At 55.6% G+C, this 57,671-nt stretch carries 46 protein-coding genes, 1 tRNA gene and 1 pseudogene (1 of these 48 running past the window's edge); 21 read left to right on the forward strand and 27 right to left on the reverse strand.

The window, feature by feature from the left end; genetic code table 11:
- Positions 1-130 precede the first annotated feature (130 nt).
- The 4 genes from yfaE to ubiG all read right to left on the reverse strand — a co-directional run bounded on the left by yfaE (position 131) and on the right by ubiG (position 4,987).
- Entirely contained in the window at positions 131-385 is a 255-nt protein-coding gene (gene yfaE / locus ACOTZP_RS14855) for a class I ribonucleotide reductase maintenance protein YfaE (protein WP_003859419.1), read from the reverse strand.
- Positions 385-1,515 carry a class Ia ribonucleoside-diphosphate reductase subunit beta gene (gene nrdB, locus ACOTZP_RS14860; protein WP_022648802.1) on the reverse strand — a complete coding sequence of 377 codons (1,131 nt, stop codon included), beginning with the start codon at positions 1,513-1,515 and terminating at the stop codon, positions 385-387. Before nrdB ends, yfaE begins: the two co-directional genes overlap by 1 nt.
- Before the next feature lie 108 nt (positions 1,516-1,623).
- Complete coding sequence (gene nrdA / locus ACOTZP_RS14865; RefSeq protein WP_023300610.1) at positions 1,624-3,909, reverse strand: class 1a ribonucleoside-diphosphate reductase subunit alpha; 2,286 nt, start codon at positions 3,907-3,909, stop codon at positions 1,624-1,626.
- Positions 3,910-4,258: 349 nt separating this feature from the next.
- Positions 4,259-4,987, reverse strand: coding sequence for a bifunctional 2-polyprenyl-6-hydroxyphenol methylase/3-demethylubiquinol 3-O-methyltransferase UbiG (ubiG, locus tag ACOTZP_RS14870; RefSeq protein ID WP_006811346.1), 729 nt, complete (start codon positions 4,985-4,987; stop codon positions 4,259-4,261).
- Between the two features lie 146 nt (positions 4,988-5,133).
- Here ubiG and gyrA point away from each other — a divergent pair, with 146 nt between their 5' ends.
- A complete protein-coding gene (gene gyrA / locus ACOTZP_RS14875) occupies positions 5,134-7,770 on the forward strand; it encodes a DNA topoisomerase (ATP-hydrolyzing) subunit A (RefSeq protein WP_023300608.1) in 2,637 nt (878 codons plus the stop codon).
- Between the two features lie 134 nt (positions 7,771-7,904).
- Entirely contained in the window at positions 7,905-10,751 is a 2,847-nt protein-coding gene (gene rcsC, locus ACOTZP_RS14880; protein ID WP_023300607.1) for a two-component system sensor histidine kinase RcsC, read from the forward strand.
- Between the two features lie 111 nt (positions 10,752-10,862).
- On the opposite strand, the gene rcsB is transcribed toward rcsC, so the two are convergent.
- Together rcsB and rcsD are read right to left on the reverse strand one after the other, a co-directional pair.
- Positions 10,863-11,513, reverse strand: a complete 651-nt coding sequence (gene rcsB, locus ACOTZP_RS14885) for a response regulator transcription factor RcsB (protein ID WP_003859405.1) — start codon at positions 11,511-11,513, stop codon at positions 10,863-10,865.
- A gap of 16 nt (positions 11,514-11,529) precedes the next feature.
- Positions 11,530-14,202, reverse strand: a complete 2,673-nt coding sequence (gene rcsD, locus ACOTZP_RS14890) for a phosphotransferase RcsD (protein ID WP_023300606.1) — start codon at positions 14,200-14,202, stop codon at positions 11,530-11,532.
- Between the two features lie 745 nt (positions 14,203-14,947).
- Here rcsD and ACOTZP_RS14895 point away from each other — a divergent pair.
- The 6 genes from ACOTZP_RS14895 (at position 14,948) to mgtE (ending at position 22,286) form a co-directional block, all read left to right on the forward strand.
- Positions 14,948-16,039 carry a porin OmpC gene (locus ACOTZP_RS14895; RefSeq protein WP_023306624.1) on the forward strand — a complete coding sequence of 364 codons (1,092 nt, stop codon included), beginning with the start codon at positions 14,948-14,950 and terminating at the stop codon, positions 16,037-16,039.
- Positions 16,040-16,152: 113 nt separating this feature from the next.
- Positions 16,153-17,208 carry an FAD:protein FMN transferase ApbE gene (gene apbE, locus ACOTZP_RS14900; RefSeq protein WP_045620899.1) on the forward strand — a complete coding sequence of 352 codons (1,056 nt, stop codon included), beginning with the start codon at positions 16,153-16,155 and terminating at the stop codon, positions 17,206-17,208.
- A gap of 72 nt (positions 17,209-17,280) precedes the next feature.
- Positions 17,281-18,339: a bifunctional DNA-binding transcriptional regulator/O6-methylguanine-DNA methyltransferase Ada gene (gene ada, locus ACOTZP_RS14905; protein WP_023300604.1), complete on the forward strand. Its 1,059-nt coding sequence runs from the start codon at positions 17,281-17,283 to the stop codon at positions 18,337-18,339.
- Positions 18,339-18,989, forward strand: a complete 651-nt coding sequence (alkB, locus tag ACOTZP_RS14910) for a DNA oxidative demethylase AlkB (RefSeq protein ID WP_063150346.1) — start codon at positions 18,339-18,341, stop codon at positions 18,987-18,989. Before ada ends, alkB begins: the two co-directional genes overlap by 1 nt.
- A gap of 76 nt (positions 18,990-19,065) precedes the next feature.
- Positions 19,066-20,709 carry a multidrug ABC transporter permease/ATP-binding protein gene (locus tag ACOTZP_RS14915; RefSeq protein WP_046619099.1) on the forward strand — a complete coding sequence of 548 codons (1,644 nt, stop codon included), beginning with the start codon at positions 19,066-19,068 and terminating at the stop codon, positions 20,707-20,709.
- Positions 20,710-20,849: 140 nt separating this feature from the next.
- Entirely contained in the window at positions 20,850-22,286 is a 1,437-nt protein-coding gene (gene mgtE, locus ACOTZP_RS14920) for a magnesium transporter (RefSeq protein ID WP_421633745.1), read from the forward strand.
- On the opposite strand, the gene ACOTZP_RS14925 is transcribed toward mgtE, so the two are convergent.
- Positions 22,249-23,544 (reverse strand): SulP family inorganic anion transporter, encoded by a 1,296-nt coding sequence (locus tag ACOTZP_RS14925; protein WP_252066101.1) that lies wholly within the window; start codon positions 23,542-23,544, stop codon positions 22,249-22,251. The genes mgtE and ACOTZP_RS14925 overlap by 38 nt on opposite strands.
- Before the next feature lie 187 nt (positions 23,545-23,731).
- Here ACOTZP_RS14925 and mqo point away from each other — a divergent pair, with 187 nt between their 5' ends.
- Complete coding sequence (mqo, locus tag ACOTZP_RS14930) at positions 23,732-25,381, forward strand: malate dehydrogenase (quinone) (RefSeq protein ID WP_032623890.1); 1,650 nt, start codon at positions 23,732-23,734, stop codon at positions 25,379-25,381.
- A 134-nt stretch (positions 25,382-25,515) separates the two neighbouring features.
- Here the strand turns inward: mqo and eco are convergent, their stop codons facing one another.
- Positions 25,516-26,025 (reverse strand): serine protease inhibitor ecotin, encoded by a 510-nt coding sequence (eco, locus tag ACOTZP_RS14935; RefSeq protein WP_032622478.1) that lies wholly within the window; start codon positions 26,023-26,025, stop codon positions 25,516-25,518.
- Positions 26,026-26,227: 202 nt separating this feature from the next.
- On the opposite strand from eco, the gene ACOTZP_RS14940 reads away from it, so the two are divergent.
- Positions 26,228-26,488, forward strand: a complete 261-nt coding sequence (locus tag ACOTZP_RS14940; protein WP_006811332.1) for a DUF2534 family protein — start codon at positions 26,228-26,230, stop codon at positions 26,486-26,488.
- A 66-nt stretch (positions 26,489-26,554) separates the two neighbouring features.
- Here ACOTZP_RS14940 and ACOTZP_RS14945 read toward each other — a convergent pair.
- From ACOTZP_RS14945 to ACOTZP_RS14955, 3 genes are all read right to left on the reverse strand, one after another.
- Positions 26,555-26,631 (reverse strand) — tRNA-Pro (locus ACOTZP_RS14945).
- A gap of 73 nt (positions 26,632-26,704) precedes the next feature.
- Positions 26,705-28,465, reverse strand: coding sequence for an LPS biosynthesis-modulating metalloenzyme YejM (gene yejM / locus ACOTZP_RS14950; protein WP_022648735.1), 1,761 nt, complete (start codon positions 28,463-28,465; stop codon positions 26,705-26,707).
- A gap of 19 nt (positions 28,466-28,484) precedes the next feature.
- On the reverse strand, positions 28,485-28,712 hold the full coding sequence (locus ACOTZP_RS14955; protein ID WP_001135586.1) for a YejL family protein: 228 nt from the start codon (positions 28,710-28,712) through the stop codon (positions 28,485-28,487).
- A gap of 134 nt (positions 28,713-28,846) precedes the next feature.
- Between ACOTZP_RS14955 and yejK the strand changes: the two genes are divergently transcribed.
- On the forward strand, positions 28,847-29,854 hold the full coding sequence (yejK, locus tag ACOTZP_RS14960; RefSeq protein WP_017693031.1) for a nucleoid-associated protein YejK: 1,008 nt from the start codon (positions 28,847-28,849) through the stop codon (positions 29,852-29,854).
- A 51-nt stretch (positions 29,855-29,905) separates the two neighbouring features.
- Here the strand turns inward: yejK and rplY are convergent, their stop codons facing one another.
- Complete coding sequence (rplY, locus tag ACOTZP_RS14965) at positions 29,906-30,190, reverse strand: 50S ribosomal protein L25 (RefSeq protein ID WP_022648733.1); 285 nt, start codon at positions 30,188-30,190, stop codon at positions 29,906-29,908.
- 125 nt (positions 30,191-30,315) lie between these two features.
- Positions 30,316-32,076: a DEAD/DEAH box helicase gene (locus ACOTZP_RS14970; protein ID WP_022648732.1), complete on the reverse strand. Its 1,761-nt coding sequence runs from the start codon at positions 32,074-32,076 to the stop codon at positions 30,316-30,318.
- Positions 32,077-32,227: 151 nt separating this feature from the next.
- Between ACOTZP_RS14970 and rsuA the strand changes: the two are divergent.
- The 3 genes and pseudogenes from rsuA to ACOTZP_RS14985 all read left to right on the forward strand — a co-directional run bounded on the left by rsuA (position 32,228) and on the right by ACOTZP_RS14985 (position 34,772).
- Positions 32,228-32,936 (forward strand): annotated as a pseudogene (rsuA, locus tag ACOTZP_RS14975) (16S rRNA pseudouridine(516) synthase RsuA).
- Positions 32,937-32,951: 15 nt separating this feature from the next.
- Positions 32,952-34,151, forward strand: a complete 1,200-nt coding sequence (locus tag ACOTZP_RS14980) for a Bcr/CflA family multidrug efflux MFS transporter (RefSeq protein ID WP_022648730.1) — start codon at positions 32,952-32,954, stop codon at positions 34,149-34,151.
- A gap of 276 nt (positions 34,152-34,427) precedes the next feature.
- Complete coding sequence (locus ACOTZP_RS14985) at positions 34,428-34,772, forward strand: YejG family protein (protein WP_003859372.1); 345 nt, start codon at positions 34,428-34,430, stop codon at positions 34,770-34,772.
- A gap of 3 nt (positions 34,773-34,775) precedes the next feature.
- Here the strand turns inward: ACOTZP_RS14985 and yejF are convergent, their stop codons facing one another.
- From yejF to ACOTZP_RS15030, 9 genes are all read right to left on the reverse strand, one after another.
- On the reverse strand, positions 34,776-36,365 hold the full coding sequence (gene yejF, locus ACOTZP_RS14990; RefSeq protein WP_032623895.1) for a microcin C ABC transporter ATP-binding protein YejF: 1,590 nt from the start codon (positions 36,363-36,365) through the stop codon (positions 34,776-34,778).
- A gap of 1 nt (position 36,366) precedes the next feature.
- Positions 36,367-37,392 carry a microcin C ABC transporter permease gene (locus tag ACOTZP_RS14995; protein WP_063146219.1) on the reverse strand — a complete coding sequence of 342 codons (1,026 nt, stop codon included), beginning with the start codon at positions 37,390-37,392 and terminating at the stop codon, positions 36,367-36,369.
- Positions 37,392-38,486: a microcin C ABC transporter permease YejB gene (locus ACOTZP_RS15000; RefSeq protein ID WP_003859369.1), complete on the reverse strand. Its 1,095-nt coding sequence runs from the start codon at positions 38,484-38,486 to the stop codon at positions 37,392-37,394. The genes ACOTZP_RS14995 and ACOTZP_RS15000 overlap by 1 nt, the downstream gene beginning before the upstream one ends.
- 9 nt (positions 38,487-38,495) lie before the next feature.
- Complete coding sequence (locus ACOTZP_RS15005) at positions 38,496-40,301, reverse strand: extracellular solute-binding protein (RefSeq protein WP_421633746.1); 1,806 nt, start codon at positions 40,299-40,301, stop codon at positions 38,496-38,498.
- A 75-nt stretch (positions 40,302-40,376) separates the two neighbouring features.
- Positions 40,377-41,930 carry a cyclic di-GMP phosphodiesterase gene (locus ACOTZP_RS15010; protein WP_271074895.1) on the reverse strand — a complete coding sequence of 518 codons (1,554 nt, stop codon included), beginning with the start codon at positions 41,928-41,930 and terminating at the stop codon, positions 40,377-40,379.
- A 127-nt stretch (positions 41,931-42,057) separates the two neighbouring features.
- Positions 42,058-42,627, reverse strand: a complete 570-nt coding sequence (gene mepS / locus ACOTZP_RS15015; protein ID WP_003859364.1) for a bifunctional murein DD-endopeptidase/murein LD-carboxypeptidase — start codon at positions 42,625-42,627, stop codon at positions 42,058-42,060.
- Positions 42,628-43,051: 424 nt separating this feature from the next.
- The gene (locus tag ACOTZP_RS15020) at positions 43,052-43,756 is read right to left on the reverse strand and encodes a phosphatase PAP2 family protein (protein ID WP_046619110.1); all 705 of its coding nucleotides are present in this window, start codon (positions 43,754-43,756) and stop codon (positions 43,052-43,054) included.
- 33 nt (positions 43,757-43,789) lie between these two features.
- Complete coding sequence (locus tag ACOTZP_RS15025; protein ID WP_032623899.1) at positions 43,790-44,776, reverse strand: CobW family GTP-binding protein; 987 nt, start codon at positions 44,774-44,776, stop codon at positions 43,790-43,792.
- A gap of 123 nt (positions 44,777-44,899) precedes the next feature.
- Entirely contained in the window at positions 44,900-46,366 is a 1,467-nt protein-coding gene (locus tag ACOTZP_RS15030) for a mannitol dehydrogenase family protein (RefSeq protein WP_063146222.1), read from the reverse strand.
- Between the two features lie 205 nt (positions 46,367-46,571).
- Here ACOTZP_RS15030 and uxuA point away from each other — a divergent pair, with 205 nt between their 5' ends.
- Positions 46,572-47,762 carry a mannonate dehydratase gene (gene uxuA, locus ACOTZP_RS15035; RefSeq protein ID WP_022648722.1) on the forward strand — a complete coding sequence of 397 codons (1,191 nt, stop codon included), beginning with the start codon at positions 46,572-46,574 and terminating at the stop codon, positions 47,760-47,762.
- A gap of 116 nt (positions 47,763-47,878) precedes the next feature.
- On the opposite strand, the gene yeiP is transcribed toward uxuA, so the two are convergent.
- Entirely contained in the window at positions 47,879-48,451 is a 573-nt protein-coding gene (gene yeiP / locus ACOTZP_RS15040; protein WP_003859355.1) for an elongation factor P-like protein YeiP, read from the reverse strand.
- A gap of 164 nt (positions 48,452-48,615) precedes the next feature.
- Between yeiP and ACOTZP_RS15045 the strand changes: the two genes are divergently transcribed.
- A complete protein-coding gene (locus ACOTZP_RS15045; protein WP_032622476.1) occupies positions 48,616-48,870 on the forward strand; it encodes a YkgJ family cysteine cluster protein in 255 nt (84 codons plus the stop codon).
- On the opposite strand, the gene setB is transcribed toward ACOTZP_RS15045, so the two are convergent.
- Both setB and ACOTZP_RS15055 read right to left on the reverse strand, forming a co-directional pair.
- Entirely contained in the window at positions 48,867-50,048 is a 1,182-nt protein-coding gene (setB, locus tag ACOTZP_RS15050; protein WP_271074995.1) for a sugar efflux transporter SetB, read from the reverse strand. The two genes, ACOTZP_RS15045 and setB, sit on opposite strands and share 4 nt — an antisense overlap.
- A 103-nt stretch (positions 50,049-50,151) precedes the next feature.
- Entirely contained in the window at positions 50,152-50,331 is a 180-nt protein-coding gene (locus ACOTZP_RS15055; RefSeq protein ID WP_146877062.1) for a hypothetical protein, read from the reverse strand.
- A gap of 75 nt (positions 50,332-50,406) precedes the next feature.
- Between ACOTZP_RS15055 and fruB the strand changes: the two genes are divergently transcribed.
- From fruB to fruA, 3 genes are read left to right on the forward strand one after another with little or no spacing between them, the layout of a single operon-like run.
- Positions 50,407-51,537 carry a fused PTS fructose transporter subunit IIA/HPr protein gene (gene fruB / locus ACOTZP_RS15060; protein ID WP_022648705.1) on the forward strand — a complete coding sequence of 377 codons (1,131 nt, stop codon included), beginning with the start codon at positions 50,407-50,409 and terminating at the stop codon, positions 51,535-51,537.
- The gene (gene fruK, locus ACOTZP_RS15065) at positions 51,537-52,475 is read left to right on the forward strand and encodes a 1-phosphofructokinase (protein ID WP_006811313.1); all 939 of its coding nucleotides are present in this window, start codon (positions 51,537-51,539) and stop codon (positions 52,473-52,475) included. Before fruB ends, fruK begins: the two co-directional genes overlap by 1 nt.
- 16 nt (positions 52,476-52,491) lie before the next feature.
- A complete protein-coding gene (gene fruA / locus ACOTZP_RS15070; protein ID WP_271074994.1) occupies positions 52,492-54,177 on the forward strand; it encodes a PTS fructose transporter subunit IIBC in 1,686 nt (561 codons plus the stop codon).
- Positions 54,178-54,251: 74 nt separating this feature from the next.
- Here the strand turns inward: fruA and nfo are convergent, their stop codons facing one another.
- Both nfo and ACOTZP_RS15080 read right to left on the reverse strand, forming a co-directional pair.
- On the reverse strand, positions 54,252-55,109 hold the full coding sequence (gene nfo / locus ACOTZP_RS15075; protein ID WP_032623904.1) for a deoxyribonuclease IV: 858 nt from the start codon (positions 55,107-55,109) through the stop codon (positions 54,252-54,254).
- A gap of 64 nt (positions 55,110-55,173) precedes the next feature.
- The gene (locus ACOTZP_RS15080) at positions 55,174-56,220 is read right to left on the reverse strand and encodes a YeiH family protein (RefSeq protein WP_421633747.1); all 1,047 of its coding nucleotides are present in this window, start codon (positions 56,218-56,220) and stop codon (positions 55,174-55,176) included.
- A 97-nt stretch (positions 56,221-56,317) separates the two neighbouring features.
- Here ACOTZP_RS15080 and yieE point away from each other — a divergent pair, with 97 nt between their 5' ends.
- Together yieE and ACOTZP_RS15090 are read left to right on the forward strand one after the other, a co-directional pair.
- A complete protein-coding gene (gene yieE, locus ACOTZP_RS15085; protein ID WP_045308655.1) occupies positions 56,318-57,184 on the forward strand; it encodes a DNA-binding transcriptional regulator YeiE in 867 nt (288 codons plus the stop codon).
- A 170-nt stretch (positions 57,185-57,354) separates the two neighbouring features.
- A protein-coding gene (locus ACOTZP_RS15090; protein WP_022648700.1) for an amino acid permease crosses the window boundary here: on the forward strand, positions 57,355-57,671 show its beginning. It continues 1,153 nt past the right edge of the window; the window shows 317 of its 1,470 coding nt (coding positions 1-317); it begins with the start codon at positions 57,355-57,357; its stop codon lies off the right edge, out of view.

Here is a 57,671-nt window from a genome sequence, read left to right on the forward strand (position 1 = left end):
CGGAATGACCACCACCGCCGTATGTTCCCCTCACCCTAACCCTCTCCCCGGAGGGGCGAGGGGATTGCTCAGTGCTCGCATTAATTTGTGGGGAACCCTCAGCCCACCGGGAGAGGGGATAAGGACAACATCACATCTCGATCTCTATATCGCCTTTTGCCCGGCAGCAGCAGGGCAAAATTTCCCCTTCACTGATAAAGGCCAGCGGTTCGGTCAGCCAGTCTACCTGGCCTGCGACCAGACGGCAGCGGCAGGAGCCGCAGTAGCCTTCACGACACTGGTACTCGACTTCTACCTGATGTGCTTCAAGCGCCACCAGCAGAGAAGGGTGCTCTTCCTGGCACAACACCTCTGTACCCGAAAGGCTCAGCGTTACGCGGCTCATCAGAGCTGGAAATCGCTCAGGTCGTCGGTGTTGACTTCAGAATCAATCTGACCGACCAGGTAAGAACTCACTTCCACTTCCTGCGGCGCGACCTGCACGTTATCGGACACCAGCCAGGTGTTGATCCACGGGATTGGGTTAGAGCGCGTCTGGAACGGCAGGTCGAGACCGACGGCCTGCATGCGGATATTGGTGATGTACTCAACGTACTGGCACAGAATGTCTTTGTTCAGGCCAATCATGGAGCCGTCGCGGAACAGGTAGTCTGCCCACTCTTTCTCCTGCTGGGCCGCCAGCACGAACAGGTCGTAGCATTCCTGTTTGCACTCTTCCGCAATTTCCGCCATCTCCGGATCGTCTGCACCGCTGCGCAGCAGGTTCAGCATATGCTGAGTCCCGGTCAGGTGCAGGGCTTCGTCACGGGCAATCAGACGGATAATTTTGGCGTTGCCTTCCATCAGTTTGCGCTCGGCAAACGCGAAGGAGCAGGCGAAGCTCACGTAGAAGCGGATTGCTTCCAGGGCGTTGACGCTCATCAGGCACAGATAGAGCTGTTTTTTCAGGGTCCGCAGGTTTACGGTGACGGTTTTACCGTTCACGTTGTGCGTACCTTCGCCCAGCAGATGCCAGTAGCTGGTCATCTCGATCAGTTCGTCATAGTAGTGTGCAATGCCTTCGGCGCGCTTCTGGATCTGTTCGTTGGTGACGATATCATCAAACACCACCGCCGGATCGTTCACGATGTTGCGGATGATGTGGGTGTAAGAGCGGGAGTGGATCGTCTCGGAGAACGCCCAGGTCTCAACCCAGGTTTCCAGCTCAGGAATCGAGATCAGCGGTAGCAGCGCCACGTTCGGACTACGACCCTGAATGGAGTCCAGCAGCGTCTGGTATTTCAGGTTGCTGAGGAAGATGTGCTTTTCGTGTTCCGGCAGCGCCTGGAAATCGATACGGTCGCGGGAAACGTCAACTTCTTCCGGACGCCAGAAGAAAGAGAGTTGCTTTTCAATCAGCTTTTCGAAGATGTCATATTTTTGCTGATCGTAGCGTGCCACGTTGACCGGCTGGCCGAAGAACATCGGCTCTTTGAGCTGGTCGTTTTTCGTCTGTGAAAAGGTGGTATATGCCATTGCGGTGAGTCCTGTGGTGTTATTTCCCCTCACCCCGGCCCTCTCCCACAGGGAGAGGGGGAAAGAGTTCCCTCTCCCTGTGGGAGAGGGTTAGGGTGAGGGAATTTATTAGATCTTACATGCGCCGCTTTCGCAGCCATCGTCCTGAATTGACGGCGCCAGGTCGTCCTGGGCGTCTTCCGCACCATCACGGGTGTTGTGATAGTACAGCGTTTTCACGCCAAATTTGTAGGCGGTGAGCAGATCTTTCAGCAGTTGCTGCATCGGAACCTTGCCTGACGGGAAGCGCGTCGGGTCGTAGTTGGTATTGGCAGAGATCGACTGGTCGATAAACTTCTGCATGATACCCACCAGTTGCAGGTAGCCGTCGTTGTTTGGCATTTCCCACAGCAGCTCGTAGTTGTTGCCCAGCGTTTCGTAATCCGGTACCACCTGACGCAGCACGCCGTCTTTCGACGCTTTGATGCTGACATGGCCGCGCGGTGGCTCAATACCGTTGGTGGCGTTGGAGATTTGCGAAGAGGTCTCGGACGGCATCAGGGCAGAGAGCGTGGAGTTACGCAGGCCGTGAGTTTTAATGGACTCGCGCAGGCCTTCCCAGTCGAGGTGCAGCGGCTCGCTGACGATCGCATCCAGGTCTTTTTTGTAGGTATCGATCGGCAGAATGCCTTTTGCGTAGGTAGTTTCGTTGAACCACGGGCACGCGCCTTGCTCTTTCGCCAGCTCGTTGGAGGCTTTCATCAGGTAGTACTGAATGGCTTCGAACGTCTGGTGCGTCAGATTGTTGGCGCTGCCGTCGGAGTAACGCTTGCCGTTTTTCGCCAGCCAGTAGGCGAAGTTGATCACGCCGATACCTAAAGTGCGACGGCCCATTGCGCCGCGTTTTGCCGCCGGGATTGGGTAATCCTGGTAGTCCAGCAGGGCGTCGAGCGCACGAACCGCCAGCACGGCCAGCTCTTCCAGCTCGTCCAGGCTCTTAATCGCACCCAGGTTGAACGCAGAGAGCGTACACAGGGCGATTTCACCGTTTTCATCGTTCACATCGTCCAGCGGTTTGGTCGGCAGGGCGATCTCCAGGCACAGGTTGGACTGGCGCACTGGCGCAACCACCGGATCGAACGGGCTGTGGGTGTTGCAGTGGTCAACGTTCTGGATGTAGATACGGCCGGTAGAGGCACGTTCCTGCATCATCAGGGAGAACAGATCGACCGCCTTCACGCGCTGCTTGCGGATGCTGTCGTCTTTTTCGTATTTGGTGTACAGACGCTCGAATTCGTCCTGATCGGCGAAGAACGCGTCGTACAGACCCGGGACGTCGGATGGGCTGAACAGGGTGATATCTTCACCTTTCAGCAGGCGGGTGTACATCAGCTTGTTGATCTGCACGCCGTAGTCCATGTGACGCACGCGGTTGCCTTCCACGCCGCGGTTGTTCTTCAGAACCAGCAGGCTTTCCACTTCCAGGTGCCACATTGGGTAGAACAGGGTCGCAGCGCCACCGCGCACGCCGCCCTGAGAGCAGGATTTTACTGCCGTCTGGAAGTGCTTGTAAAACGGGATACAGCCGGTGTGGAACGCTTCACCGCCGCGGATCGGGCTGCCCAGCGCACGGATACGACCAGCGTTGATGCCGATACCAGCACGCTGGGAGACGTATTTCACGATGGCGCTGGAGGTCGCGTTGATGGAATCCAGGCTGTCACCACACTCGATCAGTACGCAGGAGCTGAACTGACGGGTAGGGGTACGCACGCCAGACATGATTGGCGTAGGCAGAGAAATCTTGAACGTAGAGACCGCATCGTAGAAACGCTTCACGTAGTCCAGACGGGTTTCACGTGGATAATTAGAGAACAGGCAGGCGGCCACCAGAATATAGAGGAACTGGGCGCTCTCGTAGATTTCGCCCGTCACACGGTTCTGAACCAGGTATTTGCCTTCGAGCTGCTTCACCGCCGCGTAGGAGAAGTTCATGTCGCGCCAGTGATCGATAAACCCGTTCATCTGCTCGAACTCTTCTTCCGTATAGTCTTCCAGCAGATGCGTGTCGTATTTGCCCAGCTCAACCATTTTCACTACGTGATCGTAAAGCTTCGGCGGCTCGAACTGGCCGTAGGCTTTCTTACGCAGGTGGAAAATCGCCAGACGCGCAGCGAGGTACTGATAATCCGGTGCGTCGCGGGAGATCAGATCTGCCGCTGCTTTGATAATGGTTTCGTGGATATCAGACGTTTTGATGCCGTCGTAGAACTGAATGTGAGAACGCAGTTCGACCTGGGATATAGATACGTTGTTCAGTCCTTCTGCTGCCCAGTCGAGAACTCGATGGATTTTGTCCAGATTGATACGCTCGGTAGTACCGTCGCGCTTTGTCACCAGCAGACTCTGATTCATGTGGGTTTTTACCTGTCCGTGAAATAAAAAAATATCCCCCGCTTATCCACAGAACCGCCTTGTGACTAACTCTGTGGATAAATACTACATATAGGGGTTTTGCGATAAGAAGAACGCTATATGGTGAGTATTCTAGTATCGAATCTTTTCAGCACAAGGGTTGATTTTGACGTTAAATTGAGGTTGTGAAAGGGTAAAAAAGGCTAAGTCCTCGTACCGTAAGGCCTGGAAGAGATGTCAATATTCCAGAAAAAAAATTCAAAATTTGATCGAGTGCTGATTTCTTCAACGGGAGGTCAGAATTGCGCAACATGATGTCGCGCAATCTTTATAAGAATAACGAATGACGTTAGTCGTTTTTGGCGGTTGTGTGCAACATATAGTTAACATCCACGCCCGGGGCAAGTTTGAATTTATCCGTCAGAGGATTGTAGTGCAGACCCGTCATGTGCTGCTCCTTAAGCCATGTCTGGTCAACCCAGCCCAGCAGTTCGGCAGGCTTGATGAACTTCTTCACGTCGTGCGTCCCTTTCGGCACCATGCGCAGCACATATTCCGCGCCTACCACGGCCATCAGCCAGGCTTTGCCGTTGCGGTTGATGGTCGAGAAGAAGACCTGTCCACCCGGTTTCACCAGTTTTGCACAGGCGCTGACGACCGACTGCGGATCGGGAACGTGCTCCAGCATCTCCATGCAGGTCACCACGTCATACTGGTGCGCATGTTTAGCCGCGTGCTCTTCCACGGTTTCCTGGACATATTCTACCTGTACGCCGGACTCCAGCGCATGAAGACGCGCAACCTGTAGAGGTTCGAAGCCCATGTCCAGACCGGTGACGGTGGCCCCTTCGCGCGCCATGCTTTCCGCCAGGATGCCGCCGCCGCAGCCGACGTCGAGCACTTTCTTACCGAACAGGCCGCCGGAACGCTCCGCGATATAGCCCAGACGTAGCGGGTTAATACGATGCAGAGGTTTGAACTCACCTTCGAGATCCCACCAGCGGGACGCCACCGCTTCAAATTTGGCAATCTCTTCGTGGTCAACGTTGTGAGCCACCGGGGATTTTTCGGCATTCATGGGCGCTTTTACTCCTTATTTAGCAAGACAAATGAGTATATCAGGCAATCCCTGTGAATAAAGCGTATAGGTTTACCTGTATCACCGCGGCTGTGTTATAATTTGCGACCTTTGAATCCGGGATACAGTAGAGGGATAGCGGTTAGATGAGCGACCTTGCGAGAGAAATTACACCGGTTAACATCGAGGAAGAGCTGAAAAGCTCCTATCTGGACTATGCGATGTCGGTCATTGTTGGCCGTGCGCTGCCGGACGTCCGCGATGGCCTTAAGCCGGTACACCGTCGCGTACTATACGCCATGAACGTATTGGGCAATGACTGGAATAAAGCCTACAAAAAATCTGCCCGTGTCGTTGGTGACGTAATCGGTAAATACCATCCCCATGGTGATTCCGCGGTGTACGACACCATTGTCCGTATGGCGCAGCCTTTCTCGCTGCGTTACATGCTGGTAGATGGTCAGGGTAACTTTGGTTCTATCGACGGCGACTCCGCCGCGGCAATGCGTTATACGGAAATCCGTCTGGCGAAGATTGCCCATGAGCTGATGGCTGACCTGGAAAAAGAGACGGTTGATTTCGTTGATAACTACGACGGCACGGAAAAAATTCCTGACGTTATGCCAACGAAGATCCCAAACCTGCTGGTGAACGGTTCGTCCGGTATCGCAGTGGGTATGGCAACCAACATTCCGCCGCACAACATCACGGAAGTGATTAACGGCTGCCTGGCCTACATCGACGATGAAGACATCAGCATTGAAGGGCTGATGGAACACATCCCGGGCCCGGACTTCCCGACGGCGGCAATCATCAACGGCCGTCGCGGTATTGAAGAAGCGTACCGTACCGGTCGCGGCAAGATTTACATCCGTGCCCGCGCCGAAGTGGAAGCGGACGCCAAAACCGGCCGTGAAACCATTATTGTTCACGAGATCCCGTATCAGGTGAACAAAGCGCGTCTGATTGAAAAAATCGCCGAGCTGGTAAAAGAAAAACGCGTTGAAGGCATCAGCGCGCTGCGCGACGAGTCTGACAAAGACGGTATGCGCATCGTGATTGAAATCAAGCGCGACGCGGTGGGTGAAGTTGTGCTGAACAATCTTTACTCCCAGACTCAGCTTCAGGTCTCCTTCGGTATCAACATGGTTGCGCTGCACCATGGCCAGCCGAAGATCATGAACCTGAAAGAGATCCTGAGCGCGTTTGTGCGTCACCGCCGTGAAGTGGTGACTCGCCGTACCATCTTTGAACTGCGCAAAGCGCGCGATCGTGCCCATATCCTTGAAGCACTGGCCGTTGCGCTGGCGAACATCGACCCGATCATCGAGCTGATTCGCCGTGCGCCGACGCCGGCAGAAGCGAAGGCGTCGCTGGTTGCGCGTCCATGGGATCTGGGCAACGTGGCGGCGATGCTGGAACGTGCCGGCGATGATGCTGCGCGTCCTGAGTGGCTGGAGCCGGAATTCGGCGTGCGTGACGGTCAGTACTATCTGACTGAACAGCAGGCCCAGGCGATTCTGGATCTGCGTTTGCAGAAACTGACCGGCCTTGAGCATGAAAAACTGCTCGACGAGTACAAAGAGCTGCTGGAGCAGATTGCCGAGCTGCTGCATATCCTGGGTAGCGCAGAGCGCCTGATGGAAGTGATCCGTGAAGAGCTGGAGCTGGTTCGCGATCAGTTCGGCGACGAGCGTCGCACCGAAATCACGGCCAACAGCTCCGATATCAACATTGAAGATCTGATCAACCGCGAAGACGTGGTCGTGACGCTGTCTCACCAGGGTTACGTGAAGTATCAGCCGTTGACCGACTACGAAGCACAGCGTCGTGGCGGTAAAGGTAAATCTGCGGCGCGTATTAAAGAAGAAGACTTCATTGACCGTCTGCTGGTGGCCAATACCCACGACACGATCCTCTGCTTCTCCAGCCGGGGCCGTCTGTACTGGATGAAAGTCTATCAGCTACCGGAAGCGAGCCGTGGCGCGCGGGGTCGACCTATCGTTAACCTGCTGCCGCTGGAAGCGAACGAACGTATCACCGCCATTCTGCCGGTACGCGAGTACGAAGAGGGCGTGAACGTCTTTATGGCAACCGCGAGCGGTACCGTGAAGAAAACCGCGCTGACCGAATTCAGCCGTCCACGTTCCGCCGGGATCATCGCGGTGAACCTGAACGAAGGCGACGAGCTGATCGGCGTGGATCTGACCTCTGGTTCCGATGAAGTGATGCTGTTCTCTGCGGCCGGTAAAGTGGTGCGCTTTAAAGAGAACGCCGTGCGCGCAATGGGTCGTACGGCGACCGGCGTGCGTGGTATCAAGCTGGCGGGTGAAGACAGCGTGGTTTCCCTGATCGTTCCGCGTGGCGAAGGCGCAATCCTGACCGTCACCCAGAACGGCTACGGTAAACGTACGGCGGAAAGCGAATACCCGACCAAGTCTCGCGGCACGCAGGGCGTTATCTCCATCAAAGTGACCGAGCGCAACGGTTCCGTTGTTGGCGCGGTACAGGTGGACGACGCGGACCAGATCATGATGATCACCGATGCCGGTACGCTGGTGCGTACCCGCGTGTCAGAGATCAGCGTGGTGGGTCGTAACACCCAGGGCGTTATCCTCATCCGTACTGCGGAAGATGAAAACGTCGTCGGTCTGCAACGCGTTGCTGAGCCGGTGGATGACGAAGAGCTCGACTCTATCGACGGCAGCGTCGCGGAAGGGGATGATGAAATCGTCCCGGAAGCGGACACCGATGATGAAGCAGCGGATGACGCTGACGAGTAACGTCTCCTGACGCATAAAGGGCCGGTTTCCGGCCCTTTTGTTTAGCGCAAGCAGACAAGTGAACGTTGCGACAAGCCGCGTTTACCGCTACCTTAACCACATTCTTTTTTCCCCGATGGCGGAGCCTCGCCCCTTTGAAATACCTCGTCTCCTTTCGTACCACGTTAAAAGTCTCTCGCTATCTGTTTCGGGCGCTTGCGCTACTGCTATGGTTGCTGGTGGCACTGCTCTCGGTGTTTTACATCGTTAACGCGTTACACCAGAAAGAAGCGGAGATCCGCCAGGAGTTTAACTTAAGCTCGGATCAGGCCCAGCGCTATATCCAGCGCACGTCTGATGTGATGAAAGAGCTTAAGTATATCGCTGAGAATCGACTGACGGCGGAGAACGGCATTCTTGCCCTCCGCGGTCGGGATGAAAAAACCGAAGTACCTGATTTCGAACCGCTCTTCCCGGACTCCGATTGTTCCGCGATGGGCAAAGCCTGGCGTGGCTCACTGGAGTCCCTGTCATGGTTTATGCGCTACTGGCGCGATAATTTTTCGGCCGCTTACGATCTAAACCGCGTCTACCTGATTGGCAACGAAAATCTTTGCATGGCGGACTTCGGTCTGCGGGATATGCCCGTCGAACGCGAAGACGCGCTGAAAAGCCTGCATGAGCGGATAGTGAAATACCGCAATGCGCCTCAGGAAGAGCGCGGGAACAACATCTTCTGGATAAGCCAGGGGCCGCGCATGGGCGTCGGCTATTTCTATGCCCTGACTCCGGTTTACCTCGGAAACCGTCTGCAAGCGCTGCTGGGGATTGAACAAACCATCCGCATGGAAAACTTCTTCACGCCGGGCAGTCTGCCGATGGGCGTGACCATTCTGGATGAGAACGGCCACCCACTCATCTCCCTTACCGGGCCTGAAAACCGCCTGAAGGTGGAGCCCAGCTGGATGCAGGAGCGGTCATGGTTTGGCTATACCTCCGGGTTCCGCGAGCTGGTGCTGAAGAAAAGTTTGCCGCCATCATCGCTGAGCATTGTCTATTCGCTGCCGGTGGACAAGGTGCTGGAGCGCATTCGCATCCTGATCCTTAACGCCATTTTGTTGAACATCGCGGTAGGGGTTGCGCTGTTTATGCTGGCGAGAATGTATGAGCGGCGGATCTTTATTCCGGCGGAAGCGGATGCTCAGCGTCTGGAGGAGCACGAGCAGTTTAACCGTAAGATTGTCGCCTCGGCGCCGGTAGGGATCTGTATCCTGCGTACTCAGGACGGGACAAATATCCTCAGTAACGAGCTTGCCCATAACTACCTGAACATGCTCACGCATGAAGACCGCCAGCGGTTAACGCAGATCATCTGTGGGCAACAGGTTAACTTTGTGGATGTGCTGACCAGCACGCACACCAACCTGCAAATCAGCTTCGTCCATTCGCGCTACCGCAATGAAAACGTGGCGATTTGCGTGCTGGTGGACGTCTCCGCGCGCGTTAAGATGGAAGAGTCATTGCAGGATATGGCGCAGGCGGCGGAGCAGGCCAGCCAGTCGAAATCGATGTTCCTCGCGACCGTCAGCCATGAGCTGCGTACGCCGCTGTACGGCATTATCGGTAACCTCGATCTTCTCCAGACCAAAGAGCTGCCGAAAGGGGTCGACCGCCTGGTGACGGCGATGAACAACTCGTCCAGCCTGCTGCTGAAAATTATCAGCGATATTCTCGACTTCTCTAAAATTGAATCCGAGCAGTTGAAAATAGAACCGCGTGAGTTCTCCCCGCGCGAGGTGATGAACCATATCAGCGCCAACTATCTGCCGCTGGTGGTGCGCAAACAGCTGGGGCTGTACTGCTTTATCGAGCCGGATGTGCCGCTGACGCTGCATGGCGATCCGATGCGTCTGCAACAGGTCATCTCGAACCTGCTAAGCAACGCCATCAAATTCACCGATATCGGCTGTATTGTGCTGCATGTCTGCCGGGCAGGGGAGTACCTGACTATTCGCGTACGCGACACGGGTGTTGGCATTCCGGCGAAAGAGGTCGTTCGCCTGTTCGATCCGTTCTTCCAGGTGGGGACGGGCGTCCAGCGTAATTTCCAGGGGACCGGGCTGGGTCTGGCGATTTGCGAGAAGCTTATCAGCATGATGGACGGGGATATCTCCGTCGATACCGAGCCGGGTATGGGCAGCCAGTTCACCATCCGTATCCCGCTCTACTCGGCACACTATCCAGTGAAAACCACGGTCGACGGGCTGAGCGAAAAGCACTGCTGGCTGGCGGTGCACAACGCCTCCTTACATGATTTCCTGACCTCGATGCTGACCAGCAGCGGCGTGCGGGTCTCACGCTATGAAGGCCAGACGCCGGACGCAGATGACATGCTGATTACTGACGTTGAGCCAGACAAGGCGTGGGCGGGGCGGGGCGTGGTGATGTTCTGCCGCCGTCATATCGGTATTCCGATTGAGCGTTCGCCCGGGGTATGGGTGCACAGCGTGGCGACACCGCACGAGATGTTGGGCTTGCTGGCGCGTATTTACAGCGTACAGCTTGAGGACAGCGATGGCGCTACCGTGCTGGCTTCCCCTGATGAGCTGGCATCGGTGAATGACGATATGATGATTCTGGTCGTCGACGATCATCCGATTAACCGTCGTCTGCTCGCAGACCAGCTTGGCTCTCTGGGCTATCAGTGTAAAACGGCCAATGATGGCGTGGATGCCCTGAATGTCTTAAGTAAGAATCATATTGATATTGTGCTCAGCGATGTGAACATGCCTAACATGGACGGCTATCGTCTGACGCAGCGTATCCGACAGCTGGGGCTGACGCTGCCGGTGGTGGGGGTGACAGCCAACGCACTGGCGGAGGAGAAGCAGCGCTGTCTGGAGTCGGGAATGGACAGCTGTCTGTCGAAGCCGGTCACGCTGGATGTACTGAAGCAGACGCTATCCGTGTATGCGGAGCGGGTGCGAAAAGCAAGACAATAAAAAAGGCCCGAAAGGGCCTTTTTTATGTGTCCGACGGCACTGCGCTTGCGCGGGCCTACGGGGTCTTTAGACCGGGTAACCGCGAGGGTCACCCGGCGTAGACAGCGACGATCAATCTTTGTCCGTTGCGCTCAGCGTCACGGAAGAGAGATAGTTCAGCAGGGCGATATCGTTATCCACACCCAGCTTCATCATCGCGGATTTTTTCTGGCTACTGATGGTTTTGATACTGCGGTTCAGCTTCTTGGCGATTTCAGTAACCAGGAAACCTTCAGCGAACAGACGCAGAACTTCACTCTCTTTAGGCGAGAGACGCTTGTCGCCATAGCCACCTGCGCTGATTTTTTCAAGCAGGCGTGAGACGCTCTCAGGCGTGAATTTCTTCCCTTTCTGTAGCGCCGCCAGCGCTTTAGGCAGATCGGTAGGTGCGCCTTGTTTCAGCACAATCCCTTCAATATCAAGATCCAGAACGGCGCTCAGGATCGCCGGGTTATTGTTCATGGTCAGAACAATGATCGAAATGTCCGGGAAGTGGCGTTTAATGTATTTGATGAGCGTAATCCCATCACCGTATTTATCCCCAGGCATGGAGAGATCGGTAATGAGCACGTGCGCATCAAGTTTAGGCAGGTTGTTAATAAGGGCTGTGGAATCTTCAAATTCACCGACTACATTCACCCACTCGATCTGTTCAAGTGATTTGCGAATACCGAACAGTACAATCGGATGGTCATCGGCAATAATTACGTTCATATTGTTCATGTATAAGGCTACCTTGCTACAGCAAGCTCTTGACGTAAGCGTCAATGTCGCTGATGTATTTTTCAATGCCAGAGGCATCTTTCTCACGAATTAGATGTTCCAGCGTTTCACATAACTGCTTGCCGGGAACCAGATTAAGCATGGCAAACACCCCTTTAAGCCGGTGTGCTGTCTGTGCCAGCGCTGCAAAATCCTGCGCAGCGGACTCAGTATACAACCGCTTAACATCATCTGGTACTGTATCAACGAAGAGCGAATAATATCCGCTGGCATGGAGTTCGGCATTTTCATCGCCGCCTAACGGTGACTCCAGGATCTCTTCCTGCGCCAGATTCTCTTCAATCAGTTGTAATACAGCTTCCTGCATTGCATTGCTCATATTAAAGTTGACGCGCAGCTGCCCAGGGCCGATTTTCCGCACGCCTGGCTCATCATCGCTTAAAAGCAAGCCGGAGGCAGTAAGATTAGACGGATTATCAGTTAAAAATAGATCAAATTCTTGACTCGCGAGCCTTTCGTCCGGGGTAATGCAGGACGCGCCCCAGTTTTCCAGCTGACGAACGACGATATTACGGATCTCACTGGAGGTCACGTCCACCATCACCACCACATCATCCAGCAGACGCTCTTCATCCTCTTCCTGAGGATTCGCCGCCATTTTAACATGCAAGGAGTAGCGGGTGCCGAGGGATTCGCGCGCCTTAATGTTCAGATGACCGCCCAGCTTACGCGCCAGCTGATCGCAGAGCCAGAAGGTGAGGGCATTCGCCTTACCGTAGTGGTCGCGCTGGGTATCGTTCAGGAACGGGAAGTGCAGGTTATCGATTTCGCTCACGGTGACGCCTTCGCCCGTATCCAGAATACGGAACGTCAGACGATCGTCGGTGGACTCATCGGTGCTGACTTCAAGGGTGATCTTGCCGATCTGTGTCGTGGTGACGGCATACTGAATCAACATCATCAGGATGCGACGCAGGGCATCGCGATCGCCGTGACGCTCGTCGTTGGCCGGTAAATGGTTGTTGATCAGCAGCTGGAGCCCTTTGCGCTTGATCACCGGCAGGACTTCCGGAACCACCTCATCAATCAGATCCTGGATGGAGAAGAGCGTAGGGGTGCCCTTCCAGATGTCATTCTCCAGCATGTTCGCAAGCTGGATTTCGTCCACCAGACGAACCAGCGAGTCGGCCTGGCTGCTAAGCTGTCGGCTTTCCGGCGTGCTTAAATCAGCAATCTGCGTGGCGAGTGACTTCAGCGGCTGTTTAAAGGCATCGCCAATGTTTTGCATAAACGCCGCGCGGCCATGCTGGTTTTTCTCATACAGCCTTTGCGCCTGCTTGAGCTTTTTATTCACCAGCACTTCGCGATCCTGATCGCGGATGATGAAGATTTGCGTGCGCGAGGCGACCTGACTGCGGAACTGACGGATCTCATACAGTTCATTATTAATGGTGGCCTGAATGACGCCCTGATGCTGGTCCGCCATGGCCGTAATATTTTGCAGGTTAAGATGCGGCAGAAGGTGATCGGCAATTTTGTTGCTCATCACCGTCCGGTTTGCCTCCTGATCGTGAACAAGCACCCCAAGCGGCAGCACGGAAATAATCTCTTCATTCAGGGCACGAAGAACACGCAACTCGTTGCTGGTCCCGGCTGATACCGACGTCGAGTCGCTCTGGCGGCCCGACTGGAAACGGAAGGTGCTGTAGCCAAACAGCGCCAGCGCCAGCAGGCCGATATTCAACAGCAGCGGCAGCATAATGTTTTGCAGGGTATCAAGCATCAGGGTGCCAAAAGGCACCTGCCACACCAGCCGCATACCGGTTGAGTTGAGCGATGAGGCAATCTCAATCTTCGAGCCATTAAAGGAGATCGCTACGCTGTCCGGGCCTTCTTTATCCGACGGCGTGCGCATATTTTGGGTGCTGTTGTCTGGCTCCAGTCGGAAACTGTCCAGCGGCATATCCGGCGGGATAAGATCGTTAATTGGCAGATCGAAGGCAACCACGGTCGCCAGATGGCCCGGCTGGTTAAAGGTGGTTCGCAGCGTAAAGTAGTGGCCATTCTGCCAGGCAAGACGGCGTAATGACGAGAAACTTTCGCGCTCGTCCAGCGCGTTGGCCTGTTGCAGCATTTCTGCCCGACGGGAATCGACAATGCTGCCAACGGTGGTCTCTTTGAAGCCCGACGAGAGATCCTTAAGCGGCAGGGTCGAGATCAGGATCATGCTGTTGTCCTGACCGTTCAGGTAATACATGGACCACGGTACGGTTTCGGCGCCCCACAGGGTGTCCAGATAGGAGGAGATACGCTGCGTCATCTCAAGCGTTGCGCTGTCATGCGAGCCGAAAATCAGGGCTTCCGTCTTACGCTGCGGTTTTTCAAGGTAATACACATCCTGCTTAAGGCGCGTTTCCTGCAACCCTTCGCCTGATGAGGTGGCAGGTGCGGCGGCGATATTGTCGTAGATTTGCCAGGTCGCGTAGCGCCACGTATCAATGCGCTTATGCACCGCATGGGTGATATCGACAATTTGATAGCTTTTATCTTTAAGCCAGGTATTCACGGCGCTCTGAACCATCACTCCCATTGTGACTAACAGCACAACGATCAACAGAAGAAAGAAACGGGTGATGCTGCCCGGTAGAAGGGAAAATTTGCTCGGGGCGGTAGTTTCAGTCTGACTCATCGATGTGTTTAACCCGTAATGGCCGCGCGGTAATGGGATAGGGCAGTATAAAGGGTAATAACTGAATTTCCAGCGTCGTTATCGGTATGACCTTGACTTTTTATCTGTCGCAACCCGCTTCAACGTCATCCGTGTGAAAGATGTACAAAACCCAGTGAAATGTACAAATATGCTGTTACAACGGCAGTAAAATAGCACGAATTAACAAGAAATTAATTTTGAAAGTGAAAAGGAAAATCTGTAAACGCCGGGCGATGGATTTAGTTAATAGTCGTTATCATTACAGACGGGTAGCACATAAAATGTCTGTTGACGTAAAGAAAGGTAAAAAAAAACCGAATGCGGAGCATCCGGTTCAATTAGGGATAAACAGACATTCAGAACTGAATGACGGTAATAAATAAAGTTAATGATGATAGCGAGGGTTATTTTAGTGGTGTTGACGGGAATTTTTTTGTCATTCAGTGCTGTACTCTTTTTTAAGTTAGTCTTTTGAATTTTATAGGATATATTTTTGTTTTGATTATCCGTGCTATATTTTTAAACTTTTGATGCTTTGTGAAAGTTCCTTGAAATTTACAGATTGAAACATCTTGATGGTAAAGTGAAACATCTTCAAAGTTTTCGTATCATATTCCTGTTGGATTATTCTGCATTTTTGAGGAGAATGAACTTGCCGACTGGTTAAGAGGGTTGACCAGTAAGCAGTGGTAAATAATAAGGCATATAACAGAGGGTTAATAAAATGAAAGTTAAAGTACTGTCCCTCCTGGTACCAGCTCTGCTGGTGGCAGGCGCAGCAAATGCGGCTGAAATTTATAACAAAGACGGCAACAAATTAGATCTGTACGGTAAAGTGGATGGCCTGCACTATTTCTCTGATGACGACAGTGCAGACGGCGACCAGACCTACATGCGTCTGGGCTTCAAAGGCGAAACTCAGGTTAACGACCAGCTGACCGGTTACGGCCAGTGGGAATACCAGATCCAGGGTAACTCTGGTGAGAACGAAAACAACTCATGGACGCGTGTGGCGTTCGCAGGTCTGAAATTCGCTGATGCGGGTTCATTCGACTACGGTCGTAACTACGGCGTTGTTTACGATGTGACTTCCTGGACCGACGTTCTGCCGGAGTTCGGCGGCGATACCTACGGTTCTGACAACTTCATGCAGCAGCGTGGTAACGGCTTCGCGACCTACCGTAACCAGGACTTCTTCGGTCTGGTTGATGGTCTGAACTTCGCGTTGCAGTACCAGGGTAAAAACGGCAGCCCAAGCGGCGAAGGCCAGACCAACAACGGTCGTGACGCGCTGCGTCAGAACGGTGACGGCTACGGCGGCTCTCTGACTTACGATCTGGGCGAAGGCTTCGCACTCGGTACGGCAGTCACCAGTTCTAAACGTACTGCTGACCAGAACGCTGCGGGCTACTACGGTGAAGGCGATCGCGCAGAGACCTACACCGGTGGTCTGAAATACGACGCGAACAACATCTACCTGGCTGCACAGTATACTCAGACTTACAACGCGACCCGCGTTGGCGATCAGGGCTGGGCTAACAAAGCGCAGAACTTCGAAGTGGTTGCTCAGTATCAGTTCGACTTCGGCCTGCGTCCATCCGTGGCTTACCTGCAGTCTAAAGGTAAAGACATCGAAAACTATGGCGATCAGGATATCCTGAAGTATGTTGACGTGGGTGCGACTTACTACTTCAACAAAAACATGTCCACCTATGTTGATTACAAAATCAACCTGCTGGATGAAAATGACTTCACCCGTCAGACAGGTATCGGTACTGACGATATCGTCGCGCTGGGTCTGGTTTACCAGTTCTAATTGCTCATACTGCAACAAAGGGGCCATCAGGCCCCTTTTTTCATGCTTTTTTAGGGTCTTCAAATACGCTGTTTTAGTGTACTCTTGCCGCCCTGGCATGAGGATAATAACCAATGGATATGACTTTTTTACGCGCCAGCGTTCTGGCGACTTTTTTACTCCTGACCGCGTGTGACTCTTCTACACAGCCCGCAAAAATCGACGCACCCGCCGCGACGGTGCTGGAAGGGAAAACCATGGGGACCTTCTGGCGCGTCAGCGTGATGAATATCGATAAATCCCGCGCTGAAGAACTACGCGGTAAAATTCAGGCGCAGCTGGATGCCGACGATCAGTTACTCTCTACCTATAAAAATGACTCAGCGCTGATGCGTTTCAATCGCTCCAGCAGCACCTCGCTGTGGCCGGTGAGCGAAGCAATGGCCGATATCGTCACGGAAGCCATGCGCGTGGGCTACAAAACCAACGGCGCAATGGATGTGACCGTTGGGCCGCTGGTGAACCTGTGGGGATTTGGCCCCAACAAGCAGCCGGTGACCACACCCGATCAAGCCGCCATTGACGACGCCCGCGCGCGTACAGGGTTACAGCATCTGGCGGTGATCTCCCAGTACGGTCAGCAATACCTGCAAAAAGACATTCCCGACCTGTTTGTGGATCTCTCCACGGTAGGCGAGGGGTATGCTGCGGATCATCTCGCGGCCCTGATGGCGCAGGAAGGTATTCCCCGTTATCTGGTTTCCGTCGGGGGCGCGCTCGTCAGCCGGGGCATGAACGCCAGCGGCAGGCCGTGGCGAGTGGCCATCCAAAAACCAACCGATCAGCAGAACGCGGTGCAGGCGATTGTCGACATCAACGGGCATGGTATCAGCACCTCCGGAAGCTACCGCAACTATTACGAGCTGGATGGCAAACGTATCTCGCATGTGATTGATCCGCAAACCGGACGCCCGATTACCCACAACCTGGTGTCCGTGACGGTGATAGCGCCAACTGCGCTGGAAGCCGACGCCTGGGATACCGGATTGATGGTGCTCGGCACGGAGAAGGCCAAAGAGGTGGTGCGTCAGGAAGGGCTGGCCGTTTATATGATCACCAAAGAGGCTGACGGGTTTAAAACCTGGAGTTCACCGCAGTTCAACAGCTTCCTGGTGAGCGAAAAAAATTAAAAAGCAAGGTTGCGGGTTTTTGTTCGATGGCGTTCAGGCAAGCTGAGCGTATGCTTGTAAGAGGAGCCGATGATGAAAAACACAACCTATCTTACCGATGAGGATCGCTGGCAGGCTGTTCTGGCCCGCGATCCGCGTGCGGATAACCAGTTTGTCTTTGCCGTGCAGACGACCGGCATTTATTGTCGTCCGTCCTGCCGTGCCCGCCACGCGCTGCGTAAAAATGTCTGCTTTTATCCTGATGCTCACCAGGCCGCGCAGGCGGGTTTCCGCCCCTGTAAGCGCTGTAGGCCGGACCAGGTCGACCCTATGGCGCAGAAAAAGGCCAACGTTGCGCTGGCCTGCCGACTGCTTGAGCAGGATGCAGCGCTGAACCTGGAGGCCCTGGCGCAGCAGGTTGGCATGAGTCCGTTCCATTTCCACCGCTTGTTTAAATCCGTCACCGGCATGACGCCGAAAGCATGGCAGCAGGCTGCGCGTGAACAACGCCTGCGTAGCCTGCTTGCACAGGGCGGTAAAATCACCGACGCCGTACTGGCCGCTGGCTTCCCGGACGGCAGCAGCTACTACCGTAAAGCCAACGGCGCGCTGGGCATGACGGCGAAACAGTACCGTAACGGAGAGGCTGCGGTCCGCTATGCCATCAGCGACTGCTCGCTGGGCCACTGTCTGGTGGCGGAAAGCGAGCGCGGGATCTGCGCAATACTGCTGGGTGATGACGACGCCGGGCTGACGGCTGAGCTGCTGTCACTGTTTCCGCTTGCCGTCCGCGAACCGATGGAAGGCGCATTTGCCGGGCGTGTTCGTCAGGTGATTGCCTCTGTCGACAGCCGCGCGACGCCGTTGACGTTACCGCTGGATATCCGGGGTACCGCTTTCCAGCAGCAGGTCTGGCAGGCGCTGCGGGCTATCCCCTGCGGTGAAACGGCGAGCTATCAGCAGGTGGCGAAGGCCATTGGTAAACCCAATGCCGTACGTGCCGTGGCGGGGGCCTGCGGAGCCAACAAACTGGCGATAGTTATCCCCTGTCACCGCGTGGTGCGTAACGACGGTGCGCTGTCGGGTTATCGCTGGGGCGCAGCGCGTAAGGTGCTATTGTTGAAACGTGAGGCGAACAACCCGGAGGGATAATGCTCGATCTTTTTGCTGATGCTGAACCCTGGCAGGAGCCGCTCGCGCCGGGGGCGACGATCCTGAGACGTTTTGCGCTTTCCCGCGCGGCGGCGCTGTTCGACGGTATTGATACCGTCACCGCCCGTTCGCCGTTTCGCCATATGGTCACGCCGGGCGGGTATACCATGTCCGTGGCGATGACCAACTGCGGCGAACTGGGATGGGCGACGAATGAGCGGGGCTATGTATATGCCGCGAACGACCCGCTGACGGATAGGCCGTGGCCGCCGATGCCGGAGGCGTTTCAGGCGCTGTGTCACGATGCCGCCGTCGCGGCCGGCTATCCTGATTTTCGTCCCGATGCCTGTCTGATCAACCGCTATGCCGTCGGGGCAAAGCTCTCCCTGCATCAGGATAAGGACGAGCCTGACCTGCGCGCGCCGATTGTCTCGGTATCCCTTGGGCTGCCCGCTGTCTTTCAGTTTGGCGGCCTGCGGCGCAACGACCCGCTCAAACGGCTGATGCTGGAGCATGGCGATGTGGTGGTCTGGGGCGGTGAATCACGGCTTTTTTATCACGGTATTCAGCCACTTAAACCAGGCGATCACCCGGTGGCGGGGGCGTTTCGCTACAACCTCACGTTCCGCCAGGCAGCGTACAGAGAATAAAAATAAGAATTATTCTTGATGTGTGTGAAAGGCAGTTTACACTGCTGGCTGATTTTTCTTGTCCGGATTGCTCTGCATGCAACTACTTCTTCTTGTCTGGCGGCAGTATCGCTGGCCTTTTATCGCGGTGATGGCGCTAAGCCTTGCCAGCGCGGCGCTGGGGATCGGCCTGATTGCCTTCATTAACGTGCGTTTGATCGAAATGGTCGACACGTCACTCTCCGTCCTGCCGGAATTTCTGGGTTTACTGCTGCTGCTGATGGCAGTCACGCTCGGGTCACAGCTGGCGCTGACCGCGCTCGGCCACCACTTCGTTTTCCGTCTGCGCAGCGAGTTCATCAAACGGATCCTTGATACTCAAGTGGAACGCATCGAACAGCTGGGAAGTGCTTCTCTGCTGGCGGGGCTGACCAGCGATGTGCGCGCCATTACCATCGCCTTTGTGCGCCTGCCGGAGCTGGTGCAGGGGATCATCCTGACCTTTGGCTCGGCAGCCTATCTCGCCTGGCTCTCCAGCAAAATGCTGGCGGTAACGGCGCTGTGGATTGTTATTACCATCTGGGGCGGGTTCCTGCTGGTATCACGCGTCTATAAGCACATGGCGGTGCTGCGCGAAACGGAAGACAAGCTCTATAACGATTATCAGACAGTGCTGGAAGGGCGCAAAGAGCTGACGCTGAACCGCGAGCGCGCCGAACATATCTTCAACCATCTCTATATCCCGGATGCGCACGAATATCGTCATCACATTATTCGCGCCGATACGTTCCACCTGAGCGCCGTGAACTGGTCCAACATCATGATGCTGGGTGCCATTGGCCTGGTGTTCTGGATGGCGAACAGCCTGGGGTGGGCGGATACCAACGTGGCGGCAACGTACTCCCTGACGCTGCTGTTTTTACGCACGCCGCTGCTGTCGGCCGTTGGCGCACTACCGACGCTGCTGAGCGCACAGGTGGCCTTCAACAAGCTGAAGAAGTTCGACCTTGCGCCGTTTAAGTCTGAGTTCCCGCGCCCGCAGGCCTTTCCGAACTGGCAAACGCTTGAGCTGCGTAACGTGACCTTCCGCTATCAGGATAACGCCTTCTCCGTGGGGCCGATAAATCTGACCATTCACCGCGGCGAACTGCTGTTCCTGATCGGCGGTAACGGCAGCGGCAAATCCACGCTGGCGATGCTGCTGACGGGCCTCTATCAGCCGCAGTCAGGCGAAATTTTGCTTGATGGCAAAGCGCTGAGCGCGGAGAAACCGGAGGACTACCGCAAGCTCTTTTCGGCGGTATTTACCGACGTCTGGCTGTTCGACCGGCTGCTGGGCCCGGAAGGGCAGCAGGCGGATCCGGCGCTGGTGGAGAAGTGGCTTGCGCACCTGCAAATGTCGCACAAGCTGGAGCTTCAGGATGGCAAAATCCTGAATCTCAAGCTGTCGAAAGGGCAGAAGAAGCGCGTGGCGCTGCTGCTGGCGCTGGCCGAAGAGCGCGACATCATCCTGCTGGATGAATGGGCCGCCGATCAGGACCCGCACTTCCGTCGCGAGTTTTATCAGGTCCTGCTGCCGCTGATGCAGGCGATGGGGAAAACCATTTTTGCCATCAGCCATGACGATCACTACTTCATTCACGCCGACCGTCTGCTGGAGATGCGCGACGGCAAACTGAGCGAGCTGACCGGCGATGAGCGCGATGCGGCGTCACGGGACGCGGTGGCGCGCACGGCCTGATTGCAATTGTGCCGGGTGGCCCCCGGCACACTCATTTTTCATATATGCCGTTTTTTTCTCCATCCCGACCCGCCGTTTATTCTTATTTACATATCCCCGCGCTATGCTTAACGCCAACTCATTTAATGGATTTATGATTGATGTCGGTATTAAAGAAAAACAGCGCCAGGCAGCGTGACCAGGAGCGTGCGCGGCTCATCTGGCTCCTGACGACCGATAAAGCGGTCACGTCAACGTTATTGGGTAAGCTAACCCTGGCTGAGCAATATGATGTCGGCACGCTGGCCGACGATATTGCTGAGGTAGGTGCGCTGGTTGCACATTTACCACCTCCGGATCTGGCGGACACCCTGGAGGCATTGCCTTCCGAGGAGCGCCACGCCCTGTGGCGGCTGGTGCAGGATCATGAGCGCGGTCAGGTGCTGCTTGAAGCCTCGGAAAACGTCTGGGATGACCTTATCGATGAGATGAGCGATCGGGACATTCTTGACGCCCTGCAAACGCTGGATATCGATGAGCAGATTTACCTCGTTCAGCATCTTCCGCGCAACCTGACCGGACGCCTGCTGGCTTCCCTGGCTGCCGAGGAGCGGGCGCGCGTGCGTCAGGTGATGCACTACGAGAAAAACAGCGTCGGCGCGATCATGGAGTTTGGCGTCATCACCGTGCGTCCGGACGTCACCCTGGGTACGGTGCAGCGCTATCTTCGTCGCCTGGGCAGTATGCCGGACAACACCGATAAACTGTTCGTCACCTCGCGGGATAAAACCCTGCTCGGGGAGCTGGAGCTGAAAACGATCCTGCTGAACAGCACCCAGCAGCGGGTAAGTGAGGTCATGGAAACCGAGCCGATGGTCTTCTCGCCGGAAGACGATGCCGAAAAAGCCGCGCGTACCTTCGAACGTGATGACCTGGTGAGCGCGGCGGTGGTGGATTCGGTGGGCAAGCTGATGGGGCGTCTGACCATTGATGAGATCGTTGACGTGGTCTATGAAGAGACCGATAACGACCTGCGTGCCCTTGGCGGTATCAGTGCCGAAGACGATGTTCATGCCTCCGTCGGCAAGGCCGTCAAAACCCGCTGGGCGTGGCTCGCCATCAATTTATGCACCGCGTTCGTGGCGTCCCGCGTTATTGACGGCTTCGAACATACCATTTCCCAGCTGGTGGCCCTGGCGTCGTTGATGCCGATTGTGGCGGGGATCGGCGGGAACACCGGCAACCAGACTATCACCATGATCGTTCGCGCCCTGGCGCTGGAAAACATTCAGCCGGGTAATTTTTCGTGGCTGATTTTCAGGGAGATGGGCGTCGCGCTGATTAACGGCCTGGTCTGGGGCGGCATCATGGGCGGCATTACCTGGTGGCTGTACGATGATATGGCGCTGGGCGGGGTCATGATGCTGGCGATGGTGCTGAACCTGCTGGTGGCGGCGATGATGGGCGTGATTATCCCATTGACGATGACCCGGCTGGGGCGCGACCCCGCGGTGGGGTCGAGCGTGATGATCACCGCCATTACCGATACCGGCGGTTTCTTTATTTTTCTTGGACTGGCGACGATTTTTCTTCTGTAGCCAGCGCTTTTTGCTTAAGTCGGGCAGGGAGGATGAACATCATCACAATCCCGCCCAGCACGCCAATCGCCAGGTTGCCGGTGGAAACCGTTGCCACAACCGTCACCAGCATCACGACGGTTTCAGCCACCGGCGCGTTTTTCAGCGTTCCGGGCTGAACGCTATGCCAGCTAAAGGTCTTGACGGCCACAATGGCCATAATACCCGCCAGTACCGCCATCGGGATTTTGGCCATCACCTCGCTGAGCGCCGTAACCAGCACAAGCAGTACGATACCCGCCGCAAGGGTGGAGACACGGCTTCTGCCTTTCCCCATCTCCACGTTAACGATGGTCTGCCCAATCATCGCGCAGCCCGCAATGCCGCCGTAGAACCCGGCCATAATATTCCCCACGCCCAGACCGATGCTCTCGCGGCGCTTGCTTGAAGGGGTAACGGTCAGTTCATCCACCAGTTTTGCCGTCAGCAAGGATTCCAGCAGGCCAACAAAAGCGATACTTAGCGCGCACGGCCAGATAATGCTCAGGGTTTCCAGATTAAGCGGCACCAGCAGTTGCGTAAAGCCCGGCAAACCGCCGCTCATGGAGCCTTCATCCCCTACCGTTGGCAGGATTTGCCCGCTGGTGACGGTGAACAAAGTCAGCAGCACAATGGCAATCAGCGGGGAGGGCACGCTTTTGATATAGCGTGGCACCCACAGCACAATCAGCAGCGTCAGCACGAACAGGCCCACTATCAGCGGGCTTCGGCTCCAGAAATGGGGCACCTGGGCAAAGAAAATCAAAATGCCAAGGGCGTTAACAAACCCGGTCATCACCGACTGGGGAATAAAGCGCATCAGCCGCGCCATTCCCAGCGCGCCGAACAGGATCTGAATCACGCCAGCCATCACCACCGCGGGCAGAATGTACTGTACGCCGTGTTGATGGACCATCGGGCCAATCACCAGCGCGACGGAACCGGCCGCCGCCGTCACCATGGCCGGACGCCCGCCGAGCAGGGAAAGGGCGAAACAGAGCACCACGGAGGCGATAAGGCTCACTTTCGGATCCACGCCCGCGACCACGGAAAACGAAATCACTTCCGGGATCAGCGCCAGCGCGGTAATCACGCCGGCCAGGGTTTCGCGCATCAGACGTTGAGGCGAACGTAAAACGGTGGCGACATGGCCTTCTTGGGGTACAGACGAGTGAGGTAATGACATAACAATTCGCTGGTAGGGGCAGGCTTCCGTGCGCGCGATCACAAAGTGCAGCATCATAGCCAGGAAAATCGTCGGGTGCCAGCCTGTATGCCAAAACCCTACAAACAATCCATCATTAAATTTCACAATTACAATAATTTCGTAACCTTTAAACAATATTTAAAAGTTGCTACCGTGCCACCGCAGCGTGTTTCACCTGTAATTTCTACGCATCAAGCACTATTCAACTAAGGCATAAATGATGAAAAAAATGACTGCCGTGCTCTTTTCTCTGGCCGTGGGGCTGAACGCCGTCTCGCTGGCGGCGAAGGCTGACGCACCAAAAGAGCAGGAAACGGATGTCCTTTTAATTGGTGGCGGCATCATGAGCGCCACGCTGGGCACATATCTTCAGGAATTAGAGCCGAACTGGTCCATGACCATGGTCGAGCGCCTTGATGGCGTGGCGCAGGAAAGCTCTAACGGCTGGAATAACGCCGGGACGGGGCACTCGGCACTTATGGAACTGAACTATACGCCGCAGAAAAAGGACGGTTCCATTAGTATCGAGAAGGCGGTAGAGATCAACGAAGCGTTCCAGATCTCACGTCAGTTCTGGTCTCACCAGGTGAACAGCGGTGTGTTGCACAATCCGCACTCCTTCATCAACACCGTTCCGCACATGAGCTTTGTGTGGGGCGATCAAAACGTCAACTTCCTGCGCGCGCGCTACGCAGCCCTGCAACAGAGCACGCTGTTCCGCGGGATGAAATACTCTGAAGATCACGCTCAAATCAAAGAGTGGGCGCCGCTGGTTATGGAAGGCCGCGATCCGAACCAGAAAGTGGCGGCGACCCGCACTGAAATTGGTACTGACGTTAACTACGGTGAAATCACCCGTCAGCTGGTGGCCTCTCTGAAGAAAAAAGAGAACTTTAACCTGCAACTCAGCTCCGAAGTACGTGGTTTCAAGCGCAACGCGGATAACAGCTGGAGCGTGACCGTTGCCGATCTGAAAAACAACGAAGCCGAGCATGTGATTAAGGCGAAGTTCGTGTTTATCGGTGCTGGCGGCGCGGCGCTGAAACTGTTGCAGGAGTCCGGTATTCCGGAAGCGGACGACTACGCCGGCTTCCCGGTTGGCGGCCAGTTCCTGGTGTCGGAAAACCCTGAAGTGGTTAACCGTCATCTGGCTAAAGTGTACGGTCAGGCTTCTGTTGGTGCGCCACCGATGTCCGTTCCCCATATCGACACCCGTATGCTGGACGGTAAGCGCGTGGTGCTGTTCGGGCCGTTCGCTACATTCTCTACCAAGTTCCTGAAAAACGGTTCCCTGTGGGATCTGCTGAGCGCGACCACGACGTCAAACGTCAAGCCAATGATGGACGTGGGACTGGATAACTTCGATCTGGTGAAATACCTTATTAGCCAGGTGATGCTCTCTGATGAAGAACGCTTCGAGGCGCTGAAAGAGTACTATCCGCAGGCGAAGAAAGAAGACTGGCGTCTGTGGCAGGCAGGTCAGCGCGTGCAGATCATCAAACGCGATCCGAAAGAGGGCGGCGTGCTGCGTCTGGGTACCGAAGTAGTAAGCGATAAGGATGGCACTATTGCCGCGCTGCTGGGAGCATCCCCGGGGGCGTCTACCGCTGCGCCAATCATGCTACACCTGATGGAAAAAGTGTTTAAGGACAAAGTATCCAGCCCGGAATGGCAGGCGAAGCTGAAAACCATTATTCCATCCTACGGTACGAAGCTGAACGGTAACGTTGACGCCACGGAACAAGAGCTGGAATACACCAGCCGCGTTCTGCAACTGCAATACGTCAAACCGCAGGCTGCGGATGCTGCGCCGAAGGCAGAGCTGAAGCCGCAGGCGGAAAGCAAGCCGGTGGCGGATATCGCGCTGTAAGCTAAACGCAAAACGGTAACATCCGTTACCGTTTTTCGTGTTTTCTCCCTCTCCCACCGGGAGAGGGTTGGGGTGAGGGCACCAGAACGCACCCTTTCCAGGTCGGGTAAGCGTGAGCGCCACCCGACTTATTTTTAACGAACTACTGCTTGTCCTACCGTCTCATCCGCCTTCCATACGCGATATTTCACATCCACGTTTTCCGGCGTATAAACGACAATCGGCAGCTTGCTGTTATAGCGCAGCAGACTGTTATCACCCAGATAGGCGGTGATAAATTTCTTCTCTTTCTTGCCGTCCGGGCACGCCATCATGGTGGAGACTGGCGAGGTTACTTTGTCGAAGACATAGTAGTCATAACCCCAGCCTTCCAGTGTTTTGCTTTCCAGTTGGCCGCCCAGACGATGCTGGTTGCAGTCCACTTCCAGCGTCTGGCCGATTAACAGCTCGACTTTGAAATTCCCTTCATTCTGCTGAGCCGGGAGCTGAATAACCTGGCGCTTCATCCCTTTGTCCGCTTGCGGATACGGGGCAACTTTTTCCAGCGGCTGCTCTTTTGGGGTTTCGCTGGCGAAAGCGCTGGTGCTCGCGCACGCAGCGGCGATAAGGGCGATGGCAAATTTAGGTGCGTTTTTCACTGTCATTCCTTTTTGTTAAAACGATCCCGGAAAGACTAACATAATGTATGTGAATGGTTGGCGTAATTTACTCACATTTTCATTTTAAACGGAGTAAAGCACTGCTTTTATGCTCTTTTATTGGTGTTTAATGCTGTGGTGGAGTCAGTGCAGAGATCGTGTTATTTTACGCGTTAATTATTGTTATTCATCTGTAAAGGGAGAAGAGATGGTACGGGAAAAACTGAAGACACCTGAAGGCCGCAAGTTCCTGCTGGCGTTACTGGTTGTGTTTATGATTGCTGCTGCATGCGTGGGGCGAGCAACCATTGTCGGCGTGATCGAGCAGTACAACATCCCGCTCTCTGCGTGGACAACCAGCATGTTTGTCCTGCAATCAGCGATGATCTTTGTTTACAGTCTGGTGTTCACCGTCCTGCTGGCGATTCCGCTGGGGATTTTTTTTCTCGGTGGGCGTGAGAAGCACTAAGCATTGTGCATGCGAAGACAGGCAATAAAAAACCAGCCATAAGCGGCTGGTTTTTTTATGTAGTTTTGGTCGGCACGAGAGGATTTGAACCTCCGACCCCCGACACCCCATGACGGTGCGCTACCAGGCTGCGCTACGTGCCGACGCATAAAAGGAATACTACTCGATTCCTTTTTGATTGCAAGGGGGAAGCAACGCTAACTGATTCATAAATAATCAGTTAGCGATAAAGCGCTTCTCGTCTGTCAGCACCTGCAACAGCAAGCTGAGCTGCGGTTTCTGGTCTTTCAGCTTCTCACCTTCGAGGCTGTACGTCTGGTAATTGCCGTTGCTGTTCAGCACAAGGGACAGCGTCGGCGTGGTCACCACCAGCGTGTTTTCGCCAGCAGCCGTGACCCAGTTATGACGCCGCGTGGCGCTAAAGAGGTCTTGTCCCTGCGAGTATTCAATTGCCGGCGTGCTAACGTGCAGCAGCCGCTGCATTAACGTGGTCATGACGTCTTTATGGTCGGTCAGCATATTGATGCGTTGCGCGGGAGTGCCCGGCCAGTGGATCACCAGCGGGACATGCAGGTTCGGGCGCGACCAGTCCATGCCCTTCGCTTCGTCGCCGAGCGGCACGCCATGCCCCGCCGTGATAATGACGACCGTATTGTCCAGCTTGCCCGCGTCGCGCAGGGCGGTCAGCACGCGAGCGATCTGCGCATCGACATCACCCGCCGCACGGCTATAGCGGCGCGCGAAGCCTTTCTGATTGCTGTCATCAAGATTTGTGCCGTTAAACGCAACCCAGGAGAACCAGCGGTTATCTTCCTGTGCATAGCGCTTCAGCCAGTCTATCCACTGGTCAGCAGTCCGATCGTCAGACTGGCTCTGCGCGGCTGGCAGTGAGAAATCAGACAGCAGCGCCTGGCGGTACAGCGAGCTGTTGAAACCATCAGAGGCGAACAGCCCCAACTGGTAGCCCTGCTGATTAAGCCCGGTAATCAATGCAGCCGGAATACGGGCCGACAGCACGCCGTCCATATAGCTCGGTGAAATACCGTAGAACAGACCGAAAATACCCGCGTCGGTCGAATTACCGGAACTCATATGCTGAGTGAATACGATGTTGTTCTCAGCGAATTCAGCCAGGGCAGGCATCTGCTTCTCATAGCGAGAATAGTTCAGGCCATCGACGGTAATCAGCAGCACGTTCTGACCGCGCCCCATGTCGCGATATTTCAGATCGCTCAGGGGATACTGCACGCTGACCGCTTCCGGATTACCCTGTTCGACCAGACGACGCTGATACTCCTGCGCGTCCAGCAGACCGTGTTTTTCAAGGAAACGACGTGCCGTCATCGGATAGGAGAGCGGCAGATTCGCGCGCTGCATGGTAATAGGGCGGTAGAAGTTCGCATCTGCCCAGATATACATCAGGTGCGAACCGATAAATGAGGCGAAAAAGAGCGCCGCGACGGGCTTCGCATAATGTCGGCGTCGGGTCAGGCTGCGGAGCTTTTGCCAGCTCCACGTCGCGAACAACATTTCGATCAGCAGGATAATCGGCACGCTGATAAACATCAGCTGCCAGTCGCGGGCGGTCTCGTTCTGATCCGGGTTAATCACCAGCTCCCAGACGACAGGATTCAGGTGCAGGTGGAACCGGGTAAAGACTTCGCTGTCGATAAGCAACAGCGTCATGCCCGCCGTCGCAAGAATGGCGGACAGGAAGCGCATCAGCCGCTGCGACATGACGATAAACGTCAGTGGGAACAGGATCAGCAGATAGGTGGCGAAGACCAGAAAGCTAAAGTGACCAACAAGGCTCATCCACGAGTAGATACGCCCGGTTAACGTGGTTGGCCAGTCCGCCACAAACAGATAACGGCAGCCGAGCACCATCGCCAACAGAATGTTGAACAGGGCAAACCAGTGCCCCCAGCTGACCATCTGGGAGACTTTTTCACGGTAGCGCTGACGATTCGTCACCATAAACTGTTGTTCGTTTCCCTTAGTGTGCCTGGTCGTCGCTAACGGATGACTGCAAAGCCTGGGCGAAAGATTTGGCGATCGCCTGACGCTGAGCCGGAGCAACGCTGGTATTGATCAGGTTGGTAACCATATTTCCCAAAACCATCAGGGAGAGATCGGTTGGCGTTTTATGTTTTTCCAGTACGTTGACCAGCTCACTGAGCAGTTGTTCAACGTGTTCGTCACTGTAGCGGGAATGTTGTGGCATAAATCAAAATCAGTTTGTTGAGAGAAGGGCGACATATTACCGTAGCAACAGCTTTTTTTCCCCTTTTTTATCTTCTGTTGCACACATGCGTTGGTGGTGGTTGAATACCGCCCGGTCTAAAAGGAGAGTTTATCATGAGTCTGGAAATCAACCAGATTGCCTTGCACCAGCTTATCAAGCGTGATGAGCAAACCCTTGAAGTGGTGCTACGCGATTCGTTACTGGAACCAACGCCTACCGTTGTCGAGATGATGGCGGAGTTGCATCGCGTCTACAGCGCGAAAAATAAAGCCTATGGCTTGTTCAGCGAAGAGAGCGAGCTGGCGGATAGCCTGCGCCTGCAACGTCAGGGCGAAGAGGATTTCCTGGCATTCAGCCGCGCTGCAACCGGCCGTCTTCGTGACGAACTGGCGAAATATCCCTTCGCCGATGGCGGTATCGTCCTGTTCTGCCACTACCGCTATCTGGCGGTAGAGTATCTGCTGGTCACCGTGCTGAATAATTTAAGCAGCATGCGTGTGAACGAGCAGTTGGATATCAGCTCAACGCACTATCTGGATATCAACCATGCGGATATTGTGGCGCGTATTGATTTAACCGAATGGGAAACCAATCCGGAATCGACGCGCTACCTGACCTTCCTTAAAGGCCGCGTGGGCCGCAAAGTGGCCGATTTCTTTATGGACTTCCTCGGTGCCAGTGAAGGGCTGAACGCCAAAGCGCAGAACAAAGGTCTGCTCCAGGCGGTGGATGACTTTACCGCTGAGGCGCAGCTGGATAAATCTGAGCGTCAGACCGTGCGTCAGCAGGTTTACAGCTACTGTAACGAGCAGTTACAGGCCGGGGAAGAGATTGAGCTGGAGTCGCTGTCCAAAGAGCTGGCGGGCGTCAGCGAAGTCAGCTTCCAGGAATTTACCGCGGAAAAAGGCTATGAGCTGGAAGAGAGCTTCCCGGCGGATCGCAGTACGCTCCGTCAGCTGACGAAATTTGCCGGTAGCGGCGGTGGGTTAACCATTAACTTTGATGCCATGCTGCTCGGGGAACGTATCTTCTGGGATCCGGCGACCGACACGCTGACCATTAAAGGCACGCCGCCGAATCTGCGCGATCAGCTCCAGCGTCGCACCTCAGGCGGTAAGTAGCGGCCATAAAAAAACCCCGCAGAAGCGGGGTTTTTCTCGACAGGTTTGCGATTACGCGCGAACGAAGTCGATGTGAGACAGTTTTGGCTTGAACGGGTGACGCTGAACAGCCTGAACTTTCACTTTTTCTTCTTTACCGCCAACAACGATGGTCAGAACTTCGCTGTAGAATTCAGCTTTGTTCTGCATGTTCCACACTTTGTCGTGATCCAGTTCGATTGCAACTGGAGCAGCTTCGCCACCGTAAACGATAGCCGGGAACTTGTTAGCGTTACGCAGGCGGCGGCTCGCACCCTTACCCTGCACGTTACGTACTTCTGCTTCGATAGTGAACATTGATTTCTCTCTGTATTTAAAACCCTGCTACAGGCGACCCAGCAGCAGGTGAGTGTTCTGCCTCACGGATGTGAAGCGGGCGGCATTTTATACTCAAATGGCTCGCGCATCAACGAAAAGTCCCGTTAACCGCGCAATTCGTTTGCCCGGCGAAAGCGTCCTTCATAGTCAAAGACCTTCTCACGCACCTGCCAGAACTGCCCTTTTTTACGGGCGACAACAAAATCAGGATGGCGCAGCAGCGCCTGCTGGCGCACGATATCGGCCACGGTTATCCAGCGCAGCGGCACGCCGGGCGTGCGGGTATGCGGGCGGATAAAGAGCTGTTCGAACGCGGTGCGCTGGGCGGGCGTCTGGACCCTGAACCGCTCGCTGACGTCTGCGCCGTCCTCGTCGTAATAGGTAATCTTTAGCCACTCGCCTTTTTCATCTGCACCGGGCTGTAAGACCATGCCGGAACAGCGCAGCACCAGCGCATCTTTCAGTTTCAGCGCCGCTTTCAGCATGTCATCCGGGTCGACCAACACCGTGTCACACTCCCGACAGCGGCGGGCAGCGATATCGTTCTCGGCGTTGCACTGCGGGCAGTTTTTGAAGCGGAAGCGGAAATCACACTGTTCGCGATGGCCTTCATCGTCTTCAAACCAGCCCTGACAGCGGCGGCCAAAATGTTCGATCAGCGTGCCGTCGGCGGTAGTTTTGCCCCAGAAAGTGTTGGCAAACCCGCAGGCCGGACAAAACACCTGTACCGGCACGTTGTCGCTCTTGCCTTTTGGCGTGCCCACTTCCGGGGAGTAGAGATCGTGCGGATTACCGGCATAATCGAGGATCAGACAGTCGGTTTTGCCCGGTGCCAGGCGCAGGCCACGGCCGACAATCTGCTGGTACAGGCTGACGGATTCGGTCGGGCGAAGAATCGCAATCAGGTCAACGTGCGGTGCGTCAAACCCGGTGGTTAATACGGAGACATTCACCAGGTAGCGGAACTGCTGGGCTTTGAAAGCCTCAATCAGGCTGTCGCGCTCCGGCCCGGGGGTTTCACCGGTAATTAACGCCGCGTCGTTGGTGGGCAGAAGCCCCGTGATTTCACGCGCGTGTTCGACGGTAGCAGCAAAAATCATCACCCCTTTGCGCGTTTGCGCAAACTCTTCAATCTGGCTGATGATATGCGGCGTGATCCGCTTCTGTTTTTTCAGCTCATGGTTAAGATCCGCCTCGCTGAACAGCCCGTTGCTCTGCGCCTGTAAGCGGCTGAAATCGTACTGCACGACCGGCATATCCAGCCGCTCCGGTGGCGTCAGATAGCCATGCTTGATCATGTAGCGCAGCGGAAGCTCATAGATACAGTCGCGGAACAGGGCCTTTTCATCGCCACGCACCATGCCGTGATAATGAAACTGATAAATCCAGCCCTTGCCCAGACGAAATGGCGTGGCGGTCAGGCCAAGCAGGCGTAAGTGAGGGTTCACCTCTCTCAGATGAGTGAGGATTTGCTGATACTGGCTGTCGTCGTCATCGCTGATGCGGTGACACTCATCGACAATCAGCAGGGAAAACTCGCTGCGAAACAGGTCCAGGTTGCGCGCAACGGACTGTACGCTGCCAAACACCACTTTCCCGTGGCTCTCTTTGCGCTTCAGCCCGGCGGCAAAAATATCGGCCTCCAGGCCGAGCGCGCAATATTTGGCGTGGTTTTGCGCCACCAGCTCTTTTACGTGCGCCAGCACCAGCACGCGCCCGCGAGCCAGGCGCGCCAGTTCGGCAATCACCAGGCTTTTACCGGCTCCGGTCGGGAGCACGATGGCGGCGGGTTCCCGGTGCTTGCGAAACCAGGCGAGGGTGGCATCAACGGCTTCTTGCTGATAGGGGCGTAGTGTGAACGTCATGGCTTCTCTATTCAGTTAACTCGCATATAGTATGCCACGAAACTTTTTCCCTTGAGTGGCGCAACCAGACCATTATACTGAACTGTTTCTGACTGCTTCTTTTTCGGACGCGTAGTCCGACTTCCAGCACCATTAAGGCTAAAAAGATTTCATGCGACTTGATAAGTTTATCGCTCAGCAACTCGGCGTAAGCCGCGCTATTGCCGGGCGTGAAATTCGCGCCAGCCGCGTAACCGTGGACGGCGACATTGTGAAAGACAGCGCTTTTAAACTCCAGCCTGACCACCAGGTGGAGTATGACGGCAACCCGCTGACCCAGCAGAATGGCCCGCGCTACTTCATGCTCAACAAACCGGAAGGTTACGTCTGTTCAACGGACGATCCGGATCACCCGACGGTGCTCTACTTCCTCGACGAACCTGTGGCGCACAAGCTGCATGCGGCAGGGCGACTGGATATTGATACCACCGGCCTGGTGCTGATGACCGATGACGGTCAGTGGTCGCACCGCATCACCTCCCCGCGCCATCACTGTGAGAAAACCTATCGGGTGACACTTGAGTCGCCGGTCTCGGATGACACGGCAGAGCAATTCGCGAAAGGCGTTCAGCTGCATAATGAAAAAGATCTGACCAAACCCGGCGGTGCTGGAAGTCATTACCCCAACGGACGTCCGTCTGACCATCAGTGAAGGCCGTTACCACCAGGTGAAACGGATGTTTGCCGCCGTGGGCAACCACGTTGTGGGGCTGCATCGTGAACGTATCGGCGCGATTGAACTCGATCCAGACCTGGCGCCAGGGGAATATCGCCCGCTGACGGAAGAAGAGATTGCCAGCGTCGGGCTGCTTTCACGCTAAATTCAGGAGAACCCTGTGACCACCAGGCCACACTCGTCGTTTAAAATCGTATTTATCCTTGGCCTGTTGGCCATGCTGATGCCGCTGTCTATCGATATGTATCTGCCCGCGCTGCCGGTGATTTCCGCGCAGTTTGGCGTACCGGCAGGCAGCGCACAGATGACGCTCAGCACCTACATTCTTGGTTTTGCGCTCGGCCAGCTCTTTTATGGCCCAATGGCAGACAGCCTGGGGCGCAAACCCGTTATTCTGGGCGGGACGTTGATATTTGCCGCAGCGGCGGTGGCCTGCGCGCTGGCGCAGAGTATCGATCAGCTGATCGTGATGCGTTTCTTCCATGGCCTGGCTGCGGCTGCGGCAAGCGTGGTGATTAACGCGCTGATGCGCGACATCTACCCGAAGGAAGAGTTCTCACGCATGATGTCGTTCGTCATGCTGGTCACAACCATTGCGCCGCTGGTCGCCCCCATGGTGGGCGGGGCGGTGCTGGTGTGGTTCAGCTGGCATGCGATTTTCTGGATCCTGGCGATTGCCGCGCTGCTGGCCTCGGTGATGATCTTCGTCTTTATCGATGAAACGCTGCCGGTCGAGCGCCGTCAGAAGTTTCACGTCCGCACCACGCTTGGCAACTTTGCCTCGCTGTTTCGCCATAAGCGCGTGCTGAGCTATATGCTGGCCAGCGGCTTTAGCTTTGCCGGGATGTTTTCGTTCCTGAGCGCGGGGCCGTTTGTGTACATCGAACTGAACCATGTGTCACCCCAGCACTTTGGTTACTACTTCGCGCTGAATATCGTGTTCCTGTTTGTGATGACCATTATCAACAGCCGCTTTGTCCGGCGGGTCGGGGCGCTGAATATGTTCCGCGCCGGGCTGTGGATCCAGTTCGTGATGGCTATCTGGCTGGTATTGAGCGCGTTGCTGGGCGTCGGTTTTTGGGCGCTTGTGGTGGGCGTGGCGGCGTTTGTTGGCTGCGTCTCGATGGTCTCATCCAACGCGATGGCGGTGATCCTCGACGAATTCCCGCATATGGCGGGCACCGCCTCGTCGCTGGCAGGGACGTTCCGTTTCGGGATTGGCGCGATTGTCGGGGCGCTGCTCTCAATGGCGACGTTTAATACTGCCTGGCCGATGCTGTGGGCGATTGCCCTCTGCGCGACCTGCTCCATCCTCTTCTATCTTTACGCCAGCCGGCCCCGTAAGACGGCGCATAAATGAGCACTTAAGGCCCGAAACGGGCCTTTTTGTTGACCCATATCAACCAACCCTCGGTTCGTTTACCCGGTGTTTGTTTCTTTTATGTAAAATCTATTTATGTAAAAAGTCACATCATTGTATTTAAAAAGGTTGAGTTAGATCGCAGAAACGGGTACATATAGCGCCGACGCGAGCCTGCAACGCCTATAAAATCCGCTAAACAGTGCAGGTTGGCGATGATGTGTTACTATAAATGTAAATAAATTGTGAAGTAAATTTGCTTCCGGGGATCTGAACGTGAATACATTACAACTCTCCATTGTCCATCGCTTGCCCCAGAGCTATCGCTGGTCGACGGGTTTTGCAGGTTCGAAAGTTGAACCGATTCCGCAAAGCGTTGCCGGGGAGGATAATTGTCTGGTGGCGCTCAAGCTGCTTAGCCCGAGCGATGAAAATGCGTGGCCGGTTATGGAACGTCTCAGCCAGGCGCTGACGGACATCGAAGTAGACAGCTCCGTGCTGGAATGCGAAGGTGAGCCGTGCTTGTTTGTTAACAGCCAGGATGAATTTGCTGCGACCTGCCGTCTGAAAAACTTCGGCGTGGCGATTGCCGAACCGTTCTCCGGTCAATATCCTTTCTGAGTGCTAGTCAGCGGACAATAGCTGGCGCGTGTAATCCTGCGCAGGCGCAGTGAATACGCGCTGGCACTCTCCCTGCTCAACGACTTCTCCCTGCCGCAATACCACCACCTGATGGCAAAGCGCACGCACCACCTGTAAATCGTGGCTGATAAAGATATAGGCCAGCCGATGCTTTTCCTGTAGCCCCTTCAGCAGCGCCAGAATTTGCGCCTGCACGGTGCGGTCCAGTGAAGAGGTAGGCTCGTCCAGCACGATCAGCTCCGGTTTCAGGATCAACGCGCGGGCAATCGCTATACGCTGGCGCTGTCCGCCGGAAAACTCAGCCGGATACCGGTGCCGGGTCTCGGGATCTAAACCCACTTCCGCCATCACCCGCTTCACGTCGATTTCACGCTGTTGTGCCGTCAGCGCGGGCTGATGAACGCGCAGGCCCTCTTCAATAATCTGCAATACGCTCAGCCGCGGGTTCAGCGAAGAGTTCGGATCCTGAAAGACCACCTGCATCCGCGGGCGGACGGGCAGCATTTGCCGGCGGCTCAGGTTTTGCAGCGGCATGCCGTCAAAGAGAATGCTTCCCTGCGAGGCGATCAGGCGCAGCAGCGCCAGGCCGGTGGTGCTTTTGCCCGAACCGGATTCGCCCACAAGCCCAAGCGACTCGCCCGGACGCAGAGAGAAGCTCATGTTTTTCAGAACATGATTGTGATCGACCACGCGACGCAAAATGCCTTTGCGGATCGGGAATGACACCGACAGGTCCTCAACCTTCAGCAACGGTGCGCTGTCAGCGTTAAGCGGAACCGGGTCGCCAGAGGGTTCGCTATCGAGCAGGCGCTGTGTATACGGGTGCTGAGGCGCGCTCAGCAGGGCAGTTGCCCTGTTCTGTTCGACGCAGCGGCCGTTTTGCATCACGGCCACCGCGTCAGCGAGCTTTTTCACGATGCCCAGGTTATGCGTAATAAACAGCAGGCTCATGTTCAGCTCGTCGCGCAGTTCGCGCAGCAGTTGCAGAATTTGCGCCTGCACCGTGACGTCCAGCGCGGTGGTGGGTTCATCCGCAATCAACAGTTCGGGGCGCGTCAGCAGCGCCATCGCGATCATCACGCGCTGGCGCTCGCCGCCGGAAAGCTGATGCGGGAAATCGTTCAGCCGTTTCGCCGCATTACGAATGCCGGTGCGTTCAAGGCAGTCCAGAATTTCCCCCCGCGCTGCCTCTTTACGCATTCCCCGATGAAGTGACAGCACTTCATAGAGCTGTTTTTCCAGCGTATGCAATGGATTGAGCGACACCATCGGCTCCTGAAAAATCATGGCAATCTTATTGCCACGAATGCCGCGCAGGGTTTGCTCATCAGCGTTCAGCAGGGATTGTCCATGGAACAGAATATCCCCCTGCGGATAGCTAACCGGCGGGGAAGGGAGCAGGCGCAGCACCGACAGCGCCGAAACGCTCTTACCGGAGCCGGATTCCCCGACCAGCGCCAGCGTCTCTCCGCGCTGGATCTGCAACGATAAATCCGTCACCACCGGGCGAGATTCGCCCTGCTTTGAAAACGCAATCGACAGATTTTCTATGCTCAGAAGAGGCCGGGTCATGTCATACCGCCTTGTTGGGATCGAAGGCATCGCGCACGGCTTCGCCAATAAAAATCAGCAGGGAAAGCAGCACCGCCACGGAGAGGAATGCGGCGATGCCCAGCCAGGGGGCCTGGAGGTTGTTTTTGCCCTGCAACAGCAGTTCGCCAAGAGACGGTGAGCCCAGCGGCAAACCGAAACCAAGAAAATCGAGCGACGTCAGGGTGGTAATGGAGCTACACAAAATAAACGGCAGGAAGGTGAGGGTCGCCACCACCGCATTGGGAAGCATGTGACGGAAGATAATTGCGCGATCGCTCACGCCTAATGCCTGCGCGGCGCGAATATAATCGTAATTTCGCGTGCGCAGAAACTCCGCGCGCACCACGCCGACCAGTGCCATCCAGCCGAACAGGACGGTGATGCCTAACAGCCACCAGAAGCCAGGCTGTACTACGCTGGACAGCAGGATAATCAGAAACAGCGTCGGCATACCGGACCAGACTTCAATTACGCGCTGCCCCCACAAATCGATTTTTCCACCGTAATAGCCCTGCATGGCGCCCGCCACGACGCCCATCACGCTGCTAAAGAGCGTCAGAAGCAGCCCAAACAGGAGCGAGATGCGGGTGCCATAGAGGATGCGCGCCAGCACATCGCCGCCGTTGGCGTCCGTTCCCAGCCAGTTCTGCGAGGAAGGCGGGGAAGGGAAGGGGGTGGACGTGGCGTAGTTAATACTGTTCGCGCCAAAGCGAATCGGTGCCCAAAGCGCCCAGCCGTGCTCCGCGATCTGTTCACGTAACCAGGGATCCTGATACTCGGCTGGCGTCGCAAACGGACCGCCAAAATCGCTTTCGCTATAGGTAGTAAGCACCGGCACGTACCAGCGATCTTTGAAATGCACCAGCAGGGGTTTATCGTTGGCAATCAGTTCGGAACACAGACTTAAGGCGAACAGGACGGCGAAGATCCACAGCGACCAGTAGCCGCGACGGTTGTGGCGAAAGCGCGCCCAGCGGGCCTGATTGACGGGGCTTAAACGCAACATCAGCGGCCCTCAAAATCGATACGGGGATCGACCAGCGTATAGCTGATATCGCTGATGATATTCAGCAGCAGGCCGATCAGGGTGAAAATGTACAGTGTGCCAAACATCACCGGGTAATCACGGGAGACGGTGGCCTCATAGCCGAGCAGCCCTAAACCGTTGAGAGAGAACATCACTTCTATCAGCAGAGAGCCGGTAAAAAACATACTGATGAACGTGGCGGGAAAACCGGCAATCACCAGCAGCATGGCGTTACGAAAAACGTGCTTCCACATAATCTGCTTTTCACCGACGCCTTTGGCGCGCGCGGTGACGACGTACTGTTTGCGGATCTCATCAAGAAAGGCATTTTTGGTCAGCATCGTAAGCGCCGCAAAACCGCCGATAACCGTCGCCAGCACCGGAAGCGTGATGTGCCAGAAGTAATCGGTGATTTTCTGATACCACGGCAACGTGCTGAAATCCGCAGAGACCAGCCCGCGCAGCGGGAAGAGGTCGAAATAACTGCCGCCAGCGAAAAAGACAATCAGCAGCACGGCAAACAGAAACGCCGGGATAGCGTAGCCGATGATAATGAACGTGCTGCTCCAGATATCAAAACGGCTACCGTTGTAGACCGCTTTGCGGATCCCCAGCGGAATGGAGACCAGATAAATAATCAGCGTCCCCCACAGTCCGAGCGTGATGGAAACCGGAAGGCTTTGCTTGATCAGGGTTAGCACCGAGGCGCTGCGAAACAGGCTGTCGCCAAAATCGAAACGGACATAATCCCAGAGCATCCTGAAATAACGCTCGTGCAGCGGCTTGTCAAAACCATAGCGATGGGTGATCTCGGCGATCACCTCCGGATCCAGTCCCCGACCGCCCCGGTAGTGGCTTTCGCTGATATTGCCCACGCCCGTCCGGGCATGGCTGGCCCCCATTCCTTCACCGCCGCCGCCCGGCATGCCGCCAGCGTGACCAAATTCTATGGCCGCAATCGCCTGGTCCACCGGGCCGCCGGGGGCAATCTGCACGATAAAAAAGTTAATGGTAATGATGGCCCATAGCGTCGGGATAACCAGCAGCAGCCTGCGGATAAGATAAGCGCCCATCGTCACTCCTCAACGCCGCGCTGCGGGCAGTTTTGCGGCTTTATTCACGTCATACCACCACGTATCAAAACCAAGCGTATAAACCGGGCGAACGGCGGGCAGGGAGAATTTGTCCCAGCGGGCCACGCGATCTTCACCCATGTACCACATCGGCAGCATGTAATAGTTCCAGGTTAACACCCGGTCAAGCGCGCGCCCGAGCGGCAGAAGTTTCTCTTTATCGCCCTGAGCGGCAACGATTTTCGCGATCAGCGCATCAATCACCGGACTCTTTACCCCCGGAGCGTTGTAGGAGGAGTCGATATACCCCGATGCCCAGGAGATTTGCAGGTCTGAACTCGGCCACGGCTGGGCAGCCCACAGGGTTTGCATCATGTCGTAATCGCGACTGCGCTTGCGGTTGGTCAGCTGGGCAATATCGACCTGGCGGATATTCATGGTCACCCCAAGACGGGCAAGGTTCTTCTTAAACGGCAGCACCCACTGATCGTTTGCGCCGGAGGCAATCAGCAGTTCGAAGCTGAGCGGCTTACCAGTTTTAACATTTACTCGTAGCCGATTTTTCAACACCCAGCCAGCGTCATCCAGCAGTTTGCTGGCTTTCAGCAGGTTGTCCCGGTCGAACCCGTTTCCGTCGGATTTTGGCGGTTCAAATAGGCGGGTGAACACTTCCGGCGGGAGCTCCGCTTTCATTGGCGCCAGCAAAACCAGCTCGTCCGCGTGGGGATAATCACGGGCGGCATATTCAGTATTCTGGAAATAGCTGTTCGCCCGGCTGTAGGCTCCGTAAAACAGCGCTTTGTTCATCCATTCGAAATCAAACGCCAGGGTAATAGCTTCACGCACCCGACGATCGGAAAAAACCGGGCGCTGAATATTAAACGCCAGCCAGCGCGTGTCCTGCGCGGATTCGTTTTTATGTTCGTCTTTAACGATATAGCCTTTCGCGAAATTTTTTCCGATATACCGGGTCGCCCAGTTTTTGGCGCTATTCTCGACACGTAAATCAAATGCGCCTGCCTTAAACGCCTCGAAGGCCACGTTATCATCCAGGTAGTAGTCGTAGCGGATTGTATCGAAGTTCCAGCGGCCCCGGTTTACCGGCAGCGTGGCTGCCCAGTAATCTTTCACGCGGGAATAGATCACGTACTGGCCCATTCGCCAGTCGGTAATGCGATACGGTCCTCCGGCCAGCGGCGGGGAAGAGAGGGGATCGCTCAGCTTATGGTTTTTCCAGAATGATTCGGGCATGACGGGCAGGGAGAACAGGCTCAGCAGATTCTCTGAGTTTGGCTCAGGGAGTTCGATTCGCACGGTCAGCGGGGCGATGGCTTTCACCGTGGTGCCCTTGTACACCAGACGAAACTGCGGCACGCCTTCGGTCATAAATTTATGAAAGGTGAACGCCACATCGCGGGCGCTAACCGGCGTACCGTCGTGAAAACGCGCCCGCGGATTAATCGCGATTTCTGCCCAGCTAAAATCATCGGCGTAACGCACGTTCTCAGCGACCAGGGGATAATAGCTGCCGGGCTCGTCGTCGGAGGTGACGAACAGCGTGTCATAGAGGGATTCGGTACGCGCTGCCGCCACGCCGCGCAGGGCGAAGCGGTTAAAGTTGTCAAACGTTCCGGTCGCGGAAAGCGTCACGTTCCCGCCTTTCGGGGCGGCGGGGTTCACATAATCGTAGTGAGTAAAGTTGACCGCATACTTCGGCTCGCCAATGACGGCAAAGGCCGTGCTCTCTTTGATGGTCTGCGCCTGGCTCGACAGGCTCACCAGCGCCAACAGCATCAATACAACGCGCATAATCATAGTGCGGCGGATCCCTTTGTTCACAGGCAGGCTCGGTTGAGGAGAATAATAAGGGACAGCGCCGTGATTGTGAAATTATTCCCCGAGCGTGATGTCGGGTTGCCACGTCCTGAACTGCTCCAGCGGCATTGGTCGGCCGATCCAGTAGCCCTGAAGATAGTTCACGCCATGCTCGCGCAGCCACGCCGCCTGCTCGGGCGTTTCAACACCCTCGGCGACGGTTAACATATTCAGGCGTTCTGCCAGCGTCAGCACCGCGTCAAGCACTGGCGAGGTAACGGTTTCAGTCCCGATGGCATTCACGAAGCCACGGTCAATTTTCAGGTAATCCATCGTGAAGCGTTCCAGATAGATCAGCGCGCTGTGGCCGGTGCCAAAATCATCGATGGCGATTTCAAAACCTTCATTGTGCAGCCATTCAAACAGCTGATTTGCCTCGCGGTGGTTGATCATGTCGCGCTCGGTTATTTCCAGCACAATCTGGAAGTGATCGGGCGGAAGGGCAGCGGCAAACGCGCGCATATCCTCCTTAAAGCTTTCCGCATGCAGATGACCGGGCGCGATGTTGATCCCAAACTTGGCACCAGGCGGGAGCACCGTTTGCAGGACAGGGGCATCGCGGCTAATCAGGTCAAAAAGATGCAGCGTCAGCGGGACAATCAGCTTCTGCGCTTCAGCGAAGTTAATAAAGGCATCCGGTGGAATTTCGCCCATCACCGGGTGCTTCCAGCGCATCAGGACTTCCAGCCCGGTCATTCTGAGCGACTGCGCATCCACGACGGGCTGATAGACCACGTAGAACTGGTCGTGCTTGATGGCCGTAAGGATCTCTTTCCCGGGATTCAGACGGATAGTGAGAATATAGAAATTCAGCAGACCTGCCGCAATACCGCAGACCAGGCCGAAGAACACGGCGTAGAGCAGTTCATCGGTCTTCCAGGCTTGCGCATAGACGTTAACGGTCAGAGGAATATTTTTCAGCGTGGCGGTGCGAGCGGGGACCTCAGGCAAATCCCGCGCCTGAACCAGCATTCCGGACTGGGTGGATAACGCGGAGTCGCCAATGACGATCGATATTCCGGAAAATTCATCCTGACGTGACGTATAAAGAAGGTAAGGCGTCAGGTTGATGTTCACGGAGGTAAATACGCCGCCGTCTTTTACCAGCGGATTGCGATACCAGATAGCGATCGCGGGTTTATCCGGCAGCATGGGCGTGCCCGGCAGGAGCGCGATATCAACAGGTTTGCTGATGTGTAGCTGAGGGATAAGCGTTTCCATTGGGGTATTCATCGGACCTGTTGCCGAAGAGCAGAAGGCCTGTTTATCCCGGACCAGCAAAAAGGCGCGCACGTTAATACTGAAGGCCGCGCGTGAGGTGAGCGCCGCACTGACCTCTTCACAGCTGTTCAGCGTGAGCGGCTGGAGCGTATCAATAGAGGTTTTAAGCTCGTCGAAAAAGCTCTCCATGTAGACGCTTAAATCCGTAATGAGGGTATCGTACCTGACTTCTCGCTTGTGATAACTCCAGTAAAACTGTAACGCACTCAGAAGCAGGGCGGTAAACAACCCCGTCAGAATACTGAGAAACAGTATCTTGCGGTTGCTGGAGAAGTAGCGGGTAAACATAGATGTCGTGATTCCTGAAATGACGCTGGATGTCTATCAGTGTAACGGGCAAAAAAAAACACTGCCGGAGCAGTGCTTTTTTAATCGTATCGCCAGCCAAGGGATAACCAACGATACGACAGCAATATTAACTACGGCTCAGAACGCGGCGAGCTTCGTTGTAGCGCTTCTTCCAGTAAGGTTCGTTCATGCTGGAAATCGTCACACCACTGCTGGTGGAAGCATGGACAAACTGATCGTTACCGATATAGATGCCAACGTGTCGACCGGTTGAACCTGCTCTGAACAGGACTAAATCGCCCGTACGCAGTTTAGTGCGCGAAATGGACTTGCCCATTTCCTGCTGTTCATAAGTAGAACGCGGAAGGTCTAACCCAAACTGCTCACGGAAAGTACGCTGTACGAATGCGGAGCAATCGATGCCTTTCTTGGTGCTGCCGCCCAGGCGGTAACGCACGCCTTTCCAGTCAGCATACTGATCCATAATACGCGACTTAACGTCGAGATTACGTACCATATTTTCAAATTCATCCTGAGAGGCTTGCAGTGAAGAGGAATCTTCCATTCCCACAACACGCGTCTCAGGATGCATATTCTTCGCGGTGTTCGTCGTACTACATGCCGAAAGCAGAACCGCCACTGCAATCGCCGGGATCCCCCGCAAGATATATCTCAAAATTGGTTGAGATTTGACCATTTTGTTTGTTTTCCCTTGAAGTCCTTAACGAAAATATCGTTATAAAAATGCCAACCGTGACGAGACTAATTATCTGTTCACAATGAGACAATTCTTTATGGTGAAATCTGTGGCACAACGCACAAAATTATTCACCACGATAATAATTATCTCAATGGGGCAAAACGAGTTCGAGGTTAACCGATTGCAAAGGGCATTGCGAGCAAAAAAGACCGTTTTTTTATAAGAAAATGTGATACACAACGTTACAGCGCGGAATTGCTCAAAATGCCGCCATTCATACCGGTAATCCCTGCAATTGCTTCATTTTTATCACGAATTGTATGACGGAATGATGACAGCGCTGAATGATGCCGGAAAGAAGTGACTCAGGGATCGAAAACGATCCCTGATGAATGGTGTTAATTAGCGTTATTTATTTGTTTCAGACTTGTTTAAATTTGCCGGGAAGATAGCGATCAAAAATACCTATTACGCGATCGCTCAGGGGAGTCATCAGCACCCAGGGTAAACCAATTAACACCGCCGTGAGGGAGCCTACGGCGATATCTGTCAGCCAGTGAGCGCCAATCATCACCCGCGGGAATGCAAATACCACCACAATAACCAGGGCGATGGCGAAGGCTTTTTTACCGAAATAGCGCAGCATGAAGCCAGCAAAAATCAGCAGCATCATACCGTGGTCGCCCGGGAAGCTGTCCTTCGACGCGTCTTTGGTTGGAATATGAAGCAGCTCGCTGACGCGGTTAATATTCGGGAAAGAGAGCGACGGACTGGCGCGTTTAACCGGCATCAGATGCTGCGCCAGCTGGTTGATAATCACGGCTGCCAGCAGCATGACCAGGCCGATAATCAGAATACGGCGACGACCCGTTTTGTCTTCCTTCAGCCAGAAGGAGAGCATCAGACAGCCCATTGCCAGCAGCGAACAGCCGTCAAACGCGCGGTTGTTGGTGATCGCCACCAGCCACAGGAAGGCTTCACTCTTCGCCAGCGCCTGGTTAAAGAAGTGGAACAGCCCGGAATCCAGCGGGAACCAGAAACCGTGATCCGCCGGGATATACCAGGAGAAAAAGAGCGCCAGACCGGCAGCGTTGAGCAATAAAATAGCAGGAAGTCGAGTCGTCATAGTCTTCAGCAATGTGTGAAATCAGGGGCAACGTTAGCCGCCCAAACTTAAACGAAGCTTCAACAGGCTTGACTGGAGGGCATTCCAGTCGGTATTAACCGCACTAATTAACTCTATCCGGCTGTCGGGTGGCGCGACGTTCTGGGTTTCTATAAAGAAATCCTCGCCCTGACGATTAATGCGCACCAGACCATCCGGGGTGCGCATGATCCCTTTTACCCGCTCAACCGGCGCCAGTCTCGCCCATTCCAGTATACCAATGGTGTCGAAAACCGTATCGGCATCGAAGATCCAGCCGCAGGCCTGGTGTCCCTGGCCGCTGTTCAGATTTCGACGCCAGCGCTGATGTTCGGGCAGGCTCAGCGCTGCAAGACCTTGCTTCGCGCCGTGGCTATGTGAATGCTCTGCGCTGGCAGGCAGTTGCGCCTGGTTGAGGCGGGGAAGATCGAGCAGGGCGCCATCAATGTTGCCCTGGGTGGTCTGCACGTACTGACGTCCACCGCCAGCCTGCTGCCACCAGGCATTGAACGCGGCCTGACTCTCAGCCGTCGCGCGATCGGATTTATTCGCCACGATGATATCTGCCGAGGCGAGCTGGTCGCGGAAATTGTCGTTATTGATCGCTTTTTCATCCAGCAGCTGGCGGGGGTCGAGCAGGCAAAGCGTCGCACGCAGCTCAAGCCACGGCTCGTAGACCGGGGCGGTCAGTAAATCAAGAATTTGCTTCGGATGACCCAGCCCAGTGGGTTCAATCAGCAGACGGTCAGGCTTGCCCTGACGCAGCAGCGTATTCAGCCCGACCTGCATCGGCAGACCATTCACGCAGCACATACACCCGCCCGGGATCTCTTTCACCATCGCGCCGCTGTCGGCGAGCAACGCGCCGTCGATCCCCACTTCGCCAAATTCGTTGACCAGCACGGCCCACTTTTCCGCCGGATCTTTATTGGCCAGCAAATGCAGAATGGACGTAGTTTTACCGCTGCCGAGAAAGCCGGTGATCAGGTTGGTTTTGGTCACGTGCGCTCCGATAAATAATTGTGATGTAGTGACAACTATCTATCATCCTGACGAAAAAATCGGGCATTGAGAAGAGGGAGGGCGAACGGAGCGTAAAACCGTTCGCCTTAAACGCAATAATCGCTAAATTTTTAACGTTTCGATAACGGCCTGACGCGCGCCGAGCCGGACGAGGCGCTGGTACGCGCCGGTGATTGCCTCGACAAAGACAGGGTTTTGCGGCAGGTCGTCGCCAAAGATTTCTTTTAGCGTCAGCAGGGCGCTAACGCGTTCTGCGTCACTGCTGGTAGCGACAATGGCCTGAAACTTGTCGCTCAGCGGATCGCGCACGTCAATGGCGTTGCCCTGGTCGTCCGTCCCGCTGACGTAGCGCATCCAGCCTGCGACGCCCAGCGCCAGTAATGGCCAGGCGGTGTTACGCTCAAGATGCATGCGGATCCCATCCAGCATGCGCTGAGGCAGCTTCTGACTGCCGTCCATAGCGATTTGCCAGGTGCGGTGCTGTAGCGCCGGGTTGGCGAAGCGGTCAAGCAGGCTGTCAGCATAGGCTGTCAGATCGACGTTGGTGATGCGCAGCGTAGGGGCCTGCTCATTCAGCATCAGCCTGCGGGCAGCCTCGCGGAAGCTGTCGTCCTGCATACATTCATTTATGTGCGCGTAGCCGGCAAGGTAGCCCAGATACGCCAGGAAGGAGTGGCTGCCGTTCAGCATCCGCAGCTTCATCTGCTCCCAGGGCAGGACATCCTCAACCATCTGTACGCCTGCAACCTCCCATTCCGGACGCCCGGCGACAAAGTTATCTTCCACTACCCACTGAATGAACGGTTCACAGCTGATGGCGCAGGGATCTTCAACGCCAAGTTCCTGGGTGATTTCCGCGAGTGAGGCGTCAGTGGCGGCGGGCACGATTCGGTCGACCATGGTGCCAGGGAAGCTCACGTGCGCCTCGATCCATCCGGCCAGCTCTGCGGATCGCTTTCCGGCCATGCCGAGAACGGCATTTTTCACCACGTGGCCGTTGTCGGGAATATTGTCGCAGGAGAGCACGGTAAACGCTGGCAGGCTGCGCTCGCGGCGGCGATGAAGCGCTTCGACCAGAATACCCGGCGCGGAATGCGGCTCAGACGGATGCTCAAGATCGTGCAGAATGCGGCTGTTGTGCATATCCAGTTTCCCCGTCGCCGGATCGATGCAGTAGCCTTTTTCGGTAATGGTGAGGGAGACAATGGCCACCTGCGGTTCGCAGAACTTCTCAATAATGGCTGCCAGCGAGTCGAGTTTTGCGTTCAGGCACTCTTTTACCGCACCGATAATAATGGGCTGATTGCCTTCGGCACCTTTCTCCAGCACGGTAAACAGATGATCCTGCGCGCGGAGCTGGCGCATGAGAACATCGCCGCTAAAGAGGCTAATCTCACAAATACCCCAGTCGCCTCCTTTGGCGTTCAGCACCCGGTTTGTTAACAACGCCTGATGCGCCCGGTGGAACGCGCCAAAGCCGAAATGGACGATACGGGAGCGTAACTGCTCGCGATCGTAGCGGGGCTGCTGGACATGAGCAGGAAGCGCGGTGGAGGCAATAGTCTTCATGTAGTACACACCTGATTAACCATTAATTAACAATGCCAGTGTAAAGTTATATGACAACAAATTAAATTGGTAAGCCGTAAATATCCCGGTTATGTGAGTTTGATCAATCAATGTCGCGCGCTGTGTTGACCACTTCGATTAAACATGTATGGTAGTCGTCATTGAGGTAATCCATATTGGTATAACAACTTGAGAGGGTGGGGCAATGGAACAAACCTGGCGTTGGTACGGGCCGAACGATCCGGTTTCTCTTGATGATGTGCGTCAGGCTGGCGCAACGGGTGTGGTCACGGCGCTGCATCATATTCCGAACGGTCAGGTGTGGCCGGTGGAGGAAATCCAAAAGCGTCAGGCACAGCTGGCAGAGAAGGGTCTAACCTGGTCTGTCGTGGAAAGTATTCCGGTTCACGAAGATATCAAAACCCACTCCGGTGAGTGTGAAACCTGGATTGCGAATTATCAGCAGAGCATTCGTAACCTGGCGGCCTGCGGTATTGATACCGTCTGCTATAACTTTATGCCAATTCTGGACTGGACGCGTACCGACCTGGAATATGAAATGGCCGATGGTTCGAAGGCGCTGCGTTTCGATCAAATCGCTTTTGCGGCTTTCGAGCTGCACATTCTGAAGCGTCCGGGGGCGGAAGCAGACTACACCGCCGAAGAGCAGCAGCAGGCGCTGGCGTGGTTCAATGCCGCCAGTGAAGCGGACATTGAGAAGCTGGTTCGCAATATTATCGCGGGCCTGCCGGGGGCGGAAGAGGGCTATACCCTCGATCAGTTCCGCGCGCGCCTGGCGGAATATGGCGATATCGATAAAAACCAGCTGCGTGAAAACATGGCGCACTTCCTGCGCGCTATCGTGCCGGTGGCAGAAGAAGCGGGCGTGCGGCTGGCGGTCCATCCGGACGATCCTCCGCGCCCAATCCTCGGCCTGCCGCGTATCGTGTCGACCATTGAGGATATGCAGTGGCTAAAAGAGACGGTGGACAGCATCTACAACGGCTTTACCATGTGTACGGGCTCTTACGGCGTGCGTGCGGATAACGATCTGGTGCGGATGATCGAAACCTTTGGGGATCGCATTCATTTCACTCACCTGCGTGCAACCTGCCGTGAAGAGAATCCAAAAACCTTCCATGAAGCAGCCCACCTTGGCGGCGACGTGAACATGGTTGCGGTGGTGGATGCCATTCTCTCTGAAGAAGTACGTCGTAAGCAGGCGGGGGATGTACGTCCTATCCCGTTCCGTCCGGATCACGGGCATCAGATGCTGGACGATCTGCGCAAGAAAACGAATCCAGGGTATTCGGCGATTGGCCGTCTGAAAGGGATGGCGGAAGTGCGCGGTATCGAGCTGGCGCTGAAAATGACGAAGTATCCAGAGCTTCTGTAAGCCTGATTGCCCGGTGGCGCTACGCTTACCGGGCCTACGAAAAACCGGCTCTGAGGCCGGTTTTTGTGTTTTTGTAGGCCGGGTAAGGCGCAGCCGCCACCCGGCAAACGCCACAATCAGTCAGCGCGACCCATATAGCGTTTTTCTTCGATATGGATACGGATTTTCTCGCCCGCTGACAGGTATTCTGGCACCTGTACGACCAGACCGGTAGTCAGGGTAGCCGGTTTGTTACGCGCGCTTGCAGACGCGCCTTTGATGCCCGGTGCCGTTTCAACGATTTCCAGATCAACGGTCTGCGGCAGCTCCAGCGCCAGCAGCACGCCATCCCAGGTCAGCACCTGCATGTCCGGCATTCCACCTTCAGGAATAAACAGCAGCTCTTCTTCGATCTGATCTTTGGTGAAGATATACGGGGTGTAATCTTCTTTATCCATGAACACGTATTCGTTGCCGTCGATGTAGGAGAAATCAACGTAGCGACGGGTCAGGGTCACGGTATCCACGATATCGTCGCCTTTAAAACGTTCTTCCACTTTCAGGCCGGTACGGACATCGGAGAAACGCATTTTATACAGCGTTGCTGCGCCACGGGCGCTGGGTGCCTGAATGTCGATATCTTTCACAATCAGCAGTTTGCCGTTGTAATTCAGTACCATACCTTTCTTGATTTCGTTCGCTCTTGGCATTGCAGTAATCCTGTTTACGGGAGGTAAAAAATATCGCGCCAAATTACTCGCGCGCGGCCTTTCAGGCAAGCGGAATTCGTGGGTTTTGCTATCAATACATAAAAGGTGTTACTGTGCGCGCAATGCCCGACTGCGCGGGCATCTGCCACCAACAGAGAGCATGTATGGATTGTCGTTCCGACTGTGGCGCGTGCTGTACCGCACCGTCCATCTCAAGCCCCATTCCAGGCATGCCACAAGGCAAGCCTGCCAATACCCGCTGCGTTCAGCTCTCTGACTCCAACCTGTGCATGATCTTTGGCTCGCCTTTACGCCCGAAGGTGTGCTCCGGGCTCCAGCCTGACGCCGAAATGTGCGGCAGTACGCGCCAGCAGGCCATCACTTACCTGCTTGAGCTGGAAGCGCTCACCGCGCCTTAAACGTCTTTGATCCGCGTCAGGCAGCTCAGCGTCAGGACGCACATCACCAGCGCAATCCAGAACACCGTATGATAGTTCCAGATTTCAGCCACAACGCCCGCCAGTGAGCCTGCAATAATCCAGCCCACGCGGGTGGTATTAGTATAAAGGGTGGTGGCAGCGCCTGCCTGACCCGGCATCAGATCCTGGAAGTAGAGCATGCCGATACCGGCCAGAATGCCGATATAAATGGCGTTCAGCAGCTGTAAAGCAAGAAGCAGGGCTGGCGTATGAACCGTCAGCATACCGATATAAAACAGCAGCCCTGCAACGGCGGCGATGCGCATCAAAAAGCGCTTGCCGAAGCGCTTCGCGTAATAGCCCGCAATCAGCATGGTGGGGATCTCAAGCCCCGCGGCGGTTCCCATCATGATCCCGGCCAGCTTCTCCGGCAGATGCAGCTCATCAATAATAAACAACGGCATATTAATGATATAGAGGCTGTTCGTTCCCCACATCAGCGTACAGATAATGAATAACAGTAGTGCGTCGCGCCGGTTACGCCGCGGTGCTTCCAGCGTACTGGTCGCCACTTTCGGCTCTTTACGCATGGAAGGCAGGAAGAACCATACTATTGCGCCACACACCACGAAGGCTACCGCCGCGCTGAGGTACATCACCGTAAAGCCAAAACCCATTGCCAGCGCGTAGGCGAGCGGGGGGCCAATCACCCACGCAAGCGACACCTGCGCGCGCAGTATCGAGCTGAACATTACCGCTTCCCGCCCGGTGCGGTCGGCGTGCTCGCGGGCAAGGGCGAACATCTGCGGGTTGGCGGTCGAGCCGAAGCTGCTCAGGAACACCCCAACAAACAGCAGAATGAAATAGTTGCGGTTCCAGGCAAACAACACGCAGGCGAAAACGCCTAGCAGACAGCAAAAAACAATCAGGCTTTTGCGATCGCCTTTTCTGTCGGAACGCCCGGCCAGAAACTGGCTGACCAGGATGCCAATGATGGCGCTCCCGGTGAAGAAGAAGCCAACCATCGCCGGACGCGCGTGGACTTCGTTGGTCAGAAACAGGCTCAGCGTAGGCGTTTGTAACGCACCGGCAATACCGGTGAGGAAAGCAACGATCAAAAACGCCGTTGACGTCAAATCAAAGGGCTTTGGTGAGGCGGCAGCGGGGGTGTTATGCATGTTCAGTCTTTGCGAGTAACAGAGAGAGGCGGAGTTTACGCCGCCTGTCATTAAATAAACAGAGGGCAAAATCAAGATTGCCACAATAAATCAAAATAGCATTTCAGTTTAACGCTGTTTCGCTGAAGCGTGCTGAACATGTTTGCTGAACATCAGCAAAAACCTCCCTATTGAAGAAGAAATGTGCTGCACTTCTAAATTCTGCAACAAGAAATGTAACTTTTCTTGCAACCTTTTGTAGAAAAGACAAGACTTCTTGAAACGTTTCAGCGCTATCTTGCATGTCCTGTAGAAGCAGGTTAGCGCATATTTTCTCAGTTAAGCTGAAACGATTCAATTTCAGCAGGAGAGGAGAATCATGTTCCAGTTATCTGTTCAGGATATCCACCCGGGCGAACAGGCCGGGAATAAAGAAGAGGCTATTCGCCAGGTCGCCGCTGCGCTCGTGCAGGCTGGCAACGTGGCGGACGGCTACGTCAACGGCATGCTGGCGCGTGAACAGCAGACCTCCACCTTCCTCGGTAACGGTATTGCAATTCCGCACGGCACCACGGACACCCGCGATCAGGTGCTGAAAACCGGCGTGCAGGTTTACCAGTTCCCGCAGGGCGTGCTCTGGGGCGAGGGGCAGGTGGCTTACGTGGCGATCGGTATCGCGGCCAGCGGTGACGAACACCTGGGCCTGCTGCGTCAGCTGACGCACGTGCTGAGCGATGATGCCGTCGCGGAACAGCTTAAATCCGCCACCACTGCTGAAGAGCTGCGTGCCCTGCTGATGGGCGAAAAACAGAGCGAAGCGCTGAAGCTGGATAATGAAACCCTGATGCTGGACGTCGTCGCGTCCGATCTGGTGACGCTCCAGGCGCTGAACGCGGCTCGCCTGAAAGAGGTGGGGGCGGCTGATACCGCCTTTGTGACCCGCACCATCAATGATAAGCCTTTAAACCTGGGTCAGGGCATCTGGCTGAACGACAGTGCTGAAGGCAACCTGCGCAGTGCTATCGCGGTCAGCCGTGCTGCGGTTGCCTTTGAGACAGACGGCGAACGCGCCGCGATGCTGGTAACGGTTGCCATGGCTGACGATCAGCCGGTTTCCGTGCTGAAGCGCCTTGGCGATCTGCTGCTGAACAATAAAGCTGAAAAACTGCTGAACGCAGACGCGGCGACGGTGCTGGCCCTGCTGACCAGCGACGATGCGCTGACGGACGACCTGCTGAGCGCGGAGTACGTGGTGCGTAACGAACATGGCCTGCATGCCCGTCCGGGCACCATGCTGGTGAATACCATTAAACAATTTGAAAGTGAGATCACCGTGACCAATCTGGACGGTTCGGGTAAACCAGCCAACGGGCGCAGCCTGATGAAAGTTGTCGCGCTGGGTGTGAAGAAAGGCCATCGTCTGCGTTTTACCGCGCAGGGTGCTGATGCTGAACAGGCGCTGAAAGCGATTGGCGACGCCATCGCGGCCGGTCTGGGGGAGGGCGCATAATGAGCAGACGTGTTGCGACCATTACGCTGAACCCGGCTTACGATCTGGTGGGCTTCTGCCCGGAAATTGAGCGTGGCGAAGTTAACCTGGTGCGAACCACCGGCCTGCATGCTGCAGGGAAAGGGATTAACGTGGCGAAGGTGCTGAAAGATCTCGGCATCGATGTCACCGTTGGCGGCTTCCTTGGCAAAGACAACCAGGACGGTTTTCAGCAGTTGTTCAGTGAACTGGGCATCGCCAACCGTTTTCAGGTTGTGCAGGGCCGTACCCGTATTAACGTTAAGCTGACCGAGAAAGACGGTGAAGTGACCGATCTGAACTTCTCCGGCTTCGAAGTGACCCCGGCTGACTGGGAGCGCTTCGTTGCCGATTCCCTGAGCTGGCTGGGCCAGTTTGACATGGTGTGCGTCAGCGGCAGCTTGCCGTCCGGCGTCAGCCCGGAAGCGTTCACCGACTGGATGACGCGCCTGCGCAGCCAGTGCCCGTGCATTATTTTTGACAGCAGCCGCGACGCGCTGGTCGCCGGTCTGAAAGCCTCGCCATGGCTGGTTAAGCCTAACCGCCGTGAACTGGAAATCTGGGCGGGCCGTAAGCTGCCAGAATTAAAGGATGTGATTGACGCTGCCCATGCGCTGCGCGAGCAGGGTATCGCTCATGTGGTGATTTCGCTGGGTGCAGAAGGTGCCCTGTGGGTTAACGCCTCCGGGGAATGGATTGCCAAACCGCCTTCTATGGAAGTGGTCAGCACCGTGGGTGCCGGGGATTCGATGGTTGGCGGCCTGATCTACGGTCTGCTGATGCGCGAATCCAGTGAACATACCCTACGCCTTGCTACCGCCGTTGCGGCCCTGGCCGTGAGCCAGAGCAATGTCGGTATTACCGATCGTACCCAGTTAGCCGCGATGATGGCGCGCGTTGACTTAAAACCTTTTAACTAACAGCAGGAGAGGAATAATGAAAACGCTGCTGATCATTGACTCCGGTCTCGGACAGGCTCGTGCCTATATGGCGAAGACCCTGCTGGGCGCGGCGGCACAAAAAGCGCACCTGGATATCATTGATAACCCGGGTGATGCTGAAATGGCGATTGTTCTGGGCGACAAAATCCCCGCGGACAGCGCCCTGAACGGCAAAAAAGTATGGCTGGGCGATATTAACCGCGCGGTGGCACACCCTGAACTGTTTCTGAGCGAAGCAAAAGGTCATGCGACGGTTTACAGCGCACCCGTTGAGGCCGCGCCGGCCGCAACCGCTGGGCCGAAACGCATTGTTGCGGTAACGGCCTGCCCGACAGGTGTGGCTCACACCTTTATGGCGGCTGAAGCCATTGAAACCGAAGCGAAAAAACGCGGCTGGTGGGTGAAGGTTGAAACTCGCGGCTCTGTTGGCGCGGGTAATGCCATCACGCCGGAAGAGGTGGCCGAAGCCGATCTGGTGATCGTGGCGGCCGATATCGAAGTGGATCTGGCGAAGTTTGCCGGTAAGCCGATGTACCGCACCTCAACCGGCCTGGCGCTGAAGAAAACTGCGCAGGAGTTTGATAAAGCGCTGGCGGAAGCCAAACCTTATCAGGCGACCGGTGCGGCTAAGACGCCTGGCGAAGGTAAGAAAGAGTCTGCGGGTGCCTATCGTCACCTGTTAACCGGGGTTTCCTACATGCTGCCGATGGTGGTGGCGGGCGGCCTGTGTATTGCGCTCTCCTTTGCCTTTGGTATCGAAGCCTTTAAAGAGCAGGGCACGCTGGCGGCAGCGTTGATGCAGATTGGTGGCGGCTCCGCGTTTGCGCTGATGGTGCCGGTGCTGGCGGGCTTTATCGCCTTCTCCATCGCTGACCGTCCGGGTCTGACGCCGGGTCTTATCGGCGGTATGCTGGCCGTGAGCACTGGTTCTGGCTTTATCGGCGGTATTATTGCCGGTTTCCTTGCCGGTTACGTGGCGAAGCTCATCAGCTCTAAGCTGAAGCTGCCGCAGAGTATGGAGGCGCTGAAACCTATCCTGATCATCCCGCTGATTTCCAGCCTGGTGGTCGGTCTGGCGATGATTTACCTGATTGGTAAGCCGGTCGCGGGCATTCTGGAAGGTCTGACCCACTGGCTGCAAACCATGGGGAGGGCGAACGCGGTGCTGTTGGGCGCAATCCTCGGCGGTATGATGTGTACCGACATGGGCGGTCCGGTAAACAAAGCGGCATACGCGTTCGGCGTTGGCCTGCTGAGTACCCAGACCTATGCGCCTATGGCGGCGATCATGGCGGCAGGTATGGTGCCTCCGCTGGCACTTGGCCTGGCGACAATCATTGCCCGTCGTAAGTTCGATAAAGCGCAGCAGGAAGGCGGCAAAGCGGCACTGGTGCTGGGTCTGTGCTTCATTACCGAAGGCGCAATCCCGTTTGCGGCGCGCGATCCAATGCGTGTTCTGCCATGCTGTATCGTCGGCGGTGCGGTAACGGGAGCTATCTCCATGGCGGTAGGTGCGAAACTGATGGCACCGCACGGCGGTCTGTTCGTCCTGCTGATCCCTGGCGCCATCACGCCGGTGCTGGGCTACCTGCTGGCGATTGTTGCCGGTACGCTGGTGGCGGGTCTGTCTTACGCGGTGCTGAAGCGTCCGGAAGCGGAAGTGGTCGCAAAAGCAGCCTAAAAGAGGTGTCGGGTGGCGGCTTCGCCTTACCCGACCTACAAAAAAGCCGGGTCGCGTTAAGCGCCCGGCTTTTTTTATGCCGCCTGTTCAGCGGTCTGCTGTGCCTTCAGCCAGGCAATCTCTTCTGCCCAGATATCCGGATTGATGGTTTCCAGCACCATTGGAATGCCGTCGAAGCGGGCATCCTGCATGATAAAGCGGAACGCATCGTGGCCGATATTACCTTCGCCCAGGCTGTGGTGACGGTCTACGCGGCTGCCGAACGCGCTTTTCGCATCGTTTAAGTGCATACCGCGAAGATACTTAAAGCCAACAATACGTTCGAACTCCTCGAAGGTATTTTTTGTGGCCTCGGTTGTGCGCAGGTCATACCCGGCGGCAAACGCGTGGCAGGTATCAATGCACACGCCCACGCGGGATTTGTCTTCCACGCCGTCGATGATCGCCGCCAGATGCTCAAATTTAAAGCCGAGGTTGCTGCCCTGACCGGCGGTATTCTCAATCACCGCCGTCACGCCCTGGGTTTTATCCAGCGTCATGTTGATGGACTCGGCGATGCGCGCCAGACAGGCGTCTTCGTCGATTTGCATCAGATGGCTACCGGGATGGAAGTTCAGCAGCGTCAGCCCCAGCTGTTCGCAGCGCTGAACCTCATCCAGGAATGCTTCGCGGGATTTTTCCAGCGCCTCAGCAACCGGGTGGCCGAGGTTAATCAGGTAGCTGTCGTGCGGGAGGATCTGCCCAGGCCCATAGCGGTATTTCTCGCAGGCGGCTTTGAAGTCATCAATCACTTCCGCGGTGAGGGGAGCTGCGCGCCACTGGCGCTGGTTTTTGGTGAACAGGGCGAAAGCGGTCGCCTCGATTTCGGCGGCGCGAATGGCGGCATTCGCAAGGCCACCGGCAGCGCTGACGTGCGCTCCAACATATTTCATAAAAAGACTCCTGTTAACCCGAAATGCCTATGATAGCGGGTTAACAGGAGAAGGACGAGATGGTTTATGCCAACAGGCTGTGTACTGCAAGGTTAATCGCACCGCCGCCAACAATCAGCCAGATGAACAGCACCAGCGCCATCAGCAGCGGTTTCGCCCCGGCTTTTTTCAGCGCGCTGACGTGCGTGGTGACGCCCAGCGCCGCCATCGCCATCGCCAGCAGGACCGTATCCAGCGTGACCAGCATATCCACCATCGCTTTTGGCAGCAGGTGGAAAGAGTTGAAGATAGCGACCACGATGAACAGGATCGCAAACCACGGAATGGTGATTTTGCTTTTCTCGCTGCCGCCTGCAGGAGCCAGCTGTTTAACCCGCGCCGCAAGGAAAATCAGGAACGGGGCCAGCATCATCACGCGCAGCATTTTGGCAATGACCGCCGCGTTTTCCGCTTCCGGGTTAATGGCGTGACCTGCCGCCACCACCTGCGCCACTTCGTGCATGGTTGAGCCGATATAAATGCCGTAGGTTTCCGGGCTAAACCAGTGCGCCACCAGCGGATACATGGCTGGATACAGGAAGATCGCCAGCGTACCGAAGATAACTACCGTCGCGACGGCAACCGTGACTTTACTGGCTTCGGCTTTGACTACCGGCTCTGTTGCCAGTACAGCCGCTGCGCCGCAGATGCTGCTACCCGCACCGATCAGCCAGCTGGTCTGTTTGTCCAGTCCAAAGATCTTCTGGCCGATAAAGCACGCCAGTAAAAAGGTGCTCGAAAGGGTCAGGACGTCGATGGCAATCCCGCTGACACCCACATCCGCAATCTGCGAAAAGGTGAGACGGAAGCCATAAAGGATGATCCCGAGACGTAATAAAAGCTGCTTGGCGAAAATCACGCCGCCGTCGCAGGATTTCCAGATGTGCGGGTAAACGGTGTTCCCGACCACCATGCCGAGCAGAATGGCCAGCGTCAGGGCGCTGAACCCTGCACTGGCAACAGCCGGTATACTGCCACCCCATAAGGCCACGCCGGTAACCACGGCGCTGAGCGCGAGACCCGGCACGAAGTGCCACACTGTACGATGATGTTGTAAGGTGATTTCTGACATAACCTTCTCCTTTGTCTGGCTAAAGGTTACGGCGCTCTGGCTTAAAAATAAAATTGATTATATATTTATAATCAATCTTTATAAGTGGTAAGCAACCATGCACATTACATTGCGTCAGCTGGAAGTTTTTGCCGAGGTGCTGAAAAGCGGCTCGACAACCCAGGCGTCACAAATGCTGGCGCTCTCGCAGTCCGCCGTTAGCGCGGCCTTGACCGATCTTGAAGGGCAACTGGGCGTCCAGCTTTTCGACAGGGTAGGAAAGCGACTGGTGGTGAACGAACATGGCCGCCTGCTGTATCCGCGTGCCCTGGCCTTGCTTGAGCAGGCAACGGAGATCGAACAGCTGTTCCGCGAGGACAACGGCGCTATTCGCGTCTACGCCAGCAGCACGATCGGTAACTACATCCTGCCGGAAGTGATCGCCCGCTACCGCCGGGATTTTCCGACCCTGCCGCTGGAGATGAGCGTCGGCAACAGCCAGGACGTGATTAACGCGGTGATTGATTTCCGCGTGGACATCGGTCTTATCGAAGGGCCGTGCCACAACGTCGATATCATTGCGGAGCCCTGGCTTGAGGATGAGCTGGTGGTGTTTGCTTCCCCGGCCTCTTCTTTACTCAAGGGCGAGGTTACGCTGGAGCGTCTGGCGCAGGCGCAGTGGATCCTGCGAGAGCAGGGCTCCGGCACGCGTGAGATTGTCGATTATCTACTGCTGTCCCATCTGCCGCAGTTCCAGCTAGGGATGGAGTTAGGTAACTCCGAGGCCATTAAGCATGCCGTACGTCATGGCCTGGGCATTAGCTGTCTTTCCCGACGGGTGATCGCCGAACAGCTGGAAACCGGCTCTCTGGTTGAGATCCCCGTTCCGCTGCCGAAGCTGGTGCGCACGCTGTGGTGCATCCACCATCGTCAGAAACACCTTTCCAGCTCGCTCCAGCGTTTTCTGCGCTACTGCGAGATGTAAAAGCGCCCCTCACCCTGGCCCTCTCCCCAAAGGGGAGAGGGAAAAATTATGCTTTACTTATAATCCTGGCCGAGTCATGAAGCTCTCTTATAACTGAGCATTTCTGCCGGAAGCAACGCAGATCGTCTGCTACAATCGCGCCTCATTTATTGAATGGACAGCATTTTCACATGGTTTCAGAAACTAAAACCACAGAAGCGCCCGCGCTACGTCGCGCACTTAAGGCGCGTCACCTGACAATGATCGCCATTGGCGGCTCCATCGGTACGGGTCTTTTCGTTGCCTCTGGCGCAACAATTTCGGCAGCCGGCCCGGGTGGGGCATTATTCTCTTATATTCTGATTGGCCTGATGGTCTACTTCCTGATGACCAGCCTGGGCGAACTGGCGGCATACATGCCGGTGTCTGGTTCGTTTTCGACCTACGGACAAAAATACGTTGAGGAAGGCTTCGGCTTCGCGCTGGGCTGGAACTACTGGTACAACTG

It is taken from the genome of Enterobacter cloacae complex sp. SYL001 (assembly GCF_049237025.1).
In the GTDB taxonomy this organism is placed as follows: Bacteria; Pseudomonadota; Gammaproteobacteria; order Enterobacterales; family Enterobacteriaceae; genus Enterobacter; species Enterobacter intestinihominis.

What these genes read in the sequence shown, in the direction of transcription:
- yfaE (WP_003859419.1), bottom strand. Translation starts at nt 385, where the DNA reads ATGAGCCGCGTAACGCTGAGCCTTTCGGGTACAGAGGTGTTGTGCCAG.
- nrdB (WP_022648802.1), bottom strand. Translation starts at nt 1,515, where the DNA reads ATGGCATATACCACCTTTTCACAGACGAAAAACGACCAGCTCAAAGAG.
- nrdA (WP_023300610.1), bottom strand. Translation starts at nt 3,909, where the DNA reads ATGAATCAGAGTCTGCTGGTGACAAAGCGCGACGGTACTACCGAGCGT.
- ubiG (WP_006811346.1), bottom strand. Translation starts at nt 4,987, where the DNA reads ATGAATGCCGAAAAATCCCCGGTGGCTCACAACGTTGACCACGAAGAG.
- gyrA (WP_023300608.1), top strand. Translation starts at nt 5,134, where the DNA reads ATGAGCGACCTTGCGAGAGAAATTACACCGGTTAACATCGAGGAAGAG.
- rcsB (WP_003859405.1), bottom strand. Translation starts at nt 11,513, where the DNA reads ATGAACAATATGAACGTAATTATTGCCGATGACCATCCGATTGTACTG.
- rcsD (WP_023300606.1), bottom strand. Translation starts at nt 14,202, where the DNA reads ATGAGTCAGACTGAAACTACCGCCCCGAGCAAATTTTCCCTTCTACCG.
- ACOTZP_RS14895 (WP_023306624.1), top strand. Translation starts at nt 14,948, where the DNA reads ATGAAAGTTAAAGTACTGTCCCTCCTGGTACCAGCTCTGCTGGTGGCA.
- apbE (WP_045620899.1), top strand. Translation starts at nt 16,153, where the DNA reads ATGGATATGACTTTTTTACGCGCCAGCGTTCTGGCGACTTTTTTACTC.
- ada (WP_023300604.1), top strand. Translation starts at nt 17,281, where the DNA reads ATGAAAAACACAACCTATCTTACCGATGAGGATCGCTGGCAGGCTGTT.
- alkB (WP_063150346.1), top strand. Translation starts at nt 18,339, where the DNA reads ATGCTCGATCTTTTTGCTGATGCTGAACCCTGGCAGGAGCCGCTCGCG.
- ACOTZP_RS14915 (WP_046619099.1), top strand. Translation starts at nt 19,066, where the DNA reads ATGCAACTACTTCTTCTTGTCTGGCGGCAGTATCGCTGGCCTTTTATC.
- mgtE (WP_421633745.1), top strand. Translation starts at nt 20,850, where the DNA reads ATGTCGGTATTAAAGAAAAACAGCGCCAGGCAGCGTGACCAGGAGCGT.
- ACOTZP_RS14925 (WP_252066101.1), bottom strand. Translation starts at nt 23,544, where the DNA reads ATGCTGCACTTTGTGATCGCGCGCACGGAAGCCTGCCCCTACCAGCGA.
- mqo (WP_032623890.1), top strand. Translation starts at nt 23,732, where the DNA reads ATGAAAAAAATGACTGCCGTGCTCTTTTCTCTGGCCGTGGGGCTGAAC.
- eco (WP_032622478.1), bottom strand. Translation starts at nt 26,025, where the DNA reads ATGACAGTGAAAAACGCACCTAAATTTGCCATCGCCCTTATCGCCGCT.
- ACOTZP_RS14940 (WP_006811332.1), top strand. Translation starts at nt 26,228, where the DNA reads ATGGTACGGGAAAAACTGAAGACACCTGAAGGCCGCAAGTTCCTGCTG.
- yejM (WP_022648735.1), bottom strand. Translation starts at nt 28,465, where the DNA reads ATGGTGACGAATCGTCAGCGCTACCGTGAAAAAGTCTCCCAGATGGTC.
- ACOTZP_RS14955 (WP_001135586.1), bottom strand. Translation starts at nt 28,712, where the DNA reads ATGCCACAACATTCCCGCTACAGTGACGAACACGTTGAACAACTGCTC.
- yejK (WP_017693031.1), top strand. Translation starts at nt 28,847, where the DNA reads ATGAGTCTGGAAATCAACCAGATTGCCTTGCACCAGCTTATCAAGCGT.
- rplY (WP_022648733.1), bottom strand. Translation starts at nt 30,190, where the DNA reads ATGTTCACTATCGAAGCAGAAGTACGTAACGTGCAGGGTAAGGGTGCG.
- ACOTZP_RS14970 (WP_022648732.1), bottom strand. Translation starts at nt 32,076, where the DNA reads ATGACGTTCACACTACGCCCCTATCAGCAAGAAGCCGTTGATGCCACC.
- yejF (WP_032623895.1), bottom strand. Translation starts at nt 36,365, where the DNA reads ATGACCCGGCCTCTTCTGAGCATAGAAAATCTGTCGATTGCGTTTTCA.
- ACOTZP_RS14995 (WP_063146219.1), bottom strand. Translation starts at nt 37,392, where the DNA reads ATGTTGCGTTTAAGCCCCGTCAATCAGGCCCGCTGGGCGCGCTTTCGC.
- ACOTZP_RS15000 (WP_003859369.1), bottom strand. Translation starts at nt 38,486, where the DNA reads ATGGGCGCTTATCTTATCCGCAGGCTGCTGCTGGTTATCCCGACGCTA.
- ACOTZP_RS15005 (WP_421633746.1), bottom strand. Translation starts at nt 40,301, where the DNA reads ATGATTATGCGCGTTGTATTGATGCTGTTGGCGCTGGTGAGCCTGTCG.
- ACOTZP_RS15010 (WP_271074895.1), bottom strand. Translation starts at nt 41,930, where the DNA reads ATGTTTACCCGCTACTTCTCCAGCAACCGCAAGATACTGTTTCTCAGT.
- mepS (WP_003859364.1), bottom strand. Translation starts at nt 42,627, where the DNA reads ATGGTCAAATCTCAACCAATTTTGAGATATATCTTGCGGGGGATCCCG.
- ACOTZP_RS15020 (WP_046619110.1), bottom strand. Translation starts at nt 43,756, where the DNA reads ATGACGACTCGACTTCCTGCTATTTTATTGCTCAACGCTGCCGGTCTG.
- ACOTZP_RS15030 (WP_063146222.1), bottom strand. Translation starts at nt 46,366, where the DNA reads ATGAAGACTATTGCCTCCACCGCGCTTCCTGCTCATGTCCAGCAGCCC.
- uxuA (WP_022648722.1), top strand. Translation starts at nt 46,572, where the DNA reads ATGGAACAAACCTGGCGTTGGTACGGGCCGAACGATCCGGTTTCTCTT.
- yeiP (WP_003859355.1), bottom strand. Translation starts at nt 48,451, where the DNA reads ATGCCAAGAGCGAACGAAATCAAGAAAGGTATGGTACTGAATTACAAC.
- ACOTZP_RS15045 (WP_032622476.1), top strand. Translation starts at nt 48,616, where the DNA reads ATGGATTGTCGTTCCGACTGTGGCGCGTGCTGTACCGCACCGTCCATC.
- setB (WP_271074995.1), bottom strand. Translation starts at nt 50,048, where the DNA reads ATGCATAACACCCCCGCTGCCGCCTCACCAAAGCCCTTTGATTTGACG.
- ACOTZP_RS15055 (WP_146877062.1), bottom strand. Translation starts at nt 50,331, where the DNA reads ATGCAAGATAGCGCTGAAACGTTTCAAGAAGTCTTGTCTTTTCTACAA.
- fruB (WP_022648705.1), top strand. Translation starts at nt 50,407, where the DNA reads ATGTTCCAGTTATCTGTTCAGGATATCCACCCGGGCGAACAGGCCGGG.
- fruK (WP_006811313.1), top strand. Translation starts at nt 51,537, where the DNA reads ATGAGCAGACGTGTTGCGACCATTACGCTGAACCCGGCTTACGATCTG.
- fruA (WP_271074994.1), top strand. Translation starts at nt 52,492, where the DNA reads ATGAAAACGCTGCTGATCATTGACTCCGGTCTCGGACAGGCTCGTGCC.
- nfo (WP_032623904.1), bottom strand. Translation starts at nt 55,109, where the DNA reads ATGAAATATGTTGGAGCGCACGTCAGCGCTGCCGGTGGCCTTGCGAAT.
- ACOTZP_RS15080 (WP_421633747.1), bottom strand. Translation starts at nt 56,220, where the DNA reads ATGTCAGAAATCACCTTACAACATCATCGTACAGTGTGGCACTTCGTG.
- yieE (WP_045308655.1), top strand. Translation starts at nt 56,318, where the DNA reads ATGCACATTACATTGCGTCAGCTGGAAGTTTTTGCCGAGGTGCTGAAA.